Source organism: Pseudomonas reinekei (assembly GCF_001945365.1).
Classification (GTDB): Bacteria; Pseudomonadota; Gammaproteobacteria; order Pseudomonadales; family Pseudomonadaceae; genus Aquipseudomonas; species Aquipseudomonas reinekei.
This window is the reverse complement of the sequence record NZ_MSTQ01000002.1, coordinates 115,343-171,523: the sequence shown is the minus strand read 5'-3', so window position 1 is coordinate 171,523 and position 56,181 is coordinate 115,343. Positions and strand designations below refer to the sequence as shown.

Annotated in this window: 52 protein-coding genes and 1 pseudogene (1 of these 53 running past the window's edge); 22 read left to right on the top strand and 31 right to left on the bottom strand. The window is 58.5% G+C overall.

Features of this window, described 5'->3' with window-relative positions:
- Positions 1-117 precede the first annotated feature (117 nt).
- Positions 118-4,944: a dermonecrotic toxin domain-containing protein gene (locus BVK86_RS03355; protein WP_075945080.1), complete on the bottom strand. Its 4,827-nt coding sequence runs from the start codon at positions 4,942-4,944 to the stop codon at positions 118-120.
- Positions 4,945-5,163: 219 nt separating this feature from the next.
- On the opposite strand from BVK86_RS03355, the gene BVK86_RS03350 reads away from it, so the two are divergent.
- On the top strand, positions 5,164-6,204 hold the full coding sequence (locus BVK86_RS03350; protein ID WP_075945079.1) for an Ldh family oxidoreductase: 1,041 nt from the start codon (positions 5,164-5,166) through the stop codon (positions 6,202-6,204).
- A gap of 110 nt (positions 6,205-6,314) precedes the next feature.
- Here BVK86_RS03350 and BVK86_RS03345 read toward each other — a convergent pair whose 3' ends face one another.
- On the bottom strand, positions 6,315-6,632 hold the full coding sequence (locus tag BVK86_RS03345) for an ElaB/YgaM/YqjD family protein (RefSeq protein WP_075945078.1): 318 nt from the start codon (positions 6,630-6,632) through the stop codon (positions 6,315-6,317).
- Positions 6,633-6,795: 163 nt separating this feature from the next.
- On the opposite strand from BVK86_RS03345, the gene BVK86_RS03340 reads away from it, so the two are divergent.
- Complete coding sequence (locus tag BVK86_RS03340; protein ID WP_075945077.1) at positions 6,796-7,050, top strand: hypothetical protein; 255 nt, start codon at positions 6,796-6,798, stop codon at positions 7,048-7,050.
- Positions 7,051-7,053: 3 nt separating this feature from the next.
- On the opposite strand, the gene BVK86_RS03335 is transcribed toward BVK86_RS03340, so the two are convergent.
- The gene (locus BVK86_RS03335) at positions 7,054-7,962 is read right to left on the bottom strand and encodes a LysR family transcriptional regulator (RefSeq protein WP_075945076.1); all 909 of its coding nucleotides are present in this window, start codon (positions 7,960-7,962) and stop codon (positions 7,054-7,056) included.
- An 84-nt stretch (positions 7,963-8,046) separates the two neighbouring features.
- Between BVK86_RS03335 and BVK86_RS03330 the strand changes: the two genes are divergently transcribed.
- Positions 8,047-8,970 carry a carbon-nitrogen hydrolase family protein gene (locus BVK86_RS03330; RefSeq protein ID WP_075945075.1) on the top strand — a complete coding sequence of 308 codons (924 nt, stop codon included), beginning with the start codon at positions 8,047-8,049 and terminating at the stop codon, positions 8,968-8,970.
- A gap of 18 nt (positions 8,971-8,988) precedes the next feature.
- Here the strand turns inward: BVK86_RS03330 and BVK86_RS03325 are convergent, their stop codons facing one another.
- The 3 genes from BVK86_RS03325 to BVK86_RS03315 form a co-directional block, all read right to left on the bottom strand.
- Positions 8,989-9,462, bottom strand: coding sequence for an LEA/WHy family protein (locus BVK86_RS03325; RefSeq protein WP_075945074.1), 474 nt, complete (start codon positions 9,460-9,462; stop codon positions 8,989-8,991).
- A gap of 132 nt (positions 9,463-9,594) precedes the next feature.
- A complete protein-coding gene (locus tag BVK86_RS03320; RefSeq protein ID WP_075945073.1) occupies positions 9,595-11,043 on the bottom strand; it encodes a nucleobase:cation symporter-2 family protein in 1,449 nt (482 codons plus the stop codon).
- A 157-nt stretch (positions 11,044-11,200) separates the two neighbouring features.
- The gene (locus BVK86_RS03315; protein WP_075945072.1) at positions 11,201-12,094 is read right to left on the bottom strand and encodes a LysR family transcriptional regulator; all 894 of its coding nucleotides are present in this window, start codon (positions 12,092-12,094) and stop codon (positions 11,201-11,203) included.
- 101 nt (positions 12,095-12,195) lie between these two features.
- Between BVK86_RS03315 and BVK86_RS03310 the strand changes: the two genes are divergently transcribed.
- A complete protein-coding gene (locus BVK86_RS03310; protein WP_075945071.1) occupies positions 12,196-13,287 on the top strand; it encodes a polyamine ABC transporter substrate-binding protein in 1,092 nt (363 codons plus the stop codon).
- Positions 13,288-13,308: 21 nt separating this feature from the next.
- Positions 13,309-14,268, top strand: coding sequence for an agmatinase (gene speB / locus BVK86_RS03305; RefSeq protein ID WP_075945070.1), 960 nt, complete (start codon positions 13,309-13,311; stop codon positions 14,266-14,268).
- A 97-nt stretch (positions 14,269-14,365) separates the two neighbouring features.
- Here the strand turns inward: speB and BVK86_RS03300 are convergent, their stop codons facing one another.
- Complete coding sequence (locus BVK86_RS03300; RefSeq protein ID WP_075945069.1) at positions 14,366-15,418, bottom strand: aldo/keto reductase; 1,053 nt, start codon at positions 15,416-15,418, stop codon at positions 14,366-14,368.
- Positions 15,419-15,592: 174 nt separating this feature from the next.
- On the opposite strand from BVK86_RS03300, the gene zapE reads away from it, so the two are divergent.
- Both zapE and BVK86_RS03290 read left to right on the top strand, forming a co-directional pair.
- Positions 15,593-16,711, top strand: coding sequence for a cell division protein ZapE (zapE, locus tag BVK86_RS03295; protein WP_075945068.1), 1,119 nt, complete (start codon positions 15,593-15,595; stop codon positions 16,709-16,711).
- A gap of 18 nt (positions 16,712-16,729) precedes the next feature.
- Positions 16,730-17,335 carry a DinB family protein gene (locus tag BVK86_RS03290; protein WP_075945067.1) on the top strand — a complete coding sequence of 202 codons (606 nt, stop codon included), beginning with the start codon at positions 16,730-16,732 and terminating at the stop codon, positions 17,333-17,335.
- A gap of 84 nt (positions 17,336-17,419) precedes the next feature.
- Here BVK86_RS03290 and BVK86_RS03285 read toward each other — a convergent pair whose 3' ends face one another.
- The 3 genes from BVK86_RS03285 to BVK86_RS29750 all read right to left on the bottom strand — a co-directional run bounded on the left by BVK86_RS03285 (position 17,420) and on the right by BVK86_RS29750 (position 20,059).
- A complete protein-coding gene (locus BVK86_RS03285; RefSeq protein WP_075945066.1) occupies positions 17,420-17,635 on the bottom strand; it encodes a hypothetical protein in 216 nt (71 codons plus the stop codon).
- A 307-nt stretch (positions 17,636-17,942) separates the two neighbouring features.
- Positions 17,943-19,682: a phosphoethanolamine transferase CptA gene (locus BVK86_RS03280; RefSeq protein ID WP_075945065.1), complete on the bottom strand. Its 1,740-nt coding sequence runs from the start codon at positions 19,680-19,682 to the stop codon at positions 17,943-17,945.
- Positions 19,683-19,882: 200 nt separating this feature from the next.
- Positions 19,883-20,059, bottom strand: coding sequence for a DUF6026 family protein (locus BVK86_RS29750; RefSeq protein ID WP_167371490.1), 177 nt, complete (start codon positions 20,057-20,059; stop codon positions 19,883-19,885).
- A 273-nt stretch (positions 20,060-20,332) separates the two neighbouring features.
- Between BVK86_RS29750 and gnd the strand changes: the two genes are divergently transcribed.
- Genes gnd through BVK86_RS03265 form a run of 3 tightly spaced genes read left to right on the top strand, consistent with a single transcriptional unit; the run spans position 20,333 to position 23,651 of the window.
- Positions 20,333-21,313 carry a phosphogluconate dehydrogenase (NAD(+)-dependent, decarboxylating) gene (gene gnd, locus BVK86_RS03275; RefSeq protein WP_075945064.1) on the top strand — a complete coding sequence of 327 codons (981 nt, stop codon included), beginning with the start codon at positions 20,333-20,335 and terminating at the stop codon, positions 21,311-21,313.
- The gene (gene zwf / locus BVK86_RS03270; RefSeq protein ID WP_075945063.1) at positions 21,310-22,833 is read left to right on the top strand and encodes a glucose-6-phosphate dehydrogenase; all 1,524 of its coding nucleotides are present in this window, start codon (positions 21,310-21,312) and stop codon (positions 22,831-22,833) included. The genes gnd and zwf overlap by 4 nt, the downstream gene beginning before the upstream one ends.
- The gene (locus tag BVK86_RS03265) at positions 22,830-23,651 is read left to right on the top strand and encodes a Cof-type HAD-IIB family hydrolase (protein ID WP_075945062.1); all 822 of its coding nucleotides are present in this window, start codon (positions 22,830-22,832) and stop codon (positions 23,649-23,651) included. Before zwf ends, BVK86_RS03265 begins: the two co-directional genes overlap by 4 nt.
- A 53-nt stretch (positions 23,652-23,704) precedes the next feature.
- On the opposite strand, the gene nhaB is transcribed toward BVK86_RS03265, so the two are convergent.
- From nhaB to BVK86_RS03250, 3 genes are all read right to left on the bottom strand, one after another.
- Positions 23,705-25,207, bottom strand: a complete 1,503-nt coding sequence (gene nhaB / locus BVK86_RS03260) for a sodium/proton antiporter NhaB (RefSeq protein WP_075945061.1) — start codon at positions 25,205-25,207, stop codon at positions 23,705-23,707.
- A 79-nt stretch (positions 25,208-25,286) separates the two neighbouring features.
- Complete coding sequence (locus BVK86_RS03255; RefSeq protein ID WP_075945060.1) at positions 25,287-26,576, bottom strand: NHL repeat-containing protein; 1,290 nt, start codon at positions 26,574-26,576, stop codon at positions 25,287-25,289.
- Positions 26,577-26,862: 286 nt separating this feature from the next.
- Positions 26,863-27,129, bottom strand: coding sequence for a hypothetical protein (locus BVK86_RS03250; protein ID WP_075945059.1), 267 nt, complete (start codon positions 27,127-27,129; stop codon positions 26,863-26,865).
- A gap of 344 nt (positions 27,130-27,473) precedes the next feature.
- On the opposite strand from BVK86_RS03250, the gene BVK86_RS03245 reads away from it, so the two are divergent.
- Entirely contained in the window at positions 27,474-28,799 is a 1,326-nt protein-coding gene (locus tag BVK86_RS03245) for a sigma-54 dependent transcriptional regulator (RefSeq protein WP_075945058.1), read from the top strand.
- 140 nt (positions 28,800-28,939) lie between these two features.
- On the opposite strand, the gene BVK86_RS03240 is transcribed toward BVK86_RS03245, so the two are convergent.
- The 9 genes from BVK86_RS03240 to BVK86_RS03200 form a co-directional block, all read right to left on the bottom strand.
- Positions 28,940-30,244 (bottom strand): transporter family protein, encoded by a 1,305-nt coding sequence (locus tag BVK86_RS03240; protein ID WP_075945057.1) that lies wholly within the window; start codon positions 30,242-30,244, stop codon positions 28,940-28,942.
- 48 nt (positions 30,245-30,292) lie between these two features.
- Positions 30,293-31,054, bottom strand: a complete 762-nt coding sequence (locus BVK86_RS03235; RefSeq protein WP_075945056.1) for a hypothetical protein — start codon at positions 31,052-31,054, stop codon at positions 30,293-30,295.
- 25 nt (positions 31,055-31,079) lie between these two features.
- Complete coding sequence (locus BVK86_RS03230; RefSeq protein ID WP_075945055.1) at positions 31,080-31,778, bottom strand: C39 family peptidase; 699 nt, start codon at positions 31,776-31,778, stop codon at positions 31,080-31,082.
- 62 nt (positions 31,779-31,840) lie between these two features.
- The gene (locus tag BVK86_RS03225) at positions 31,841-32,860 is read right to left on the bottom strand and encodes a heme utilization protein (RefSeq protein ID WP_075945054.1); all 1,020 of its coding nucleotides are present in this window, start codon (positions 32,858-32,860) and stop codon (positions 31,841-31,843) included.
- A 63-nt stretch (positions 32,861-32,923) separates the two neighbouring features.
- Positions 32,924-33,502, bottom strand: coding sequence for an adhesin (locus BVK86_RS03220; RefSeq protein ID WP_075945053.1), 579 nt, complete (start codon positions 33,500-33,502; stop codon positions 32,924-32,926).
- 1 nt (position 33,503) lies between these two features.
- A complete protein-coding gene (locus BVK86_RS03215) occupies positions 33,504-33,938 on the bottom strand; it encodes a hypothetical protein (RefSeq protein WP_075945052.1) in 435 nt (144 codons plus the stop codon).
- A gap of 350 nt (positions 33,939-34,288) precedes the next feature.
- The gene (locus tag BVK86_RS03210) at positions 34,289-34,819 is read right to left on the bottom strand and encodes an AAA family ATPase (RefSeq protein WP_075945310.1); all 531 of its coding nucleotides are present in this window, start codon (positions 34,817-34,819) and stop codon (positions 34,289-34,291) included.
- Positions 34,816-35,379: a nicotinamide riboside transporter PnuC gene (gene pnuC / locus BVK86_RS03205; RefSeq protein ID WP_075945051.1), complete on the bottom strand. Its 564-nt coding sequence runs from the start codon at positions 35,377-35,379 to the stop codon at positions 34,816-34,818. Before pnuC ends, BVK86_RS03210 begins: the two co-directional genes overlap by 4 nt.
- A 120-nt stretch (positions 35,380-35,499) precedes the next feature.
- Positions 35,500-37,134 carry a methyl-accepting chemotaxis protein gene (locus BVK86_RS03200; RefSeq protein ID WP_075945050.1) on the bottom strand — a complete coding sequence of 545 codons (1,635 nt, stop codon included), beginning with the start codon at positions 37,132-37,134 and terminating at the stop codon, positions 35,500-35,502.
- A 258-nt stretch (positions 37,135-37,392) separates the two neighbouring features.
- Here BVK86_RS03200 and BVK86_RS03195 point away from each other — a divergent pair, with 258 nt between their 5' ends.
- Together BVK86_RS03195 and BVK86_RS03190 are read left to right on the top strand one after the other, a co-directional pair.
- Positions 37,393-38,223 (top strand): undecaprenyl-diphosphate phosphatase, encoded by an 831-nt coding sequence (locus BVK86_RS03195; RefSeq protein WP_075945049.1) that lies wholly within the window; start codon positions 37,393-37,395, stop codon positions 38,221-38,223.
- Positions 38,220-38,648 (top strand): DUF1294 domain-containing protein, encoded by a 429-nt coding sequence (locus BVK86_RS03190; RefSeq protein ID WP_075945048.1) that lies wholly within the window; start codon positions 38,220-38,222, stop codon positions 38,646-38,648. The genes BVK86_RS03195 and BVK86_RS03190 overlap by 4 nt, the downstream gene beginning before the upstream one ends.
- A gap of 20 nt (positions 38,649-38,668) precedes the next feature.
- Here the strand turns inward: BVK86_RS03190 and BVK86_RS03185 are convergent, their stop codons facing one another.
- Positions 38,669-39,028 carry an MmcQ/YjbR family DNA-binding protein gene (locus tag BVK86_RS03185; RefSeq protein WP_075945047.1) on the bottom strand — a complete coding sequence of 120 codons (360 nt, stop codon included), beginning with the start codon at positions 39,026-39,028 and terminating at the stop codon, positions 38,669-38,671.
- A complete protein-coding gene (locus tag BVK86_RS03180; protein ID WP_075945046.1) occupies positions 39,025-39,933 on the bottom strand; it encodes a LysR substrate-binding domain-containing protein in 909 nt (302 codons plus the stop codon). The genes BVK86_RS03185 and BVK86_RS03180 overlap by 4 nt, the downstream gene beginning before the upstream one ends.
- Positions 39,934-40,065: 132 nt before the next feature.
- On the opposite strand from BVK86_RS03180, the gene BVK86_RS03175 reads away from it, so the two are divergent.
- Positions 40,066-40,677, top strand: coding sequence for an FMN-dependent NADH-azoreductase (locus BVK86_RS03175; protein ID WP_075945045.1), 612 nt, complete (start codon positions 40,066-40,068; stop codon positions 40,675-40,677).
- A 167-nt stretch (positions 40,678-40,844) separates the two neighbouring features.
- Positions 40,845-41,882: an alpha/beta hydrolase family protein gene (locus BVK86_RS03170; protein WP_075945044.1), complete on the top strand. Its 1,038-nt coding sequence runs from the start codon at positions 40,845-40,847 to the stop codon at positions 41,880-41,882.
- A 30-nt stretch (positions 41,883-41,912) separates the two neighbouring features.
- On the opposite strand, the gene BVK86_RS03165 is transcribed toward BVK86_RS03170, so the two are convergent.
- Both BVK86_RS03165 and BVK86_RS03160 read right to left on the bottom strand, forming a co-directional pair.
- Positions 41,913-43,100, bottom strand: a complete 1,188-nt coding sequence (locus BVK86_RS03165) for an MFS transporter (RefSeq protein WP_075945043.1) — start codon at positions 43,098-43,100, stop codon at positions 41,913-41,915.
- 220 nt (positions 43,101-43,320) lie between these two features.
- Positions 43,321-44,907: an ABC-F family ATPase gene (locus BVK86_RS03160; RefSeq protein WP_075945042.1), complete on the bottom strand. Its 1,587-nt coding sequence runs from the start codon at positions 44,905-44,907 to the stop codon at positions 43,321-43,323.
- A gap of 392 nt (positions 44,908-45,299) precedes the next feature.
- Between BVK86_RS03160 and lpxO the strand changes: the two genes are divergently transcribed.
- Complete coding sequence (lpxO, locus tag BVK86_RS03155) at positions 45,300-46,199, top strand: lipid A hydroxylase LpxO (protein ID WP_075945309.1); 900 nt, start codon at positions 45,300-45,302, stop codon at positions 46,197-46,199.
- Between the two features lie 65 nt (positions 46,200-46,264).
- On the opposite strand, the gene ku is transcribed toward lpxO, so the two are convergent.
- Positions 46,265-47,125 (bottom strand): non-homologous end joining protein Ku, encoded by an 861-nt coding sequence (gene ku / locus BVK86_RS03150; RefSeq protein WP_075945041.1) that lies wholly within the window; start codon positions 47,123-47,125, stop codon positions 46,265-46,267.
- A gap of 190 nt (positions 47,126-47,315) precedes the next feature.
- On the opposite strand from ku, the gene BVK86_RS03145 reads away from it, so the two are divergent.
- Together BVK86_RS03145 and BVK86_RS03140 are read left to right on the top strand one after the other, a co-directional pair.
- Complete coding sequence (locus BVK86_RS03145; RefSeq protein WP_075945040.1) at positions 47,316-47,675, top strand: hypothetical protein; 360 nt, start codon at positions 47,316-47,318, stop codon at positions 47,673-47,675.
- 51 nt (positions 47,676-47,726) lie between these two features.
- Positions 47,727-48,878: a PQQ-dependent sugar dehydrogenase gene (locus BVK86_RS03140; protein ID WP_075945039.1), complete on the top strand. Its 1,152-nt coding sequence runs from the start codon at positions 47,727-47,729 to the stop codon at positions 48,876-48,878.
- A gap of 57 nt (positions 48,879-48,935) precedes the next feature.
- Here BVK86_RS03140 and rimI read toward each other — a convergent pair whose 3' ends face one another.
- Positions 48,936-50,030, bottom strand: coding sequence for a ribosomal protein S18-alanine N-acetyltransferase (rimI, locus tag BVK86_RS03135; protein WP_075945038.1), 1,095 nt, complete (start codon positions 50,028-50,030; stop codon positions 48,936-48,938).
- A gap of 94 nt (positions 50,031-50,124) precedes the next feature.
- On the opposite strand from rimI, the gene BVK86_RS03130 reads away from it, so the two are divergent.
- The 4 genes and pseudogenes from BVK86_RS03130 (at position 50,125) to BVK86_RS03115 (ending at position 54,502) form a co-directional block, all read left to right on the top strand.
- The gene (locus tag BVK86_RS03130) at positions 50,125-51,723 is read left to right on the top strand and encodes a RimK family protein (RefSeq protein ID WP_075945037.1); all 1,599 of its coding nucleotides are present in this window, start codon (positions 50,125-50,127) and stop codon (positions 51,721-51,723) included.
- Between the two features lie 7 nt (positions 51,724-51,730).
- The gene (locus BVK86_RS03125; protein ID WP_075945036.1) at positions 51,731-52,654 is read left to right on the top strand and encodes a magnesium transporter CorA family protein; all 924 of its coding nucleotides are present in this window, start codon (positions 51,731-51,733) and stop codon (positions 52,652-52,654) included.
- A gap of 324 nt (positions 52,655-52,978) precedes the next feature.
- A pseudogene (gene ilvA, locus BVK86_RS03120) lies at positions 52,979-53,974 on the top strand (threonine ammonia-lyase, biosynthetic); the annotation flags it as partial.
- 255 nt (positions 53,975-54,229) lie between these two features.
- The gene (locus tag BVK86_RS03115) at positions 54,230-54,502 is read left to right on the top strand and encodes a DUF1652 domain-containing protein (RefSeq protein ID WP_075945034.1); all 273 of its coding nucleotides are present in this window, start codon (positions 54,230-54,232) and stop codon (positions 54,500-54,502) included.
- Positions 54,503-54,572: 70 nt separating this feature from the next.
- Here the strand turns inward: BVK86_RS03115 and BVK86_RS03110 are convergent, their stop codons facing one another.
- The 3 genes from BVK86_RS03110 to xylB all read right to left on the bottom strand — a co-directional run.
- Entirely contained in the window at positions 54,573-54,842 is a 270-nt protein-coding gene (locus tag BVK86_RS03110; RefSeq protein WP_075945033.1) for a DUF2790 domain-containing protein, read from the bottom strand.
- Positions 54,843-55,028: 186 nt separating this feature from the next.
- The gene (locus tag BVK86_RS03105) at positions 55,029-55,973 is read right to left on the bottom strand and encodes a carbohydrate kinase family protein (RefSeq protein ID WP_075945032.1); all 945 of its coding nucleotides are present in this window, start codon (positions 55,971-55,973) and stop codon (positions 55,029-55,031) included.
- 13 nt (positions 55,974-55,986) lie between these two features.
- On the bottom strand, positions 55,987-56,181 hold the end of the coding sequence (gene xylB, locus BVK86_RS03100; RefSeq protein ID WP_075945031.1) for a xylulokinase. The gene runs 1,302 nt beyond the window's last position; the window shows 195 of its 1,497 coding nt (coding positions 1,303-1,497); the start codon falls outside the window, past its right edge; the stop codon is at positions 55,987-55,989.

Below are 56,181 nucleotides of genomic sequence, written 5' to 3'. Positions count from 1 at the left end.
TGTATTTATTTTTATTGGAACAGGCTGTGAACAGCGCATTGCCGAGGTGTATTCATTGCCAGTGTGAAAAAAACTTTCATGCGCAGATCAACGGATCTGCGCATGTTTTCAGCACGCTCAGGCCGATGAAGTGGATGCACCCGGCACCGGGTCCAGTTGCCGGCCCATCTCACAGATCAGAAAGGCAATCGAGTCGGCATTGCGCAAAATGACGTCGACGCGTTTTTCAGCGTTGTTCGGGTTGAAAAACGCATCGCGGGCGGCTGCCATGGTCGTGGTGCCGGTGACCTTGAGTATTTCTTTGCCAATGTGCGTCGAGCCCGGGATCGAGTCCAGGCTCAACCATGACTGCAAGTCGCTGTCCCAACGCGCGAACAGTTCTTCCTTTGGCGTCAGCAGGGACAAAGCTTCGCGCTGAAAATCCACCTGGCTTTGCTTCATTGCATGGCCATAACCAGTGATGGGGGCGACCAGGTCACTGAAAGGACGCCTGGCCTCCAGGGTCGCTATATCCACGGTTTTTGAGAAAAGGTGAGAAAACTCATGGATCAGCGTGGCTGCCTGGCTGTGGCCATCGACATTGAAGGGTTCTGTCAGACAAGACTTGTACCAGTCGAGTTGCTGATCAAAGAATCTCTCGGTGAAATGCACATTTTTCTTTGAATCACGCTCGACGACGAACGCGATCATGTTGGCTTGCGGGTATTTGCTCGATCCGACGACAAAACGATCGGTGTTCATCAGGTCTTCATCCGGATCCACCAGCGCTGTGCAGATGGGCAGGATGGTCTGCTTGATTTTGTCGAGCAGGGCCGCGTCGACGCTGCTGACATCGAAAAAACGTTTGAGGAAGCCGTCCAGTCGCGTGCCGCGGGTGAGCTTTCTTTGCTGCGCCAGATTGTGCAGGCTGTTGAAGGCGTAATAGCGCGCCATGTCGATGGCTTGCACAATCATGCGCGCCTTTTCCGGGTGGTGGGCGCGGATGGCTTCCATGCCGCGCGCTTCGATGTTCAAAACCCGGTTGACTTCGTGGCTGGTGACGTACTCATTACGCATTTTTGACAGGGCTTTTCCGTAGTGCACGGTGTGCACATCGGGGTCGATGACCATTTGCTTTGTCGACGTGGTTGCGAGCGTAGGTCCATTCTGTTCAGCGTTGAGGATTTGCCACACCGCACCGGGTCTGGCCACCCGATAAACCTTGCCGGCGACAGGCGCGTAACGATGTTGACTGACCGCATCGAGGTAGGTGCCATCGTTTGCATTCCGGGTCAGGTCTTTCAAGTCGACGGTCGGCGTTTCAAAGGATTGCAACGACGTGCGTAATGGCGCCGTCAGTTTCAACTCAGACCATTGCGGTTGCGTCACCGGGGTTGCGACCGGCTCTGTTGCGCTCGTGGCCTGCGATGTCACGAGTTCGTCTTCCAGCGACAATCGCCCCAGTGAGACCATCTGCGCCGCGCCGGCAATGAATTCCTGCATGGCCCGTGTCCAATGGTGATCCTGCAACGCTTCGGCGGAGGCTTCGAAGTCCTTGAAGCTTTGCCATAAAAACTGCAGGTAGCCGAGTTTGCCCGGCAGCAGCCCGGAAGCCAGCTTGATCCCGGAGCTGAACAGGTGTTTGACGGCCTCCCAATCGGACTGGCCCGTTGCCTTTGATCGACTGCCGAGCATCTGTTCCACAAGACTGGCGTTGTCGTTGTACAAACGCCCCAGCAGGTTGCCGTCAATGGGAGAGGAGGCCAGGGTGATTGCGCTCACTTGGCCGACCGTGCTCTTGAGCAGATTACTGAAGGTCGACTGTTGGTTATCAGGGAATCGTCGAATAACAAGATCCTGGAACGCCCCCGGGGTATTGATCGCCGCAACAACACTGGCCTCGTTCTCGAATTCGCTGAAAACCGGACCTGGAAAATAAGGCGCATACAGAACGTGTGGCCCCTGTTTACCGGCACCGGGACTGATTAAATACAGACCCAGGGTTTTGACGGCGGCGGAGCCAGCCGTCTTGATCAACTCAAGCGGTCGGACGATAGCGTGCGCACCTTTAACTGACGCCCGAGCGAGGGCATCGGGCATATCAAGCACCTGGCTGATCAGGTCGAATGCAGGGGTGGAAAGACGCTGCTGCAACTTCAAGGCATGGGCGTGTTGTAGCAACTGCCAAGGCAGTTGCCGAGCAAAACGCAGTTTGCGAACCTCAGCGTCAGTGCCGGTCAACTTATCGAACACCGACTTTGCAAAATCACTGTCAATGTTCAGCGACAGCAATAACTGTTGGATGGCGTGCTGATTCAGGCCCTCTGGCAGGATTTTGTGGGTGGTCGAGGTGATCTTGAAACCCGTGCCCTGGGCAATATTGATGTGATTCAGGACGAATTCGGTCAGGGTCCGGGCCGGACCAACCAAGGCCAGGTTGGGGGTGATTTCGATGTCGTCGGGGGACAGTGAGTGTTCGGGAAAACGGCTGGCAAGCAATGACTTCAATCGGTCATGGGTGTAGTCCGACAGCGTTTGCAGGCCGTGCAGGTAGTCTTTGTCATCGGTGACGCTGTTGCGGTATTGCTCCAGCAGTTCGATGTGCAACTGCTGGTCTTCGATCGGCGCCATGCCCAGCCAGGCGGGTAGCGACTGCTGTCGGGAGATCGCCTTGGCAATGCGTGAGGCTCTGCGCAAGTTGGTGTCGATAGCGCGTTTGGCCAGTTCGTTAAGCGCCTTGTTCTGTTTGGCGTGCGTAAGCTCGCGCGACCGTATGTGCTCGCAGGCATCGAGAAAGTGCTCGATGGACGATTGCGAGAGGTGCTGCAATACATTGCCCTCGATCAACCGCAACGAGTTGATTGCGTAGTGTTGATGAAATTGACGCCGGGACGGGGCCAGGTTTTCCAGCAGCTCCAGGCGTTTGTGAGCGTCGAGCAGACGGCGGTTGAGTGTCTGCTTCGCGCGGTTGAGCGAATCGAAGACTTCAAGCCCGGCGGCAGGGGTCCATAAAATAACCCGCCCGGAATGCTGGTTATCCAGCCCGCCCCGTTCGGTCAGCAGCACGCAATTGGCCAATGGCAGCACGTCTTTCTGCCCCGTGCATTGAAGAACCAGCCTATAAGCGTCAGGACGAAATCCGTTGAGTGCGAGGCGGTGATGGCGATCCGGATGATCCGAGTTCAACACCGTGTCGACGATGGCCTTTTCAGCGGCCCGTAAACTGGCGTCCAGTACTCGCAGACTGGCTTCCCCACGAATACCGACGGAGAGGGAATGGGCCAGGCGCGGTGCCATCTTCTCCAGATAGACCCGTTGCATGGCCAGTGATGTGAGCGGTTGGGCGGCGAAATCCGCGTTGATGAGTGCTTCAATATCCCCGAAGGTTTTCACGTAGGCCGCTGCGGTGTCGGCTCGCACGGCGGAGGGTTGTTGATTGCCAACCACTACAGGGCGTGTGCCCCAGCGGCCATGGGCATCAAGCGAGAGCATGCGTTCGCTGATCATCGATCGAATATCCAGCGCCTTGTCGAACAAGGCATGGATATTCACCGTGCCGTCGCTGTGCCGGAAAACCTGCAGGGCGTATTCAATGTTTTGCCGTTGCTTGGTGATGATCGCCTCGAACAGCACGGCAAATATCGGGCCGTAGATGACCTCCCCGCTGACGTGCGGCTGATCGAAACCGATGAACCGGTTGCGTTCATCCAGACTCAGCAGGCCGTAGAGTTCGTCCTCGTGACCGCCGGCGCTGAACTTGCTCAGCAAGGTTGCTTTCAAGTCCGGATAGTCCTTTAGCACCTGTAACCCCTGAGTGGGGGTGTAGAGAAACGCGTTGGCGTGACTGATCATCAGCGAGCCTGCCAACTCCACGTAATGGGCCTGTTGTTCCCACAGACGCACTGTCTCCAGGGTCGGGCGCCGGGTGGAATGGGCAGTCTTTTCGAACAACGTCTGTAAGGCCTGGCTTTGTTCGGGGCTGATGATCTGCGTCTCGCGTTTGAGCAGAATCTCTGCACGCGCCTGCTCTGCGATCGCTCGACTGAAAAATGCCCGTCGCGAAGCTCCGTCGTGCGCTGCCGGTGCGTCCCAGTACGACTCTAGCCGCTGGAACAGCAGCGGGAGCAGTTTGCTGGAGGCGCTTTTTATCGCGGTCTCCCAGTGTTGCTGGTCGGTGCTGGCAGGGGTTCGTTTCGGATGGGTGAATTCGCGGTCCTGGCCGATGGGCCATCGCTGATGACGGTAGTACTGCAAAACGGCGCCGCGCAGTGACATTGAACTGTCCCAGCGTCGCGTTGGTTCACGGTCCGTATCTGCGTTATCGCTGACGATCACCGTGTAAAAATTAACCTGGGTCTTGCTTTGATCCAGACCCGGAAACATCGGCTGCAGCAACTCGTCGATTATTCCATCGAGCAGGGACGCGAGGGTTGGCAGCGCTGCCAACTCGATGAGCATGGCCTGAAGGTTCAATTGCTGATTTCCGGCAACAACTTCGCGCTGGTCGTCGAAAATGTCGCCTTCAATGACGTCATAGGTCACGCGGATATTGTCGCTGGCGGCAAGGCTTTTACGCGCGGCCAGCGACATCAAAGCCAACAGGTCATCGTCCTCGTTGGCATCTTTCAGTGTCTGGGCGAGTTGCTCGGTCAGCGCCGAACGACTGTAGAACTTCTGTATGCCGCCATAGGGGGTGTAGACGATGACCCCGCTGGTTTCCGGGGTTGGGCTCAACACGAAACTGCCGGCCAGAGGGACCGGCACTTCATCAGCCGTCGTCAGCAGGATTTTTTCGGCAATCATTGGCGGGCTTTGTTCGCTGCGAAGCGAATGGCTGGCCAACTCGACGTGGCCAAGCCATTGAAAGTCGCGTTGCGTGAGCCCATGGGTTTTACCCAGTTCAGCCCAGCGACCGGGCGATTTCAGGGCTTGGGGGAAAAACAGTCGGGCAGGCGGTGTGGGCATTGTCGAGTCTCGTTAGGGGCGCCACTGAAAGCGCCTGTTGATGGAGCAACGAGACTAAAAGCCGACGCCGTGGCCCAGGCGGTAGATAGTTAACGCACGGGCTTTGGGCGTTCGTGCGAACACGCGCAATCGAAGGGTTGACAGGCTACCCGTGGCGCGTGGTTAATCGGCGGTCTACGTACGCTGTAGCCCCCTCCAATAATTAGTCTGGAGCTTCAGATGTCTGCGCCACACGATCATGTGTCTACTGTTGTCTCGCGAATCCTGTCCCTCGAAGAGCTGACAGCATTGCTTGAGAAGATATTCCTGCGCCATGGCACTTCGGCCGATGTCGCGCAGGTGCTGGCGCAAAACTGCGCCGGAGCCGAGCGTGACGGCGCTCACAGTCACGGCGTGTTCCGTATGCCCGGTTATGTGTCGACGCTCAAGAGTGGCTGGGTCAACGGCCAGGCCGTACCGGTGGTCGAGGATGTGGCGTCGGGGTTTGTCCGGGTCGACGCGCAGAACGGTTTTGCGCAACCGGCGCTGGCGGCTGCCCGGCCGTTGTTGGTAGAGAAGGCTCGCAGCGCGGGCATCGCGGTATTGGCGATTCGCAACTCCCACCATTTCGCCGCGTTATGGCCGGACGTTGAGCCTTTTGCCTATGAAGGCCTGGTGGCGCTCAGTGTGGTCAACAGCATGACGTGTGTGGTGCCCCATGGTGCGGATCGACCGTTGTTCGGCACCAACCCGATTGCCTTCGCCGCCCCTCGGGCCGACGGTGAGCCGATCGTTTTCGACCTGGCCACCAGCGCCATCGCCCACGGCGACGTGCAGATCGCCGCGCGCAAGGGCGAACGCCTGGCGCCGGGCATGGGCGTGGACGGTCTCGGCCAGCCGACTCAGGACCCGAAGGCGATTCTTGAAGGCGGCGCGTTGCTGCCATTCGGCGGGCACAAGGGTTCGGCGTTGTCGATGATGGTGGAGCTGCTGGCCGCGGCGCTGACCGGGGGCAATTTTTCTTTCGAGTTCGACTGGAAAAACCACCCGGGAGCCAAGACGCCCTGGACCGGTCAACTGTTGATCGTCATTGACCCGAGCAAAGCCGCCGGGCAGAGCTTCGCCGAGCGCAGCCAGGAGCTCGTGCGGCAGATGCATGGTGTAGGGCTCAAGCGGTTGCCGGGCGATCGTCGTCATCATCAGCGTGCCAAGTCGCGCTCCAGTGGCATTGCGCTGGATGAGCAGACGCTGAGGGATTTGCGGGAGTTGGCGGGGAGCTGATCTGCGCACGCATGAAAAAGGCGAGCGCACTGCTCGCCGTTGGCGCCGGCTTGCTGGCGATGGCGTTCGTCATGACGCCATCGCCAGCAAGCCGGCGCCTGCACCTGTGATCAGCGGCGTGCCAGCAGCAACCCGACCACCAGGCCGAAACCGGCCGATACCGCCACGGTTTGCCAAGGATGCCCGCCGATGTAGCTTTCGGTGGCTTCGACCGCCGGTTTGGTCCGGTCACGTACGCTGGTCACCGAATCCCGGGCCTGCTGGAGTTTCAGGGCAATTTGCCCACGAAGGGTTTCCGCTTCCTCCCCGACCAGGGAAGCGCTGCTTTTGAGCAGTTTTTCCGATTCTTCGATCAGCGCCTGAAGCTCGCTGAAGGCTTGGTCCTTGATTTGATCTTCGGCAGCCTGTACGGCGGTTTTCCGGGCCATTGAAGTACTCCTTGCAGTTAGGTGAACAGTGAACAATGGAGTCCGCCGCACAGGAAAAAGTTGCAGCGATTTCTCACGTCAGCCCGATTCCAGAGAAATCCAGAGCAGGACGTTTCATCCTACAGTGTAAGATGTCGCCTATTTTACGCAGCAGGAAAATCCCATGAGTTTCAATCTGGCCGATAAACCCCTTGCCGAGCGCGCTGCGCTTGAAGATGAAAAATCCCGTCTGTTCGAACTCTGGCAAAACAATCTGGGCAAAGCCAAGGGAGAGGCTGCACGGTTGTTCGGCGAACGTGCCAAGCGCAAAGGCAAGTGGGCCGAGTGGGTTCGTGCCGAGCTGGACGGTATGTCGCCACCTGAGTACTCGAACATGGTGCGCAGTGAAGTCAATCGCCTGATGGCTGCCAGCAAGTAGCGATTACGCAAAACACGCGACGATCGCCTCGCGCACCTTCAACACCACCGGATCGAGCTGGGTGCTGGTGCGCCAGCCCAGTTCGACCGGGTAGCGCTGCAAATCCAGAGGGCAGGGCAGCAGCATTAATCCACTGAGTGCCGCAATGCTGCGGGCCGCATGCGCTGGAATGGTCGCCACGGCCTGACTGCCCTTGAGCAAATGCGGCAACGCGGCAAAGTGCGTGGTCGAGGCGCAGACCTGGCGAGTCAAACCCAACGCCGCCAGCCCCTCGTCAGTGATACCGATAAAGCCACCCGAGGACACCAGAATGTGTTCGCGGGAGACGAATTCCTCCAGGCTGATGGTCTGCTGCCCGTCGGCCAGGCTGAGCGGGTCGGCCAGACACAAGTAACTGCCTTCCCCCAGTACCTGACGGCTCAACAAGCGTTCAGCGAAGCCGCCGGCGGTAATCGCCAGGTCGATGCTGCGTTCCATCAAGGCCTGGGCGACGATCTGGCTGTGGGTCTGGCGGAAGATCAGCCGCAGTTTCGGCGCGCGGCGGGCGATTTCTTCGATCAACCGGCGCCCGTAGGCAATCTCGAAATCATCCGACAAGCCGATACTGACCGAGCGTCCTTCGTAATGTTGGGTCGTCGGATCAACCATCGCCAGGCTCTGCCGACATTTGTGCAGCGCATCGCTGACCACCGGTTTCAGTTGATTGGCCTTGAGCGTCGGCGCCAGACCCCGACCGGTACGGACGAACAACTGATCGCCATACACCTCGCGCAGCCGGCGTAATGCCGCGCTCACCGCCGATTGCGTGACGCCAAGGCGTAACGCCGCTCGACTGGCGCTGGACTCTTCATGCAGGGCTTCAAAGACTTTCAGCAAGTTGAGATCGACCGTAGCGATATTCATATGGCTCATATCATTCAGCAGTTAACTGGGCTTTATTCATGATTGCGTGTCGTCGCAAAATCAGCAACACCTGATCCAAACGGAGTGACTGCGATGCCCAAGTCAATTGTTGCTGCACTGCAAATCGGCGCCTTGCCCGGTGGCAAAGCCGATACGCTGGAGCAGATCCTGTCGTATGAAAGCGCGATCATCGAATCCGCTGCCGCCCTGGTGGTAATGCCAGAAGCATTGCTCGGCGGGTATCCAAAGGGCGAAGGTTTCGGCACTCAACTGGGCTATCGCTTGCCGGAGGGGCGTGAGGCCTTTGCGCGTTATTTTGACAACGCTATCGATGTGCCGGGGATGGAAACCGACGCTCTGGCCGGGCTTTCAGCACGCACCGGCGCAAACCTGGTGATCGGCGTCATCGAGCGATCCGGCAGCACGCTGTACTGCACTGCGCTGTATTTCGATCCGCAGGCGGGGCTGGTCGCCAAACACCGTAAATTGATGCCGACTGGCACCGAACGGCTGATCTGGGGTAAGGGCGATGGTTCGACGTTACCGGTGATCGACAGCCAGGTCGGGCGGATCGGGGCGGTGGTGTGCTGGGAAAACATGATGCCGTTGCTGCGCACGGCGATGTACGCCAAAGGCGTGGAGGTCTGGTGTGCGCCGACGGTCGACGAGCGGGAGATGTGGCAGGTCAGCATGCGCCACATTGCTCACGAGGGGCGTTGCTTTGTGGTCAGTGCCTGTCAGGTCCAGGAATCGCCACAGGCCTTGGGGGTCGAGATCGCCAATTGGCCGGCGGACCGGCCGTTGATAGCCGGTGGCAGTGTGATTGTCGGGCCAATGGGTGATGTCCTTGCCGGACCCCTGTGGGGCGGCCCTGGCTTGCTGACCGCTGAAATCGACACCGCCGACCTGATCCGCGCCCGTTACGACTACGACGTGGTCGGTCACTACGCGCGTCCGGACGTGTTCGAATTGACGGTGGACGAGCGGGCCAAACCCGGCGTCCGATTTAATACATAGCCCCTGCATGAATCAGGTTTACCGGCTGCCGGTTGTCGAACCTGGCAGGCTCAGCTTGCCACTATCAACAAAACGCATGGTGCCGAACAAGCCGCCCGCCAGTTTGCCGCGCAGGATGTAGGGCATGTTGTTGAGGGTTTGCGTCTGGCTCAGGCCTAAAGTCTGGCGCAGTACCGAGAATGCCGACACGCTGACCGGGACTGTCAGTACCGTTTCGGAGAAGCGCGCAATTGAACCTGACTGATCGCTGACGCCCGCGGCGAAGGGCTGGCCGTTGACGGCCAGGTCCAGGGCCACGCCGTTGAAATTGATCGCACGTTCATTGGGATTCTGCACGCGAATCTTCACGGCAAAGCGGATCTCCATGTCCTGGCTGGGCAAAGGCTCGATGCCCACGACATTGATGTTCAGCGGGTCATGCTGGGGCAGCAGGGCGCAGGCGCTGAGTGAAAGCAGCAGTAACGAGAGGGTGAAGGCAAGGAGGCTGCGCATGTTTAAACACTCGACAGAAAGAGGGAGCAAGCCGCCGATCGCTCGATCCTGAGCAATGTTCGACGGCTCTACTGTGCGACCACAGTCACTGTGAGGGGTTCGCCTCTACCTGTCACTCGAAAGGCGTGTGCCTCAGCGATTCAGCGGAGTGGCGGGCGCAGCCGCCTGCGGATTTTCCATGACCTGCAAAATCGACGCTTCAGGATCGAAGTCGTCTTCTTCCAGCTCGATGAATTCTTCCGGCAGGAAGATGTTCAGCACGATGGCGCACAACGCACCGACGGTGATCGGCGATTCGAAAATGTTGTGCAGCGCCTTGGGCAGCTCACGCAAGACTTCCGGCACCGCAGCAACACCGAGACCCATGCCGAGGGAAATCGCCACGATCAGCATGTTGCGTCGATGCAGGCCAGCTTCGGCGAGGATCTTGATTCCGGCCACGGCGACCGTGCCGAACATCACCAGTTCGGCGCCACCGAGCACCGGTTTCGGCATCAGTTGCAGCACGGCGCCAATCATCGGGAACAGCCCCAGCAGCACCAGCAAACCGGCGATGAAAAACGCCACGTAACGACTGGCCACACCGGTCAACTGGATGACGCCGTTGTTCTGGGCGAAGGTCACCATTGGCATGCTGTTGAACACCGCTGCCATCGCCGAATTGAGGCCGTCGGCCAGCAATCCGGATTTGATTCTGCGGATGTAGACCGGGCCTTTGACCGGTTGCCGGGAAATCATCGAGTTGGCGGTCAGGTCTCCGGCCGCTTCCAGTGGTGACACCAGGAAAATCACCGCCACCGGCACGAACGCCACCCAGTCGAAGGAAAAGCCGTACTTGAAAGGTACCGGCACGCTCATCAGCGGCACGGCGGGCAGGCTGGCGAAGTCCACGTGGCCCAGGAGCCAGGCGACGACATAGCCAAGGGTCAGGCCAATAACGATTGCCCCGAGGCGAAGGAATGGCACGTCCACGCGGTTCAGCACCACGATTGTGCCCAGCACCAGTGCGGCCAGACCCAGATGGCTGGCGGCGCCGAGGTCCGGCGCGCCGAAGCCGCCGGCAATGTCGGTCATTGCGACTTTGATCAGCGATAACCCCATGAGCGTGATGATGGTGCCGGTCACCACCGGGGTGATCAGCATGCGCAGTTTGCCGATGAACTGGCTCAGCACGACTTCGATGAACGCGGCGAAGAAGCACACGCCGAAGATCGTCGAGAGGATCTCATCGGTGCCGCCACCCCGGGCCTTGACCATGAACCCGGCGCTGAGGATCACGCTGATGAACGAGAAACTGGTGCCTTGCAGACACAGCAACCCTGAGCCGATCGGCCCGAAGCGTCGCGCCTGAACAAAAGTGCCCAGGCCGGAAACGAACAGCGCCATGCTGATCAGATACGGTACTTCGCTTTGCAGGCCGAGGGCGCTGCCCATGATCAGCGTCGGCGTGATGATGCCGACGAAACTCGCCAGCACGTGTTGCAGGGCCGCGAACACGGTAGCCGTCAGGTGAGGGCGGTCGTTGAGACCGTAGATCAGGTCGTTGTGGCGCGGGGCAGGCGATTTTTCAGAGACGGTCATGGTGATGTGCGGGCCAAAAGGCAGGCCGGGTCAGAAAATGGAGGCGCAGGATGCCAGCAGTGTGAATGGAGGGCAATGATTGAAACCGCGCAGTATTGAGCTGCCTACCGCTTCGTGGCGAGGGTGCTTACTCTTTCGCCACTGACATCCCTTCTGTTTATGAAAACGCAGCAAGTAAATCCTCTTCAAACGCCTTCTGCGCATCGCCCGGCACCAACGCCCGATGCCGGGCCAAATGAAACGCCACGTCGAAACTCAAGTCCTCGCGGCGCACCGCCCGCAGTTGCCCCTTGTCCTCCCAACTGCGGGCAAAGTGACTGGGCAGATAACCGACGTGCTTGCCGGACAGGATAAAGGCGAGGGTGCCTTCGACCTGTTCCGACCGCGCCGAACACAACTTGCCCTGGAACGGCTCGTCGCTGCGCAGGAAGCGGTAGGGATGATCGACCCGATCGCAGGCCTGCAGTGCCTGATCATCCGGCGCCTCATCGTTGAACAGCGGGTGGCCGGCGGCGCAATACAGGTGCTGGGTTTCAGTGAACAACTCGCGGTAGTCAAAGGCGTTCTGGATCTGCGAAAAGTAGCCGATCGCCAGATCCAGTCGCTGCTGCAGCAGCAAACGCTCCATGTCGCCGGGCATGGCGCTCATCAATTCGATGCGCACCGATTCGTCGCGCTCGCGAAACCGTCGAACCGCCTCGGCCACCCGTTGCAGCACCGATGGGTCCAGTGCTTCGGACAAACCCAGGCGCACCTCGCCAATCAGGCGACCGGCCACGCCATTGGACTGGTGACGGAAGGTTTCGATGGATTCGAACAGGCTGCGCGTGGCGTTAAGCAATTGCTCGCCCTTGGGCGTGACGCTGAAGCCACCTTTACCACGGCTGCACAGACGATAGCCGAGACGGGTCTCGAGCTTGGCCATTTGCTGACTGATGCTCGACTGGCTCAAACCGAGCTCACCCTGGGCCGCGCTGAAGCCACCGCACTCCACCACACTGACAAAAAGGCGCAGCAGTTGCAGGTCTACATCGTGAAGTTGACCAAGCATCAAACATTACTCCAGGGTAATGTCAGGTTAATAAACGTGATATTTCACCAATGTATCCGACGATGCATCCTGCAACCACTTCCAATGGTCAGGTGTACGTCATGGCTCCCACCTTCAAGCGTTGTTTACCTGCGTTGTTCCTTGCCGTGGCGGCGTCCGCCAGTGCCGAGGAAAAAGTCGTCAACCTCTACAGTTGGGCCGATTATGTGGCGCCGCAAACCCTGCAGCGATTCGAACAAGAGACCGGCATTCAGGTGCGCTACGACACCTTCGACGCGCCGGAAGTGTTGGAAACCAAACTGCTGACCGGTGGCAGCGGCTATGACGTGGTGGTGCCGTCTTCCAGCGTGTTGGCCCGTGGCCTGGCGGCGAGTGCATTACAAGCCATTCCCCATGAAGGCTTGAAGGGTTACGCCAATCTTGATCCCGACCTGCTGGAAAAGCTGGCGGCGGTCGATCCCGGCAACCGCTACGGTGTGCCCTACACCTGGGGCACGCTGGGGTTGGGGATGAATGTGGAGGCGGTCAAACAACGGTTGCCGGACGTGCCGCTCAATAGTCTGGACCTGCTGTTCAAGCCGGAATATGCGAGCAAGCTCAAGGACTGTGGGATTGCGATCATCGACTCGCCGCAAGAGGTGATCGGTCTGGCATTGCACTATCTGGGTAAAGATCCCTACAGCACCGACAAGAGCGACCTCGAAGCGGCCCAAGCATTATTGCGGCAATTGCAGACTTCGGTGCTGTACGTCGCCAGCGGTCGGCAGATCAATGATCTGGCCAATGGCAGTGTCTGCCTGGCGCTGGCCTACAACGGCGACGCGAGCATGGCCGCCGATCAGGCACGCAAGGCCGACAAACCCTACGAAATTGCCTACCGGATTCCCAGGGAAGGCACGCTCGTGTGGCAGGACAATCTGGCAATCCCCAAGGATGCACCGCACCCCGAAGCCGCGCGCCAGTTTATCGAATTCATGTTACGCCCCGAATCCGTCGCCGCGCTGACCAACACGTTGTTCTTCGCCACCGCCAACCAGGCAGCGACGCCGCTGGTGGATGAAGCGGTGCGCACCGACCCGGACATTTTTCCGCCCGCCGATGTACGCGCGAGGCTCTACGCCGACCGCAGCATGAGCCTCAAAGACATGCGCCAGCGTACCCGTGTGTGGACCACTTTCCGTAGTCGCCAATAAATGAACAATAAGGAGCCTCCAATGGACGTCCCAGCGCAGAATGACCAAGCCATCACCCGCGACAACCTCTACGGCACTGCCGCCGAAAGCACCTACGCCGGCATCACCAGTTTCATGCGCCGTCGCTACAGCCGCGACTTGCGCGGTGTCGACGTGGCCGTCAGCGGCGTGCCGTTCGACACCGCCACCAGCAACCGCCCGGGTGCACGCTTCGGACCGCGCGGGATTCGCGCCGCGTCCACCGGGATCGCCTGGGAGCGCCACTGGCCATGGACGTTCGACCCGTTCGATCATCTGGCGGTGATCGACTTCGGCGATTGCGATTTTGATTACGGCAAGCCGCAGTCGGTACCGGAAAGCATTGAAGCGCACGCCGAGCACATCCTCAACGCGGGCAGCGCGATGCTGACGTTTGGCGGCGATCACTTCATCACCTATCCGCTGCTCAAGGCTCACGCCCGCCAACACGGTCCGCTGTCGTTGGTCCACTTCGACGCCCACAGCGACACCTGGCCGGACGAAGAGGGCAAGCGTATCGATCACGGCACCATGTTCTGGCATGCGGCCAAGGAAGGGCTGGTCGACCCATCGCGCTCGGTACAGATCGGTTTGCGTACCACCAATGACGATCATCAGGGCTTTGCGGTGCTGGATGCGCGGCAGGTGCATCGACGCGGTGTGGATGCGATCGTCGAAGCGATTCGGGCAAGGGTCGGCGACAACCCGGTGTACCTGACATTTGATATCGACTGCCTGGACCCGGCGTACGCGCCCGGCACCGGCACACCGGTATGTGGTGGGTTGAGCACGGTGCAGGCCCTGGAAATCCTCGGCGGATTGCGCGGGATCAACCTGGTTGGCATGGACGTGGTGGAAGTGGCGCCGGCCTATGACAGCGCAGACATCACCTCACTCGCGGCGGCGACACTGGCGATGGAAATGCTGTGCCTGTATGCGGCCAAACATAAAGTCGACCGGTAACACAAAATCTGTTGTGAAACTGCTGACGCCATCGCGGACAAGTCCGCACACAGGTTTAGCGCAATCCTGGGGGTGCGGGCTTGTCCGCGATGGTTTTTCAGGCCGCCGGGATCATGGGCAGGTCCAGGGTTTCGCCACCGCTGAACCGCGAAAACGAGCCGCTGATACTGTCATGTGGCACACCTTTGGCCACATCGCTGACGCCATCCAGACGCGCCAACTGTTCGGCACTCAACTGCACATTCAACGCGCCCAATGTCGCATCCAGTTGTTCGCGGGTGCGCGAACCGAGAATCGGAATCAGCGCCGTGGTCGAGCGCTTGGCTTTTTCCCGCAACCACGCAATCGCTACGTGAGTCGGGCTGCTCGCCAGGTCCGCAGCAACGGCCAGCAAGGTGTCGAGGAGGGCGGTTTCACGGGCGCTTTTCTCGGCGTGAACCAGCATGCCCAGTTTGCTCGCGCGGTTATCGCCCTCGCTGTTGCGGTACTTGCCGGTGAGGAAGCCACCGCCCAGTGGCGACCACAACGTCGCAGCCAGGCCCAGCGCTTCGGCCATCGGCAATTGCTCGCGTTCGGCGGTGCGTTCGGCGAGGCTGTACTCCACCTGAACCGCAGCAATGGGCGCAAAACCGCGTACCTCGGCCAAGAGGTCGGCGCGTGCGATGCGCCATGCCGGGAAATTCGACAGACCGGCGTAATGGATTTTGCCGGCCCGCACCAGATCGTCGAAGCCGCGCAGGATCTCTTCCATCGGCGTCACGCCATCGCTCATGTGCGCCCAGAACAGATCGAGGTGATCGGTTTTCAGGCGCTTCAAACTCTCTTCAACGGCGCGAACCATGTTCTTGCGGTTGTTGCCGGTGTGGGAAATGCCGGCGGCCGGCGTAGTCCCGAGCGTGTATTTGCTCGCAATGACCAACCGATCACGCTCGGCCGCGATGAACTCACTGAGCATGGCTTCTGATTGGCCACCCTGATAGCCGTTGGCGGTATCGATGAAATTGCCCCCGGCCTCCAGGTAGCCGTCGAAAATGGCTTTGGCCTCGTCACGCTCCGCACCATGCCCCCAGCCAGTACCGAAATTGCCGGCGCCCAGGGCCAGTTCGGAAACACGCAAGCCGGTTTTACGGCCAAAGACTTTGTAATGCATGGGGAAGACTCCTGAAGAAAGCTTGGCGTTTTATATTATTAAAGACATCTATTAACTATGATGCGAATAATTTTAAACGTCAACACGCTTTTCCCTGAGGCGCAAAGCCTTCGATCAACGGTGGTGTGCGACTGCCAGTTATGGCGGGCGCAATCTGCTGGCATACTGCCGAGCATGAATGTCGACTCTCCCCTCAGCGCCTGGCAACACGCCATCGAACAGAAAGGCTTCGTCCAGGACGAAGCTCAGGAACATGCCGTCTGGGCCTTGCAGAAGTGCTATGAAGCGCTGCATGAAGGGCGTAAACAGGTCATGGGTGTTTACCTGTGGGGGCCGGTCGGGCGTGGCAAAACCTGGTTGATGGACCAGTTCTACCAGCACTTGCGGGTGCCTGCCCGGCGTCAGCACTTTCACCATTTCATGGGCTGGGTGCACCAGCGCTCGTTTCAATTGACCGGCACGGCTGATCCGCTCATGGCGCTGGCCCGTGAACTGAGCGAGGAAGTGCGGGTGCTGTGCTTCGATGAGTTGTTCGTCAACGACATCGGCGACGCGATCATTCTCGGGCGTCTGTTCCAGGTGATGTTCGAACTGGGGGTGGTGGTGGTCTGCACCTCTAATCAGCCGCCGGATCTGCTCTACGCCGACGGCTTCAATCGCGACCGGTTTATGCCTGCCATCGCCGCGATCAAGCAGCACATGCAGGTGGTTGCGGTGGACGGCAGCGAGGATCATCGCCTGCATCCCGGCCAGGGGCTGCAACGATACTGGGTGGCCGCACCCGGCCAGCCCAGCGCGCTGGCGGATGTGTTCAAGGTCTTGACCTTGGGCCAGGCCGTCTCAAGCGAACCGATCAACGTCGGTTACCGTTCGCTGGCTGTAGTGCAAGCCAGTCGCACCGTGCTTTGGTGCCGTTACGCCGACCTCTGTGAACAGCCGTTCGCCGCCATGGATTTCATGGCGTTGTGCGACACCTTCAGCGCTATTCTGTTAAGCGACGTGCCCAACCTCAGCGCGCAAAGGCGTGCCGGACGAATCGCCCGTGGCACCGAAGACGCGGCCGAGCGCGTGGCGGCGGGCGACCGTGAGCTGCCACAATTATCGGTGCACGACGATGGCGTCCGGCGTTTTATTGCCCTGGTGGACGAATGCTACGACCGCAAAGTGCCGTTGTACTTGGAAGCGCAGGTACCCATGGAGGCGTTGTACACCGAGGGCTATCTGGAATTCCCGTTCCGCCGCACCCTCAGTCGCCTGCAGGAAATGCAGCTGGAACGTTTCGCCGAGGCATGAGAACCAGGAGGAGTGACCATGAATCAACCTCTTTCGCATCATTTGCTGACCATGGCGTACCAGAACGCCTGGGCCAATCACCGGTTGGCCAAGGCCTGGGGCCAGTTGAGCGAAGATGATCTGCAGGCGCACCGCGTCAGTTTCTTTCCCGATATCCGTGCCACCCTCAATCACATCCTGACCTGCGACTGGTTTTACGTGGATGCGCTGGAGCGGGAACTGCGCGGCGATGATCCACATCCTGAGTGCTCTGTGTTTTTCAAGGAAGACGAGCCATTTACCGCAGCTGACGACCTCAAGCGTGAACAGGCTCACGTCGACCGACGCCTGATCGCCTATTGCGAACAGATGCGCGATGCCGATCTAGGCAAAATAGTCACCATCGCCCGCGATACGCCGCAGTACGACAGCCGTTTGCGCTTGCTGTCACATCTGTTTGAACACCAGATCCATCATCGCGGTCAGGTTCACGCGATGCTCAGCGGAACGTGGGTCAAGCCGCCGCAACTGGACGAGTTTTTCTGTGCAGGGGAGGCCCGGTTGCGGGCGGAGGACTTTGCAGAGTTGGGGTGGACCGAAGCTTTGATTTGGGGGCATCAGGGCGGATGCGCAAACGGTCGATGAATCGCCCGGATGAAAAAAGGGCGTCCATCAGGACGCCCAACAGGTCTTATCTGACTGAAGAGCAAGCAGTCAGAGGTGGAACAATCATTTCGGCCTGTAGGTTTCGGTCATTTGCGCGGTCTGGTCGTCCGGGACTCGCAGTTCAAGTGTCTGGCTTTGCGAGACAGTGCCCAGCGCCAGTTGCTGGTTATAGCGAAGCGTTTCGAAGTAATACCTCATGCGCTCGGCGCCGCCTTCAGCAAAAGCGCTGGCGGAGCCGAATGTCATGAGTGCGGCGAGAATGAATGTTGTGCGTTTCATGGTGTGCCTCCCACTTACAGATGTCGGATGCCTGTCGTCCATGAGTCAATGGATCAAAGTCGCACGCTCATTATCCGCCGATTCCATTAAATGGGAATGAATAACCCCTGGCGTTTGCAGTCCAGGTTCGCAGCAATCAGGCGTTTGTGACGAGGGGGCTTGTCGGAACGCCGCACCATCCCGCCGGGGGGTACGAAGCGGCCGCAAATGGGCCTGCTGCGCAGTCCAGCGGGAGCAAGCTCCCTCGCCACAGGTACAGTGTTCGTCCTTAACCGAACACCATTGATCAGCTACAGGGTTTAAAGGCTTATTTCTGGACGACTTCCGCGTTCGCCGTCTTCGGCTTGATCAGGCTGAAATCAATCAACGGCCGCTGTTGTCGTTCGTACGGGTTGCCGATCATCAAGGGGCGTGGTTTGAAGCTGTCGCTGACCAGGCTCTTGCTGTGATCGAACTCGTCGAAACTCAAGCCCGCCAGGTCTGCCCAGGTGTGGATCAGATGGGAGCTGCTGTACGGCCGAGCCAGATCGCCAGCAAAGCTCCAGTCGTGGGTTTCACGCCATTTTGGCGAGGCCCAGGCCATGAACGGGATGGTGTACATCGGTGCTGTCGGTTTGCTTTCGTTGCGCCCGAGCGTGCCGTGGCCCGCAGAATCGAAGACGTCTTCACCGTGATCGGAGAGGTACAGCAAGAAGCCGTTCGGATCGGTCTTGGCGTAGTCCTTGATCAGGCTCGACACCACGAAGTCGTTGTACAGCACTGCGTTGTCGTAGCTGTTGTACGTCGGCAGCTGATCGTCACGCACCCCGGCCGGCACACCGTTGCGGTCCTTGAACTTGTCGAAGGTCGAAGGGTAGCGGTACTGGTAGCTCATGTGCGTGCCCAGCAAATGCACGACGATCAGCTTGCGCGGCGCCGCATCGGCCAGTGCCTTGTTGAAGGGCTCGATCACATCACCGTCGTACTGGGCAGCGTTCTGGTTGCGATTGTTGTTCAGGTACACCTGCTCGTCGGCCTGCTGGGAGAACGTCGTGAGCATGGTGTTGCGCTTGGTCATGGTCTGCTGGTTGGTGATCCAGAAGGTCTTGTAGCCAGCCTGCTTCATCATGCTGACCAGCGACGGCGTGGTCAGGTACAGGTCAGGGTTGTCCTCGTCGGCGAAGGTCAGTACCTGCTGCAACGCCTCGATGGTGTAGGGGCGCGGTGTGATGACGTTGTCGAAGACCGCCAGTTGATCCTTCAGCTTGTCCAGTTCCGGCGTGGTTTCCCGCGGGTAGCCGTACAGGCTCATGCGCTGGCGGTTGGTGGACTCACCGATCACCAGCACCAGGGTCGACGGCTGGTTGGCCATCGAGTCCTTGAGGTTGTGCAGGGGTGGGATGGTGCTGGCGCTGTTGAGCATCTCCTGCATGCCGGCCAGGGTGTCCAGATAGCGGTGGTAAGCCACGGCCATCTGCCAAGGCACGGCCGGTTCGATGCGGGTTTCGAATTTTTCGAAGCCGCTGGCAAAGCTGCCGGTGCGCAGGGTCTGCTTGACCAACGGGTAACCAATGACCGCCACCAGGATCGCGGTGGCCGCCACAAATGCTTTGCCGCGAGGCAGGTACACCGGTCGCAGGCGCGTCCACAGAAAGTAAGCAAACGCGGTATGCGCAAGGAAGGCCGGGACCATCCACCAGGCAAAGTATTGCGTCATGTACTCGCCGGCTTCAGACACGTTCGATTCGAACATGATGAAGATGACGCTTTGCGAAAATTCCTGCTGATAGATGAAGAAGTAGCCGAGGCTGGCCATGGAACACGCCCACAGCACTACGCCGATCACTGCTGCCATGACGCGGGTCTGGCGAGGAAACAGCAACATTGGCGCGAGCCAGAGGGCGCTCATCACGAACGCCTGGCGGAAACCGGAAAAACCAGAGGTGCCGGTCAACTGAATCAGTAATTGAGTGATCCCGGAAAAATACCAGAAGAACACAAACAGCCAGAGGAAACCTGCCCAATCGAAACCGTTCGCAGACTTTTCGCTGCGCTTAAACCAAGACATTCACCGCTCCATCCACAATTCACTACCACCGCCAGGCCACTGCAAAAGTCGCCGACGAACGGGCGGCACGCGCATACCGAGCGGCCACAATGAACGGGAGTATCAACAAGGGGATGTGAAAACTTTGTGAGTTGCCAGGGCTGGCGAAGGGCTAAGGCGAGTCGGAAGCAGGGCAGCGCTGCTTCCGATGCTGCGAGGGATCAGGCGTGTGGGGCACGTTGCGTTACGGTTAAGGGCTGTTGGCCCTGGGTCAGCAAGCGCAATTGCGCCAGCTCCTGCTTCAGTTGCTCATTTTCGTCTTTCAACTGGCGCAATTCATCGCGACGAATTGTGACGTAAAGGGTTTGTACTGGCAGTGCGGTATGTACTGTGCCCATTGCTCACCTCGCAAATGGTGTGTCTCAACTGTAGACCCCGCCTGAAATCAGCGGCTGATCTACTATCGGCGCCAATTTTGATTTCTTTTGCTCGCGAAGGGAACTTTTTTATTTTCCATGGTCGGTGTGTCTTCAGCACGATTCCCGACGTTATCAATCAGGATCGGGCACAATGCCCGGAAACTTCATGCCTCCTCGCTGGACTAAACCGAATGAGTCGCGTTGGGCTATAACCTTTGACACACATTTATTTGTAGTAGGGAGCATCAGCACATGCAACTCGGGATTATTGGACTGGGCCGCATGGGCGGTAATATTGCGCGGCGCCTGATGCTCAACGGACATACCACCGTTGTGTACGACCGCAATACCGCTTTTGTCGAAACCCTGACCGAAGTGGGTGCCACCGGCGTAGCCGATCTGCCGGCCCTGGTCGCTGGCCTGGCCAAACCGCGCGCGGTATGGGTCATGTTGCCGGCCGGCGCACCGACCGAAGACACCATCGACACCCTGAGCACTCTGCTCGAAGCCGGCGATACCATCATCGACGGCGGCAACACCTTCTATAAAGACGACATTCGCCGGGCGAAAACCCTCTCCGAAAAAGGCCTGCACTACATCGACGTCGGTACTTCCGGTGGTGTCTGGGGCCTTGAGCGTGGCTACTGCATGATGATCGGCGGCGATACCGAGACCGTTAAACGTCTCGATCCGTTGTTCGAAAGCCTGGCGCCGGGCATGGGTGATATTCCGCGCACCAAGGATCGCAAGTCCGATGACGACCGTGCCGAGCGCGGCTATATCCACGCCGGCCCTGCGGGGGCCGGGCATTTCGTCAAGATGATCCATAACGGCATCGAGTACGGAATGATGCAGGCCTTCGCCGAGGGCTTCGACATCCTCAAGACCAAAAACAGCGAGAGCCTGCCGCAAGACCAGCGTTTCGACCTGAATGTCGCCGACATCGCCGAAGTCTGGCGTCGTGGCAGCGTGGTGTCCTCCTGGCTGCTGGACCTGACCGCCGACGCGCTGGCCAGCGATCCCAAGCTCGAGGGTTTCTCTGGCTCCGTAGCCGACAGCGGTGAAGGTCAATGGACCATCGAAGCCGCCATGGAGCAAGCAGTGCCGGTGCCGGTGCTGTCGAACTCGCTGTTCTCTCGCTACCGTTCCCGCGGGCAGGGCACTTTTGGCGACAAAATCCTTTCGGCGCAACGCTTCGGCTTTGGCGGGCACGTGGAGACCTCGAAAAAATGACCCACGCGATCCGCAGGAAATCCAAGGCTGAACCCGCACCACCCACGACGCTGTTTCTGTTTGGCGCACATGGTGATCTGGTCAAGCGTCTGCTGATGCCGGCGCTGTATAACCTCAAGCGTGATGGTTTACTCGGGGATGGACTGCGGATCATCGGCGTTGACCACAACGCCATCAGTGATGAGGGCTTCGCGAACAAGCTCGAGGATTTCATTCGCAACGAGGTGGCCAGCAAGGTCGGCAAGGGCAATCAGTCTCTTGATCCGGACGTGTGGGCACAACTCGCAAGAAACATCAGCTACGTCCAGGGCGACTTCCTGGACGACAGCACTTATCAAGCGCTGGCGGCAAAAATCGCCGACAGTGGCACAGGCAACGCGGTGTTCTATCTGGCGACCGCGCCGCGCTTCTTCAGTGAAGTCGTTCGCCGTCTCGGCGCTTCCGGCCTCCTGGAAGAAAGCCCCGAAGCGTTCAGAAGGGTGGTCATCGAAAAGCCGTTTGGTTCCGACCTGCAAACCGCCGAGGCCCTGAACGCCTGCTTGCTCAGGGTCATGAGCGAAAAGCAGATCTACCGCATCGATCATTACCTGGGCAAAGAGACCGTACAGAACATTCTCGTCAGCCGCTTTTCCAATAGCCTGTTCGAAGCGTTCTGGAACAACCATTACATCGACCACGTGCAAATCACCGCCGCCGAAACCGTCGGCGTGGAAACCCGTGGCAGCTTCTACGAACACACCGGCGCCTTGCGTGACATGGTCCCCAATCACTTGTTCCAGTTGCTGGCCATGGTCGCCATGGAACCGCCGGCCGCGTTTGGTGCCGATGCGGTCCGGGGCGAGAAGGCCAAGGTGGTGGGTGCGATTCGTCCGTGGACGGTTGAGGAAGCCCGTGCCAATTCGGTACGCGGCCAGTACACCGCCGGCGAAGTCGACGGTATCGCGCTACCGGGTTATCGCGAAGAGGAACGGGTGGCGCCCGACAGCACTACCGAAACCTATGTTGCACTCAAGGTCATGATCGATAACTGGCGCTGGGTTGGCGTGCCGTTCTATCTGCGCACCGGCAAACGCATGAGCGTGCGCGACACCGAGATCGTCATCTGCTTCAAACCGGCGCCCTATGCGCAATTCCGGGATACCGAAGTCGATGAGCTGGCGCCGACGTATCTGCGGATCCAGATCCAGCCCAACGAAGGCATGTGGTTCGACCTGCTGGCCAAGCGGCCGGGGCAGGCCCTGAAGATGGACAACATCGAACTGGGTTTTGCCTATAAGGACTTCTTCGAGATGCAGCCGTCCACCGGCTACGAAACGCTCATCTACGATTGCCTGACCGGCGATCAGACCCTGTTCCAGCGCGCCGACAACATCGAGAATGGCTGGCGTGCGGTGCAACCGTTCCTTGATGCCTGGCAGCAGGATGCCTCGGTGCAAGGTTATGCTGCAGGTGAAGACGGGCCGTCATCCGCTGAAGAACTGCTGACTCGCGATGGCCGCGTCTGGCACGGTCTGGGATGAGCGAACCGACGCAGCAATCCATCCGCTTCCTGCTCAGTGACATGGACGGTACGCTGTTGCTGCCCGATCACACACTCAGCCAGCGCACCATCGAATCCGTCCGCGCGCTGCGCGAGGCGGGCGTGCTGTTCAGCCTGGCCACGGGGCGGCCACCCAAAGCGATGTTGCAGACGATTGAAGCCCTTGGCGTCGATCTGCCCACGGCGGCGTTCAATGGCGGCACCATCGTTCATCCGGATGGCAGTCTGTTGGTGGCGCATTATCTTCCCGGTACCGCTGCACTGACGACGCTGGCGCTGTTCGCCGATCAGCCCGGCATCGAGGTGTGGGTGTTCAGTGGCGGTGACTGGCTGCTGAAAGACCCACATGGCCCCATGGTGCCGCGTGAACAGCACGGGTTGGGGTACCCGCCGGTGGTGGTCGAGAGCTTCGAACCTTATCTGACGCGCATCGACAAGATCGTCGCCACCAGTAACAACCATGAGTTGTTGATCGAGCTGGAGGCCCGGTTGCTACCCATGGTAGAGGGGCAGGCTCAGGTTTCGCGTTCTCAGCCGGTATTTCTCGACGTGACTGCGATGCAAGCCAACAAGGGCGCGGCACTGGCGACCCTCGCCGAGTTTCTCGGTGTAGCGCTGGAGCACACGGCTGCGATGGGCGATGGCGGCAACGATCCGGCGATGTTTCAGTGTGCCGGGTTATCGATTGCCATGGGGCAGGCGGAGGAAGTGGTGAAGCATCAGGCGGATGTGGTGACCGGGCCTAATACCGAGGACGGCGCGGCGCAGGCCATTGAACGTTACATCCTTCCTCGATAACAACACAAAACAATGTGGGAGCGAGCCTGCTCGCTCCCACATCTGCCTCGTGCTTACAGCCAGTAACTCACCGCATACCAACCCAATACACCCATGACCACAGTGTACGGCAACGCCATCCACACCATCCGCCCGTAAGAAAGGCGAATCAGTGGTGCAATGGCCGAGGTCAGCAGGAACAGGAACGCTGCCTGGCCATTGGGCGTTGCCACGCTAGGCAGGTTGGTGCCGGTGTTAATGGCGATGGCCAGTGTTTCGAAATGCTCGCGGCTCATGTGTCCGGCGATGAACGCCTGCTTCACTTCGGTGATGTAAATGGTCGCGACAAACACGTTGTCACTGATGGCCGACAACAAGCCATTGGCGATAAACAGCATGCCCGGTTGTTGATCCGCCGGGAGCGCCAGCACCCACTCGATCAGCGGCGTGAACAGTTGCTGATCGTGAATCACCGCGACCACAGCGAAAAACACGACCAATAACGCGGTGAAGGGCATGGCGTCCTTGAACGCGCTGCCAAGCCGATGTTCATCGGTGATACCGGTGAATGCGGTGATCAGCACAATCACCATCAGGCCAATCAGGCCCACTTCCGCCGCATGGAATGCCAGCGCGGTGATAAGGATCAGCGCAGCCACGCCTTGCACAATGAGTGCGGCGCGCTGACGCGAGGTGCGTTCGGCATTGTCTTCGTCAGCGAAGTTGGCCAGTACGGTGCGTACGTTGTCCGGCAGCAAAGTGCCGTAACCGAACCAGCGCAGCTTCTCAAGCAATACGCAGGTCACCAGGCCCGCTACCAACACGGGCAGGGACACCGGCGCGACTTTCAGGAAAAACTCGACAAAGTGCCAGTCCATCTCGTGGCCGATCAGCAAGTTTTGCGGCTCGCCCACCAGTGTGCAAACACCGCCCAGCGCCGTACCCACTGCGCCGTGCATCAGCAGGCTGCGCAAGAATGCGCGGAACCGTTCCAGGTCGCCATGATGAAGGGTAGGGAGTTTCTGGTCATCGCCGTATTCGCTGTCCTGGCGCGGATCATTGCCCGACGCGACACGGTGATACACCGAGTAGAACCCCACGGCGGCACTGATGATCACGGCGGTCACTGTCAACGCATCGAGAAAGGCCGACAAAAACGCGGACAGGAAACAGAACATCAACGCCAGCATGGTCTTGGAGCGAACCCCGAGCAGCAAACGCGAAAACAGGAACAGCAGCAGGTCTTTCATGAAGTAGATACCGGCCACCATGAACATCAGCAGCAGGATCACCGGAAAGTTGTGCAGTAGCTCGTCATAAAGCGCCTGGGGGGTGGTCATTTTCAGCAGCAGCGCTTCGACCAGCAACAAGCCGCCGGGCATCAACGGATAACACTTGAGCGCCATGGCAAGGGTGAAGATGAACTCCAGCACAAGCAGCCAGCCCGCTGCCACGGGGCCCACGGTCCACAAGACCAGCACATTGAGTATCAGGAAACCGACAATACAAACCTTGTACCAGCGGGGTGAGTTGCCGAGAAAGTTGTGCGCGAACGCCTGGGCCATGGAACCGGACATCGGCTACTCCTTATATAAAGAAGCGCGCAAGTTGCCGTAAGCGGAGAAGAAGATCAAGTGTAGGAAAAGTACTCGGGGCCTACGCCAAATAGCGTGCGACAACGGCTCGATAGTTGCCGTCCAAAGAGTAACCACCAACAACGATGTTTCCATCGTCCTGCACGGCAATCGACGTGGCCGAGTCAAGGCTGCGGCCCAGACGCGTGCGGACCCATCCAGTGCGGTCGCCAAAGTGCGGGTCGAGCTGTCCGTCAGGCTTGTATCGCGCCACTATAAAGTCGGCTTCGATGCCGCCAATTGTGGCCCCGGCGGTCAGCACGCTGCCATCCGGATTCAGGTGGGCGGCAGTCCATTGGCAGCCGCAGGCACCGATTTCCAGTAATTGCGGCAGGCCGCCGTTGCAGTGAATGTCCGGGCGTCCATTACAGTGCACTTTCAGCGCAAGGCAATGCATTGGGTCGCGACTGCTGCCGAAACAATGGATGGCGCCGTTGTGATGCTGGACGATCTGGCTGACTTGGGCGCTGCGATCCTGCGTCTTGAAACTCATAAAGCCATCCACGGCAAAACTTTCATCGAGGCCGCCGTCGGTGTGATAACGGGCAAGCAGGCCTTCCTCGGGAAAGTTGACCGAGCCAGCGACAATGATTCGACCATCAGCCTGCAGCTTTAGCGTGCTGAGCCAAGTGTTCATCAGCAAATGCCTGACGATCACGAAACCCCGGCCATTAAAAGAGTTGTCTAGCGCGCCATTGGATTGGAGTCGTATCAGAATGCCGGCGTAGTCAGCCAGTTCGAAATGGTGATTGGCCACCAGCAAAATACGGCCATCCTCCTGAACATTGACATCGCAGACTTCGGCACCCGGAACGCCTGGCGGCAACCAGGCATCGCGCACACCATGGGACAGATTGCCTGGTAGTCGAACGACGCAGTGGCCATTGTCACCAAAATCCTGAACGGGATGCCCGTGGGCGTCGAACATTGCCAGGGCCGGGAGCGAGCGATGGGCGTTTTCGTAATGCAGGCCAACCACTAACAATCGACCATCCGCCAGAACCTGAACCTTGCCAGCCATGGCATCGAAGCCGGGCTCGAACTGGCCGATGACGCTACCTTGTTCGCCGAAGCCCAGATCCGCCGAGCCATCCTCCAGCAAGCGCGCCAGACCAAAACGGCTGCCGTGCGCCATGCCGACTTTCGCTGCGACCAGCAAGCGGCCACTGGAATCGATCGCGATCCCGTTGGTCATGCTTGAAAGGCTGTCGGCGAAATACACCTGGGCTTTGCCGTGGGCGGCAAAACGTGTGTCGAGGCGCCCCGCCATGGAGACGGGTGTCGGGAGCGATAAAACGGACTGGATTGACATACGCGCATCTCCTTGCGAGTCGTCCTTGTCCGGGTTGGGGTGGCGACCGTATAGGGAGATCATTCAATCCCTGAATGGCTGGATGCACAACCGGTAGAACTAACAGATGGAGGGTCGTTGTGCGCCACAACAGTGTCTTTTCGAACCAAAGGCGAGCCTGCAAAGCATTCAGGCGCGTTCAAGTTCAAATAAAGAAAGGGCGTAAGTGCTGATGGCTGTGCTCAACCAGGCAACTAACGAGGGGAAAAAAGGGAGCGGATTACTCAATGAGTAATCCGCAAAACGATTAGTGTGGCATCGACCACGATTGCAGCGTGTAACCTTCTTCGCTCAACTCGGCTCGGGCCTGCTCAAGCAAGCGTTCGAGTTGCGCAGGATCGGTGTAGGCACTGCTGGGGATCAGCTTGCGGCCTATACTGGTATTGGTCCGGTCGATAACGGTCAGGCTGAGTTCGCCGTTGCCGTCCTGTGGCGCCCAGGCCACGCACTGGAAAGGTTTAAATGCGCGGTCGGCAATCAAAAGAGCTTCGTTGATACGGAGCGGGGCGTTCATAGAATGTTCTCTCAGTATGCCCAATCAAGTGATGTGCCGACGGTTGGGCTTACCGTTCGGCAGGTTACTTGTACTGATGTCCGCAACCGGGGTTCAGGTCACACACAAACAAAAGAAATTTCAACTTTCTTTCGTAAGTGCAATACACGGTCGCGGTTTGAAAGCTGAATGAAAGGTTGGAGTTCGTTAGGTAACTAAGCAAGCAGTTGCTTATAACTAATAACGCAATAACCCTATAGTCAAACGGTACAAGGCTACGTCAAATTCTTGCTAATGTTACAGCCAGGTCCGCCAAATGACTGTTTTTTAATAAATTTCTTTATATTTGGCGCCAAGGAACAGTCATGAGCGAAGCGCCTGCATTACGACGTTTATTAGTAGTGGATCCCTGCGACGACTGTCATCGTTTATTGCCGGGTTTGCGCTCCGTGGGATGGGATGTTGACAGCTGTTCGCTGGAAAATGCCACGGACCGAACCTGTGATGTGGGGCTGTTGCGTTTGCAGCCTTTTCACCTCGAGCGGCCGGAAGCCGTCAAAGAACTGATAAGCCGCAGCGGTACCGAGTGGATTGCCGTTCTGAACCAGGAAGTCCTGCGGTTGCAGAACGTTGGCGATTTTGTCTGCGAGTGGTTTTTCGATTTCCATACCTTGCCGTTCGACGTGTCACGGGTCCAGGTCACACTGGGGCGGGCGTTCGGCATGGCGCGCCTGCGCGGCCAAGGCACGGTCCACATCGATCAGCCTGAACACGAACTGCTTGGCGACAGCAAGCCGATACGTGAACTGCGCAAACTACTGAGCAAACTGGCGCCCACCGAATCTCCGGTGCTGATCCGGGGCGAAAGCGGGACCGGCAAAGAGTTGGTCGCACGCACGCTGCATCGACAATCCCAACGCCACAGCAAACCTTTTGTAGCGATCAACTGCGGGGCGATACCCGAACACTTGATCCAGTCCGAACTGTTTGGCCATGAAAAAGGTGCTTTTACCGGCGCTCACCAGCGCAAGGTCGGACGCATCGAAGCCGCCAATGGCGGGACGCTGTTCCTCGATGAAATCGGCGACTTGCCATTGGAACTGCAGGCCAACTTGTTGCGGTTTCTCCAGGAAAAACACATTGAGCGGGTGGGTGGCAGTCAGCCGATTCCCGTCGACGTGCGGGTTCTGGCGGCGACCCACGTTGATCTCGAAGCGGCAATCGAGAAGAAACGCTTTCGCGAAGACCTGTATTACCGATTGAATGTGCTGCAGGTCGTGACAGCTCCGCTGCGTGAACGTCATGGCGATCTGTCGATGCTGGCTAACCACTTTTCCCATTTCTACAGCCATGAAACCGGGCGCCGTCCTCGCAGTTTCAGCGAAGACGCGTTGATTGCCATGGGCAAGCATGACTGGCCGGGCAATGTTCGTGAGCTGGCCAATCGAGTTCGGCGCGGATTGGTGTTGGCCGAAGGCAGGCAGATCGAAGCGCGGGATTTGGGTTTGATCAGTCATCAGACGATCGCCACGCCAATGGGCACGCTCGAAGACTACAAGACCCGTGCCGAGCGCCAGGCGCTGTGTGATGTGTTGAATCGTCACAGCGACAACCTGAGTGTCGCCGCGCGTGTGCTGGGTGTGTCACGGCCGACGTTCTATCGGTTATTGCACAAGCATCAAATTCGCTAGGCATCAGCAGCAAAAGCTCGCAGCCATCGACAACTCCAAAGACGCAGGCGTTGCCGTAGGCTGCGAGCCGTTGTTTGGCGTTCAGAGCACCCGGCAAAAGCCGGGCGGCGGTCGAAATCGCAGCCCGGCTTTTTTGTGGATCAGAAGTAGTACGGGAATTTCAGGCTGAACTGGAAGTCCGGGGCATCGTCCGTCATGCCGATGGACAGGTTCGGAACGATGGTCAGGTTGTCGGTGGCCGCGATGGTCATACCGATGTTGAAGTAACCGGCGTTGGCGTCGCTGGACGTGACCGACTCCCAATCCCCGCCATCCTGTTTGATTTTACTTTTGCGCTGCACCACATCAGACACCGAGAACGACATACTCATCTTCTCGTTCAGGGCGAACGCGATACCGGCACCGAGCTGGAAGCTGTCGCCGATGTCCACTTTGCCCGGGTTTTTCTGGCCGACCGTCGAGCTGATGTCGTCGAAGGACTCTTCGAAGTTATGGGTGTACGACAGGCTACCGAACAGCACGGCCGGGTCGTACGTCTTGACCAGCGAGATACCTGGCGTGATCGACCAGACACCGTTGCCGGTTGGCAGCGAATCAGGTACGAACAGGTTCGAGTTGGCGTCCACCTGGCGCAACTTGATGCCAAACGGATCCTTGCCGGTAGGCGCCTTGACGCGCAAGGTCACCACGGCATCGGGCGTGTTGACCGACTCGTCGAGGAACTTGTAGGCAACACCGAAGTTGACGTCGCCGATCTCCGGATCACGGGTCACGGTTTCTTCGGTTGTCACGCCGGCGGAGCCACCATTGCCGCCGCCTGACTGATAAGTGGATTCGCGGTAAACCACCGGCACGTTCAGGTCAAACTGCCAGCGGTTGTTGAAGTTATAGCGACCGGTGAGGTCAAGCGTCCAGGTATCCGACTTGATCCGGTCAAGATTGATGTTGCCCAGGAAAATCGAGTCCAGTGCAAGGAATCCGTTAAGGATCAACTGACGGGTATCGTACCTGGAGTAGGTCAACCCGGTTTCGACACTGAATTTGCCGCCGCCGAAGAATCCGCTGGCCTCGTCATAGAGGTTGGAAACGCTTTGCGCCGGTTGCGAATCGTCTGCCAGCGACTGCCCGTAGGAACTGCCGCCCCCGGCTGCGCCACCTGAAGCGGCGGCGGCACCAGTGCCGACGGCGACTTGCGAATTGCCTTTCATGTCTGCTGGCGATTTGGCCAGGCGTTTAGGAGGGGGGGATGCCGGTTGTTCCTCTACCTGGCGGACCCGCTGTTCGAGTACCGCCAGGGCTTTTTGTTGTACTTCGTATCGTTGCTTCAACTCCAGAAGTTCCTGTTTCAGAAGCTCTACTTCCGCGTCAGGTGCTGCCTGCACCATCACCGCCGGAAACAGAGTGCTCAAACATACGACTGCGCGTAGTGAGACTGATCGATACATGAATTAAGCCGTCCCTAGTAATGCCCAATGGTCGAGAATCAGCGTAGTTCAATATCCAAGGGAGCGAAGGGCGGTAAGTTGATTCAAGTTGCAGTCCAAAGCACCGACTGTCGGGCCATTATTATTGAGTACTACGTTGAGCTGAGTCAGGTTGCTGACCATGTTGCTGTTTCCCAGCAAACGGGTATTTTGCAGCAGGCCACCCTGGGCGACTTGCTGTATGGCCGAACCTTGATTGTTATTGGCCTGAATGGCCATTTGCACGCCACCATTGGTTGCAGAAACCGCAATGCTGCCTGCGGCGCTGCTACCGGTAATGGTTTGGCCTGCCATCAGCGCCTGGCCTTGGGCCGGAACCAATGCCGGTGCATGGCTGCCTTCTTTCACATCAATGGCGATGTTGTTGTAAGCGCTGTTGCCATCGCCTGCGGCGCGCACACTCTGGTTAATACCCTGAGTGCCGGCAAGGCCTGCGCCGCCAACCACGCTGCCGGTACCCTGTTCAGCAGGACCACCGTTACCGCTATGGCTGTAGGTTGAAACATAGAATTGGGGTTTAACCGTTGCGGCCTGTATCTGCATGGAGGTCGTAGCCCCGATCAGATCGCCACTGGCGTTGCGCCAGGTACTGCTCATGACGACACCGAAGCTTATGATTCGTCCGGGCATCACGTATCGACCACGTAGCTCGGCCAGCTCCTGATCCTTTATCTCGATGGGTTTGAATCCGTTTGCGAAACCTGAGGTGCTTGCTACCAGACAGGCAGCGGCCACCCAATATGAGGTTTTCATTTGGTGCTCCCGGAGCATCCTGCCCCAATCTTTTTGTTGGCGATTAAAAGAAGTCGCTCTGTATGAAACCAAAATCCATCAAATCAGCATCTTTGACCGGGTTGAAGTTATCCAGCTTGTTCTTGGCTGTCAGGGGGACCGGGGGGCTACGAAGTGCATTGGTTTTCTCGTAACCGGAACCAACGATAGCGAAGACAATGCCGTTCCAACCTTTGACAAAGTCATCATGGGTGTAGCGCTTGTGACCGAGTACCGGGTCGCCGATATAGACCCAGTCCTTGTCAGCGCGCTGCAACACCACGAAGTGCTTGTAGCCGCGAGTTTCCGTCAGTACCACCACCGGGATCGTTACTGCGTCGAGCTTTTCCGGTGGGATCTTGTAGCCACGGGCGCGCATGCCGATGCTTTCTATGTAGCGCTTCATGTCCAGCATGGAAAAACCCTGGGTACGAACCAGGTCCTGGTCTGCATTGACCAGCATGCCTTTGATGACTTGCTCTTCATCGACGTCGAGCCAATAAGCCTGGCGCAAGATCGTTGCCAGTGCGGCGGCGCCGCAGCTGAAATCGGTCTTCTGTTCGACAATGTTGCTGAACTTGCGCTCACGCAGACTCTGTACCTGCTTGTAGATGAGTGTGCCGCCAGGCAGGGCGGCCACTGATATCTGTGCGGCCTGGGTCAGGCCAGAAAGGCCAGGCAGGCCAGACAGGCAGAGGAGGGCGATAAGGGCAGTCTTACGCATGGTCGATACGCCTTGGGACTGATGGAAAAGCCCCGTTGCCGGGGCTTTCATGACTATCGCGATTACAGGCAGGCTCTGCAGCCAGCCGCGATGGACAGCGAGTTGCTTTGTTGGTTGCCAACACCGGAAGCGTTGTTGAAGCCAGCGTTACCGGAGAAGTTGTTGCCGACGTTACTGACATTAGCAGTATTGGTGACAGGGTTTTTCCATCCGTCTGGAGTCATCACTTGTTGAGTGGTTACGCCAGCCAGACCGAATACACCCACGGCTACGAAATCAGACGTGGTGTCACCGTTGCCGCCGCCATGGCCGCCACCGTAGCCGCCACGATCATTGTTGCGTGGGCCACCGTGACCACCGCCGTTGCCTTCGGTTGTTGCCTGACCTGCTGCCACGAACACACCGGCAGCGTTGAAGGTGCCAGTGAGGGTATCTTTCGAGTAAGCCTTGTCAGCGTTGTTGGTAACAGTCAGGCCAGTGGAGCTTTGGTTAGCCGCAGCCGCCGCTTGTGCTACACGGCCGCCCGATACGGCGATGGCCAGGTTGTTTTTCTGTTGATTGAAGTTGCCGGCAGCGTTGTTGACACCCATGTTGCCGGAACCGCCATTACCAACGTTGTCGAGGCTGGCGCGGGTAGTGCTCGAGTAGTTGGCGACAGTGTTGCCACCGTTCATTTGAGTCGCGCTGGAAGCTGCCACTGCGGTGCCGAAGATGAAGCTTTCGTCAGCAGTAGCCAGGGCAGCGGCGTTGTCTTGTTGGTTGCCGTCGCCAGCAGCGTTGTTGAGGCCCACGTTGCCATTGGAGCCATTTGCCGAGTTTTCGACGTTGGCACGGTTAATGGTGCCTTGGTTCAGTACAGCGTTGCCGCTGCTGCTTTGTTGATCCATGACGGTGGCCCCGGCACCGGCGGTGATCTGCAGAATTTGTTCCAGAGTCGGGCCTTTAGGCTGGTTGTTACCATGCCCGTTGCCGTGACCATTGCCATGACCGTGATCATCATCACGACCGCCTGCTTGTGCTGCGATTGCCATCACTGCTGCGAGAGCGAAAACCAGTGGTTTTAAGGCCATTGTAGGTTTCATGGTGTTTCTCCGTGCTTATTAGTTGGTTAAGTGTTGGTACTTTCCAATCGCACTGCGTTTGGGTCAGTCAGCGACCCGGATGCTCAGGGTGTTAGCCATTCGGTTCCCCACCCCGGCACTCTGGTTCACCTGAATCACCCCTCGGCTGCCGGTGAAGGCCTGGTCGCTTGTCACGACCTGGCGACTGCCGGTTGGGGTGCCAGTTGCTCCTGAGCTTGGTAGCAACGCCACGTTCTGTTGAGAAAGGGCGCTATCGTCAATCGCCTGCGGAGCAGCACTGATGCTGATACGCATGACGTTGGCCATCTGGTTGTTGGCCCCGGCGCTCTGGTTGACGCCCAGTACACCGTTGCCATTGCTGAAAGAGGTGCCGCCGATCGTGGCCGTCGCGTTCATCGACGGATTGGCGGGGGTGTTGAGTCGTTGATTGACGATGGTGGTCGCGCCGGCTTCTGTGCCGATGGCGATGGCCCGAACGTTGGTTTGTTGCTGTTGGTCACCGGCCGCCTGGTTGACGTTGAAGTTGCCCCTGTATTGCGTGCCGGAATCTTGAATGTCTGCGTTATTGATCGATTTCACGCTGGAATCGGCCAAGGCGCTGGCGCAGCCGAGCAGTGCGAGGAGAAGGAGAGAACGATTCATGTCATTGACCTCCAGCCAGTCTGCCCAAGGGGGCGAGGCCGGAACTCATGGCGCGGTTGATGGTTCCCGAAATCGCATTGCCACTGCCGCCTTGGTGGCCGGCACCCATGCCTGGCATGCCGTTAGGATTGGTAACAGTGTTCAGGCCCTGCATGCCGCCCATCGACTGGTTGTTGGCACCGCGGAAAGAGGTGCCGCTGGCGACGTTGGCGAAGTCGCCGTCGCTCAATTCACCGGTAATGCGCGCGGAAGGGTTGGTGTTGACGGTGATCGGGTTTGGATCTTTGCCCTGATTGCGGCCAATGTGCACCGGCTGGACGGTACGCTGAAGAACAATGACGCCATTGCCTTCGGCCTGGACAGTGAAGCTGACCACCGAACTGGCAGCGCTTGCGATCAGCAGGAGGCAGGTCAAGCCTTTCTTGTAAGTCCCCACGATGCAATTCCTTCTTGTGGTGGGCTGGCCCTAGTCAGCGTTGTGAAGGAGAGAGCGAAACCTGTGCCTGTTTTAGATTTTTGTTTTGATTCAATAACTTGTGAGTTTTGTCCGGGCGAGGCGCAATCGCGCTGTTTCAGCCGTGAGACAACACAGGATGCCCACGGTGGGCCAAAGTGCTTGCGATGCTCTGGAACAGGGGTTTGTGGGGGGGTGTATCAACGGCTTAACAAACGGATCGGCAAAAGCGGAAGGGTGCTGAAACGGGCCTTTTGCGAGGGAAGGGGTGTTTCACGAACGGACACTTCTACCCCAAATCAGGGGAAAACGCTGGGTAAATACCCCCAGAGTCAGGGGGTGGGGCCGATCAACTTCGCGACGGCGGCCAGAGCCTGAACACGTCGCTCAGTCCAGTCGCCGCGTAGCACTTGCATGGGTTGCCGATGCTGTTCCAGCCATGCCTGGATGTCATTGAAGAACATCTGACGCTCGCCGAGTTCAGGCTGGCAGCGCTGACCATCGTCGGTCCACTCGACATTCTCAGGTGACAACAACAAGTGCAGGTCATATTGCCTGGCCAGCAAGGCTTGCTCGATCCAGTCGGGGCAGTCGCCGAAGAGTGTCTGGCTCCAGAGGATGTTGCTGAGCAAGTGGGTGTCGAGGATCAGCAGTGGCGGTTGCATAGCGCGGGCTTCATCTTCCCACTGCAACTGGCCACGAGCGATGGCCGGAATATCCGCCAGGCAGGTGTCTCGCGGGTTCAGCTCGATGAACCGGCGCACGTATTCTTCGACCAGCACGCCACCGAAATGCGCTTGCAGCTCGGCTGACAGCCAGCTCTTGCCGCTGGATTCGGGGCCGGTGAGCACCAGCACCTTCATGTGCGCAACGCCGGGGACGCGCGCCATTCGCGCCAGCCTTGTACGGCCAGCAGCAGAAACAAGCCGTACAGCGCGGCCGTCAAATACAGGTCTTTGTAGATAAACAACCCGACGAAAATCACATCCACTGCGATCCAGAGCGGCCAGCACTGAACGCGTTTTTGCGCCATCCACACCTGCGCCACCAGGCTGAAACCGGTGAGTGCCGCGTCGAGCCAGGGTTGGGCCGCGTCGGTCCAGTGCGCCATCGCGGCGCCCAGCATTAGACTGCCGACAGCACCGATGATCAATCCGGTCGTCACAGATCGGGTGTCCAGCCGACTGACTTCACGACCATGGCTGGCGTCACCTGCACGGGTCCATTGCCACCAGCCATACAACTGCAATGCGGCGTAGATCACTTGCAGGAGCATGTCCGAATACAGTTTCACTTCGTAAAAGATCCAGCTATAGATGAGCACCATGACCAGACCGATCGGCCAGCACCAAGGGTTCTGCTTGACCGTCAACCAGACGGCAATGACACCGAGGGTGGCGGCAAACAGTTCAAGCCCGGACATGGAGGTTCCTTGGGGAAATCGAAGAGGGGGCGGATTGTACCCGTAGAGAACAGAAGATCGCAGCCTTCGGCGTCACCCAGAGAGCCCTGGGCGTTGGCGAACGCTACGATCTTTTAAGTATTACACCCTGAACTGCCTCAGCAACCCGTTCAACTGCTCACTCAAGCCCTTGAGTCGCACGCTCGCTGCACTGGACTGTTCAGCCGCCAGCGCGGTGCTGTGGGACAATCCGGCGGCTTGCGTGACGTTTTGATTGATGTCCTCGACCACATGCGCCTGCTGCAAGGTCGCGCTGGCAATCGACGCGTTCAGACCGTTGAGATTGCGCAATGCCTGACCAATGGCGTTGAGGCTGGCACCCGCAAGCCCTGCCTGTTCAATCGTCAGTTGCGAGGCGCGGCTGCTGTCGCTGATCACCTTGACCGCTGCTTCGGAATGACTTTGCAGGCGCTCGATCATCGTCTGGATCTCCGCCGTCGATTTCTGGGTACGCTGGGCCAACAGTCGAACCTCGTCGGCCACCACGGCAAATCCGCGACCTTGCTCCCCGGCGCGCGCCGCCTCGATGGCCGCGTTCAGCGCCAGCAGATTGGTCTGTTCGGCGATGGAGCGGATCACTTCCAGAACGCTGCCAATTTGCGTGCTTTCGGTGGCCAGGGTGCGGATGACTTCGACGGCCTGATGGATGGTCGAGGACAGCGTATCGATCTGCTGCAGGCTGCCGTCGATGTTGATCTGGCCTTGCTGGGCCTGGGCTTCGGCGTCGCGCATTTCACTGGCGGCATGTTCGGCGTTCTTGGCTACATCCTGCACGCCATAGGTCACTTCATTGATGGCCGTGGCCACCAGTTCCATTTGTTGCGACTGTTGCTGGCTGCGCTGCTGGGCCTGGGTGGCGTCGTTGCCCAGCTCGGTGGACGACTGGCCCAAGGCGCTGGCGGACACCTGCAACTCGCCGATGACCTGGCGAAGCTTGGCGGTAAAGGCATTGAAGTGCTTCGCCAGCTGTGTGACTTCATCCTGGCCTTGGGTGTCGAGGCTGCGGGTCAAGTCGCTTTCACCGCTGGCAATGTTGGCCATCGCGTTCACGGTTTCCTGGAGCGGACGCACGATGCTGCGGGCAATCAGCACCACCAGTGCGACCATGATCAGCGCAATGGCCAGGCCGATAAACGAAGCTTCCCGGACTTGCCCGTAAAACTCGGCCTGCATTTCATCGATGTACACCCCCGAGCCAAGCACCCAGCCCCAGGGCTCGAACAGTTTGACGTAGGAGGTTTTCTCGACCGGCGCGCTGGCGCCCGGCTTTGGCCAGCGGTAGTTGATGATCCCGGCGCCTTTGCTCTTGGCCACGGCGACCATTTCGTTGAACACGGCAAAGCCGTCCGGGTCGCGGATGGCGGAGAGGTTCTGGCCGTCGAGCTTCGGATTGGCCGGGTGCATGATCATCACCGGCGTCAGATCGTTGATCCAGAAGTAGTCGTCCTGGTCGTAGCGCAAGCCGCGGACGGCGGTCAGCGCCTGTTTCTGGGCGGCGTCACGGGTGAGAGTGCCAGCGGTTTCCAGGCCGTGGTAGTAGCTCAGAATGCCGCTGGCCGTTTGCACAACATGCTGGGTTTTCTGAGCCTTGGCGTCGTACAGGTCATCGTGAATCTGCTTGAGCATCATGACGCCCAAGGCCAATAGCATCATGACGGCCACGATCAAGATGAGCCACAACCGCCGGCTGATCGACATATTGCGCAAGCTGTTCATAACGCGGTGCTCCGGTTTCTTGTTTTTGTAAAGTGATCGCCAGCATCTGTCAGGTCTGATAACGCGGCAGCGCTTTTCAGGCTTGTCTGATAGGATTTCGGCCCGGTGCGCAAAAACCTGAATCCAAATTGATTTTTCACGCAATTTTCGGGGGCAGGAGGGGACTTTGCGCACGCGGACTTCAACTACGCTGATCGCAGTGAACGCTTTGAAAATACTGACGGGGCATGCGCGAACGCATAGCCTTTTGGGGGATTGATGGATCTTTGGACTGCCTTTCAGGCTTTGATTCTTGGCGTTGTAGAAGGGCTGACGGAGTTTTTGCCCATTTCCAGTACCGGGCACCAGATCATTGTTGCGGACTTGCTCGACTTCGGTGGTGAACGCGCCATGGCGTTCAACATCATCATCCAGCTCGGGGCGATCCTGGCGGTCGTCTGGGAGTTTCGCCGCAAGATTTTCGACGTGGTCATCGGTTTGCCAACCCAGCCAAGTGCACGTCGCTTCACGGCGAACCTGCTGATCGCTTTCCTGCCGGCCGTGGTGTTGGGGGTGATTTTCGCCGACCTGATTCACCACTATCTGTTCAACCCGATCACCGTGGCCACGGCCTTGGTGGTGGGCGGGGTGATCATGCTATGGGCTGAAAAACGCCAGCATGAAGTACATGCCGAAACGGTCGACGAAATCACTTGGAAAGATGCACTCAAGGTGGGCTTCGCCCAGTGCCTGGCGATGATTCCGGGCACTTCGCGTTCTGGCTCGACGATCATCGGCGGCCTGTTGTTCGGCCTGTCGCGCAAGACCGCTACCGAGTTCTCGTTCTTCCTGGCCATGCCGACCATGGTCGGTGCCGCGGTGTACTCGGGCTACAAGTACCACAAGCTGTTTGTGCCGGCGGACTTCCCAGTGTTCGCGATCGGTTTCGTTACGGCGTTCATCTTCGCGATGATCGCTGTGCGTGGCCTGCTCAAATTCATCGCCAGTCACAGCTATGCGGCGTTCGCCTGGTATCGCATCGCTTTCGGCCTGTTGATTTTGGCTACTTGGCAGTTCGGTTGGGTCGACTGGACAGCCGCCAAACCATGAGTGATTCCAGCGCACGCAACAACGGCGGCCGTCCATCCGGTGGCGGGGTTCAAAACCTGCGCTTGAAATGGTTGGTGTTTGCGATCCTGTGTGCGCTGCCACTGTCTGGTTCGATGTCGTTATGGTTGCAAGGGGTGTCGATGATTCCTCTGGCGGCCTATGGCATCGTCAGTGTGCTGGCGTTTTTGCTGTATTGGAGCGACAAGCGCAAGGCCCGCGCCGAGCAGTGGCGCACTCCGGAAAACGTGCTGCATGCGTTGGAGTTCGCTGGAGGCTGGCCGGGCGCATTGCTGGCCCAGCAGGTGTTTCGGCACAAGACGCGCAAGGTTTCGTTTCAGGTGGTGTTCTGGTTCATCGTGCTGCTGCACCAGGTGTTCTGGATCGACATGCTCTTTCTTGGCGCCCACTTGTTCGCGCTGTTCTAACGGTAGGAGCGAGCCTGCTCCTACAGCAACAATCCGACCTGGGTCCGCTTGGGCAATTTGCTGACCACCAGTTGGTGGGAGCGTTGCAGCAGCCCTTGCAGTTCCTCGGCACCCAACGGGTAGGGCGTGTTCATGATGATCCACTGGGCGCGCGCCAGATAAGGCGCCGGGTGAATGCCTGGACGGTCGCAATGACCAAGAAACAAATCCTTGTCGACCTTGAACGCCAAGGACTCCCCCCGCAGGTTCTGCAAGGCGAACATCTTGTTCCCGGCAATCGAAAATACCCGCACACCGCCCCATTTGTAATCCTCCCGCGCGCCCGGCAATGCCAGACAGAATGCCGCGACCTGCGCTTCGCTCATGCGTCCAGCCTTCATATCAAACGATCCCCACAGGCATTGAATGTTTCAATCAGATGGTCGAGCCAGGCGCGCACGGCCGGCATCACGCCGCGTCGATGAGGATAGACCGCTTGCAGCCAGCCACCCGGCAACGACCATTCTGGCAGCAACTGCACCAGCGAGCCGTTTGCCAATTCTTGTTCGCAGTACATCATGGGCAAAGTGGTGAAGCCCTGGCCGGCGAGGGCGCAAGTCTTGCGCACGATGAAGTCGTCTATGCCCAATCGCGCTTCAAGGGCCAGGTCATGATGCTTGCCCTGGCGGTCGACCAGACGAATGTGCACCATTCGATCGGGCTCGAGGGCGCCGAGCACGGGAAGGCTTTCCAGGTCATCCGGGTGATTGATGTCATGCCCCTTTAGGAACGCGGGGCTGGCCACCATCAGCATCTGTGCCTGACGGAGTCTTCGGGTTACCAGCAACGGGTCTTCGTCGCCCGGTTCACGCACGCGCAAAGCAACATCGACGCCCTCGGTCACCAGATCGACGCGACGGTTGACCAGCATCACCTCCAGTTGTACTTGCGGATATTTCTCCAGAAAACTGCTGATCACCCCCGGCAGCATTTCGTGGGCCAATCCGACGGGAGACGACACCCGCAAGCGACCGCGTGGTTCGCTGGACATGCTGGCCACGGCTTCATCAGCCATTTCGGCTTCCAGCAGCATCGCCTGGCAATGCCGCAGGTAGCGCTCACCCACGGCCGTCAGCTTGAGCTGGCGGGTGGTGCGTTGCAGCAGACGCGCGCCAAGACGCTCCTCCAGTTCGGCTATGCGCCGCGACAGCCGCGACTTGGGAATCCCCAGTAAGCGCCCGGCCGCTGCGAAGCCGCCTGCCTCCACGACTTTGGCAAAGTAATAAAGGTCATTGAGGTCTTGCATGGGCGTCTTCCAGATCGTTCTATCAGTGAGACAAACTATCGCATTGTTGCATGCTAATCAGCCATTGGTTTCATCTGTAGGATGGTCCCCATCTGATCGCCCTTGTGGGCGATCCTCACCTGGAGATCCCACATGAAACTGCTGCATATCGACTCGAGCATTCTTGGTGACAACTCGGCATCCCGTTTGCTGAGTGGCGAAGTGGTCAAAGCCTGGCAAACAGCCGAACCATCGGCTGTGGTGACTTACCGTGACCTGGCCGCTGACGCCATCAGCCACTTCTCCGCTAACACCCTGGTTGCCGCCGGCACCACCGCCGAGCTGCGCAACGCTGCACAACAGCACGAAGCCGAGCTGAGCGCCCAGACCCTGGCTGAATTCCTTGCCGCCGACGCCGTGGTTATTGCCGCGCCGATGTACAACTTCACCATTCCAACCCAACTCAAGGCCTGGATCGACCGCATCGCCGTTGCCGGTCAGACTTTCCGCTATACCGAAGCTGGCCCGGAAGGCCTGTGCGGTGGCAAGAAAGTGGTGATCGTTTCGACCTCCGGCGGTCTGCACGCTGGCCAAGCGACTGGTGTTGCCCACGAAGACTACTTGAAAGTGTTGTTTGGCTTCATCGGTATCACTGATATCGAATTCGTTCGCGCCCACGGCCTGGCCTACGGTGACGAAGTGCGCACCAAAGCCATGAGCGACGCGCAGACGCAAATCAGCGAGCAACTGTTCGCCGCAGCGTAAGGCTTGCGTAAAAGCGTCAAGCCGTTCAGGTAAAACCAAAAAAACTCTGTATTCTGGATACGCAAGTGCCAGATGCGGAGTTTTTTGTTTCTGGTCGTTTCAGATAGTGGCCCAAGATATGCAGTCATGGGTTACATCAATGGTCCGGTAACAAGGTGGGGCATCCCATGATGCGTCTATGTGCAGCCTTACTGATATGCCTGTTCGGCAGCCTGAATTTGGTGCACGCCGCCCCCGCGCCGCATCCTCACTGGAGCGTCGGTTATCACGAGATGAGTTTTCTCGACCCGCTCGATTTGCAACCGATGCGTGCCATCGCTTTTTATCCCTCCAGCGACAAAGAGCACTCCAGCACGTTGGAGGGCTATAGGGTCGAGGCCGGTGAAGACAGCAAAGTCGCCATGGGTCGTTTCCCGATGTTGATGCTCTCCCACGGCAACACCGGCACCCCGCTGGCCCTGCATGACCTCGCCACATCGCTGGCTCGCAAGGGGTTCGTGGTGGTGGCGGTGATTCATCCCGGGGACAACTCCAAGGACCACAGTCGGCTCGGCACCTTGAGCAACCTGTACGGTCGGCCGATCCAGATTTCTGAAGCCATTACCGCAACCCTGGGCGACCGCATGCTGGCGCCGTTTGTGAATGCCGATCAGGTGGGTGTCATCGGCTATTCAGCGGGCGGGGAGACGGCGTTGATCCTGTCCGGTGCGACGCCGGATCTGGACCGTCTGCGCCGTTACTGCCAGGAGCGCCCGGATGACCGCGATGCCTGCAACACGCAAGGTGAGTTAATTGTTGACCGCGATGATTTGCAGCCGGTGGCTGACCCACGCGTCCATGCCTTGCTGTTGATGGCGCCGCTGAGTCTGAAGTTTGGCCGGCACACCTTGGCCGATGTGCATGTGCCGGTGCTGCTCTACAGCGGTGACGGCGACAAGTTAGTGGCCTTCGACAAAAACGCTGCTGCACTGGCGCGCAAACTGCCTGTCGCTCCGGACTTCAAGTTACTGGCGGGGGCCGGGCACTTCGTGTTCATGGCGCCTTGCAACGACGAACAGATCGCGATCATGCCGGCCCTTTGTACCGATGCCGACGGCGTCGACCGCGAAGACATTCACCGCAATCTGATTTCCGAAGCGGGGCGCTTCTTCTCGCGTACGTTGGGCAAAGCGACACGGGCCGGGATGCAGACGGCGGATCAATAACCGCCTATATCCCCTTCAGGAGGAGCCGCGTCAGGTCATGGATCGGTGCTTGAGCAGCAATGTCAGCCCCAACCCGGCCACCGACAACAGCGCCGCACTGAAGAAAATCCACCCATACCCCAGGTTCAGCGCCACCGCCCCCATCAGCGGGCCGGCGATGGCCAGTGCCAGATCGAAGAACACCGCATAAGCGCTCAAGCCTGCGCCACGGCTGGAGTTGGGCACCTGCTTGATCGCTTCCACCCCCAGCGCCGGGTACACCAGCGACAGGCCAAACCCCGTCAGGCCTGCGCCGATCAAGGCATAACCGGTCGAAGGCGCCAGCCACAGCAGTACCAGGCCCACCGTTTCAATGGTCATGCAGGCGATGGCCGAGCTGAACCCGCCAAAACGGCTGATGCTGGAAATGAACATCAACCGCGCCAGAATGAAACACACACCAAAAACGGTCAGGCAGTAAGCCGCGCCGCTCCAGCCACGGTTGACGTAATACAAGGTGATAAAGGTGGTCAGGGTGCCATAGCCGATGGACGCCAGACTCAGGCTCGCACCAAAGGGCGCGATGCGTCCGAACACTGCCCAGAACGGCAAGCGTTCACCGCGCACCACAGGCACCGACGGTTTGTTGCGGATTAACAGCAACGCCATCATCGCCAGCGCACTAAGCGCGATCCCGAGACTGGTAAAGCCCAGTTGCCCGACCATCACCACGCCCAGCGGCGCGCCAATGGCGATGGCGCCGTAGGAGGCGATACCGTTCCAGGAGATGGACCGCGCCGTGTGTTCGGCGCCCACCTGGCCCATGCACCAACTGATGGTGCCGACGCCGATCAGGCCTTGGGCGATCCCCAGCAGCAAGCGCCCGGCAATCAGGATCAACAGGCTCAATAATGGAAGGCTTTGCAGCAGGGTCGACAACAAGGTCAAACCTCCGCTCAGCACAATCCCGATCAACCCGTAAACGATGGCGCGCTTGGTGCCGATGTTGTCGGACATGCGCCCGGCCATGGGCCGGCTGAGCAGGGTGGCCAGGTACTGGGAGCCGATGGTCAGCCCGGCGACAACGGCGCTGAAACCCAGCTGTTCATGGACATAGCCGGGCAACACCGCGATCGGCAAGCCGATGCAGAGGAAGGCAATAAAGGTATAGAAAACGATGGAGACGATCTGCAGGGTGATCGCCATGGAGCTTTGCGTTGGCTGTTGCTGCGCAGACATGAGGGCTTTTTCGCGGGCGGCGGTGGGAGAACTGCATGATGGCTTGGGTGCGGGATAAAAGAAAGCAGGCTAACTAATGTGATCGGGCATTTCCTGCGTCCCTGAAGGCCTGCTGGCGATGGTTCGGCACCGCGGAAAAAAACTGCCATGAAATGCAAAAAGCCCCGTCACACAGACAGGGCTTTTAATTTGACGCGCTTAGCTAACAGTTTGAGCTGCCTTAGAACACCACACCCTGGCTACGCAGGTAATCGTCGTAAGTGCCGCTGAAGTCGGTCACGCCGTTCGGGCTCAGCTCGATGATGCGAGTGGCCAGGGACGATACGAATTCACGGTCGTGGCTGACGAAGATCAGCGTGCCCGGATAGTTTTCCAGCGCCAGGTTCAGCGCCTCGATGGATTCCATGTCCAAGTGGTTGGTCGGTTCGTCCATGATCAACACGTTCGGCTTTTGCAGGATCAGCTTGCCGAACAGCATGCGACCTTGCTCACCACCGGAGATGACCTTGACCGACTTGAGGATCTCGTCGTTGGAGAACAGCATGCGCCCCAAAGTACCGCGAATCATCTGCTCGCCCTGGGTCCACTGACCCATCCAGTCGAACAGCGTCACGTCGTCTTCGAAATCGTGCGCGTGATCCTGGGCGTAATAGCCCAGCTCAGCGGCGTCGGTCCACTTGACGCTACCGGCATCCGGTGTCAGTTCGTTGACCAGGGTGCGCAGCAGGGTGGTTTTACCGATACCGTTCGGGCCGATGATCGCCACGCGCTCGCCAGCTTCAACCTGGAAACTGAAGTCCTTGAACAGGGTCTTGCCGTCGAAGCCCTTGGCCATGCGCTCGACGATGACCGCCTGACGGTGCAGCTTCTTGTTTTGCTCGAAACGGATGAACGGGCTCACACGGCTAGAAGGCTTGACCTCGGCCAGCTGGATCTTGTCGATGGCCTTGGCGCGGGAGGTGGCCTGCTTGGCTTTCGAGGCGTTGGCCGAAAAGCGGCTGACGAACGATTGCAGCTCGGAAATTTGCGCTTTCTTCTTGGCGTTGTCCGACAGCAGTTGCTCGCGGGACTGGGTCGCCACGGTCATGTACTCGTCGTAGTTGCCCGGGAACAGGCGCAGCTCGCCGTAATCCAGGTCAGCCATGTGGGTGCACACGCTGTTCAGGAAGTGACGGTCGTGAGAGATGATGATCATCAAGCTGGAGCGCTGGGTCAGCACGTTTTCCAGCCAGCGGATGGTGTTGATGTCCAAGTGGTTGGTCGGTTCGTCGAGCAACAGCACTTCAGGATCGGAGAACAGCGCCTGGGCCAGCAAGACACGCAGTTTCCAGCCTGGGGAAACTTCACTCATCGGACCGAAATGCTGCTCGATGCCGATACCCAGTCCCAGCAACAGTTCGCCAGCACGGGACTCAGCGGTGTAACCGTCCATTTCGGCGAATTCGGTTTCCAGTTCGGCGACGGCCATGCCGTCTTCTTCGGTCATTTCCGGCAGCGAATAAATGCGGTCGCGCTCGGCCTTGACCTTCCACAGCTCTTCGTGACCCATGATCACGGTGTCGATCACGGTGAACTCTTCGTAGGCGAACTGATCCTGGCGCAATTTACCCAGGCGCACGTTCGGCTCAAGCATGACCTGGCCACCGGATGGATCAAGATCGCTACCGAGGATTTTCATGAAGGTCGACTTGCCACAACCGTTGGCGCCGATCAGACCGTAGCGGTTGCCCGCGCCGAATTTGACCGAAACGTTTTCGAATAGCGGCTTGGCGCCGAACTGCATCGTGATGTTAGCTGTAGAGATCAAAGGTTTTTCCTGCGAAGCATTCAGAGTAGCCAGGGTGGCGGCTGGACCGCGCTTGACCCGAGTCAAAGTGCGCTGAAACGGGTTTTTTCCGTCATCAACGAGGTGGCGCGTAAAGTTTGGCGGCGATTGTACTGGTCTGGCACTTCAAACGATAGGGTAATGAGGCCATACCGTCGCTTTGACGGTAGCCGCGCACAGATTTTCACTGTTATAGGTTAACTATTGGTTACAAAGTGTGGCTAAAATGCCACCTTTCACCGAGGCCGACATACGGCCTGGCTCGAACGAGGGCCAGTGGAGCTGTTGTTTCGAATTCAGACGCTGCACAAGACCCGAGGGCCGATGGCTGGCAGGGGGCGCAGTTTGTTCACTTCTGACGTGTGACGATTTCCGTGAAACTGATCATTGCCGCTATTTATGTAGTCTCCATCGCGTATGTCCACCTGCGCGGTCGCGTGCGCCACAAGCTGGGTCGCCAATTGAGTGATCACTCGACGTTTCTGGCACCGATCAATTGCTTCCTTTATATGTTCTCGAAAATCCCTAACAAGCCTTACCTCAATCCGGCGGACTTTCCGGATCTGAGCCCCTTGCAGACCCATTGGGAAGAAATCCGCGCTGAAGGCCAGAACCTGCTGCGGGCCGGCGAGATCAAGCGTTCCAACCAATACGACGACGTCGGCTTCAACTCGTTCTTCAAGACCGGCTGGAAGCGTTTCTACCTCAAGTGGTACGGCGACAGCCACCCGTCGGCCATGAAGTTGTGCCCGCGCACCACTGAGCTGGTACAAAGCATCGGCTCAATCAAGGCCGCCATGTTCGCCGAGTTGCCGCCGGGCTCCAAACTGGTGCGTCACCGTGACCCGTATGCCGGTTCCTATCGCTATCACCTGGGCCTGGAAACCCCGAACGATGCCGGTTGCTACATCAACGTCGATGGCGAGAGCTACCACTGGCGTGATGGCGAAGCGGTGATGTTCGATGAGACCTTCATTCATTACGCCGAAAACACCACGCAGCAGAACCGCATCATTTTGTTCTGCGATGTCGAGCGTCCGATGAAATATCGGTGGGCGGCAGCGTTCAACGGCTGGTTCAGCCGCACGGTGATGTCGGCTGCCGGTGCGCCGAACGAGGCGGGTGACAAGACGGGTGGCATCAACCGTCTGTTCGGCAAGATCTACAAAATTCGTTTGCGTGGCAAGGAACTGAAGAAGCGTAATCGCAAGCTCTATTACTTGCAGAAATGGGCGTTCTTCGGTGGGTTGCTGGCGATTTTTGTTCTGGTCTGATTCATTCGTTTGCAGTATTGGCGTCATCGCAGGCAAGCCCGCGATGACGCCAATACTGCAACACATCACTTACTGACTTTTTTCCGCGCTGCCGGCTTACTTGCCGCCTTGGGTTTTGCCGGCGCCTTATCGGCGCTCTTGCCCCCCAGGCTGCGTTTGAGCAATTCGGTCAAATCAATGACATCCGCTGTCTTGCGAGCTTCTTCGCCGGTATCCGTCTCAACATCCTCGATCTTGCCTTCATGGGCCTTCTTGTTCACCAGCGCCATGATCTTCTCTTCAAACCCGTCGCGATAATCTTCCGGTGTCCATTCGGCGCTCATGTCCTCTACCAGGCGCTTGGCCATGTCCAATTCACCTTTAGTCAATTCCGCCTTGGTGACGTCCGGACCCAACGCCAGCTCATCCAGACTACGGACCTCAGCCGGCCAGCGCAGTTTGACCAACACCAAGGCCGAGTCCAATGGCATCAAAGCGGCGAGGTACTGGCGGGTATGCAACACCACGCGCGCCAGCGCGACCTTCTTGGTTTTGGTCAGGGTCTCGCGTAATAACGCGTAGACCTTGCCGCCGCGCTTATCCGGTGCCAGGTAGTAGGGGGTATCGATGTGTTGCAGCGGAATGTTGTCGCCGTCGACAAAGGCAAAGATATCGATGGTCTGCGTCGACAACGGATGCGCCGAGCGGATTTCTTCTTCGCTGAGCACGACATATCGACCTTTTTCATACGCGACACCTTTGACGATGTGCTCCTTGGTCACTTCCTTGCCGGTGACTTTGTTGACCCGTTTGTAGCCCACCGGGTCCATGGTGCGGCTGTCGAGCCAGTCGAAATCCACCCCTTGGGAGGACGTTGCCGAGACCAGCGCCACAGGTATGTGCACCAATCCGAAACTGATCGCGCCTTTCCAGATTGCCCGTGCCATGGTCGTCTACTCGCGAGTGATGATCAGGTGACCGTGGGGCCCAAACAAAAGTTGCAATGGCCTGCAGCCCGTCCCTGGCCGCAGATCAACTTCGTGTTACATGTTGCTGTTGAGGTTTTGGTTAACAAATCCGAACCCGGGGCGTAGCGTGCTATCGAAGTCCTTACACGCGCGCGTCCAGAGGCAACCCATGAACAGATGCATCTTCGGCTTCATCCTGTTGGCCTTGAGTGCCACAATTGGCCCCCTGGCCCAGGCGCAAGCTCCGTCGCTTCGTGCACCCTTGCTGGTGGCGCAGAACCTGCCGAACAGCGGCAACAACAATCCGTATAACAGTCCGATTCGCCGGGCCAATCCCAACAGCATGCAAGGCACGCAACCCAGCGCCCCGGCCATCCGGGGGCCGAACACCGTGCCCGTGCCGCGCCCACCGACGCTTGATAACGGCGGCATCGGCAATCGCTCTTCGCAGACGCCGAGTGCGCCTTCCAGTCCACCCAAATTCATACCCAATCCACCTCCTCGGGATTCGGGCACTTCTACTCGCTAAATGGCAGGCCCTCATTTCTGCCCACCGTTCTCATGACAAAAGGAATCGTGCATGTTGCGTACATCCCTTCTGACCGCTCTCTGTGCCAGTGCAATGTTGACGGCGACGCTGCCGGTTCTGGCCGCGTCCGCGCAGGAAATGAACAGTGAACAAGGTACCCTTGAGGTCACGTCAATCGCCAAGGGGCTGGAGCATCCCTGGTCCGTGGCGTTTCTGCCCGACCGGCAGGGCATGCTGGTGACCGAGCGGCCCGGCAACCTGCGCCTTGTCAGCATTGAAGGCAAGTTATCGGCGCCGATCAGCGGCGTGCCCAAGGTTTGGGCCAAGGGGCAGGGCGGTTTGCTGGATGTGGTGTTATCACCGGATTTCAGGCAGGACCGTCTGGTTTATCTGTCCTACGCCGAGGGCGGCGGTCAGGGCGACAAGGCCGGCACGGCTGTCGGTCGCGGGCGGTTGTCCGAAGACCTGACGAGCCTCAAGGATTTCACGGTGATTTTCCGGCAGGAACCAAAGCTCTCCGTCGGCAACCATTTTGGTTCGCGGCTGGTTTTTGACCGTGACGGCTATCTGTTCATTACCCTGGGGGAAAACAACGACCGCCCGACCGCACAGGACCTCGACAAACTCCAAGGCAAGGTCGTTCGCATTTATCCCGACGGTAAAATACCGGACGACAACCCATTTGTCGGTCAGTCCGGTGTGCGACCCGAGATCTGGTCCTACGGCGTGCGCAATCCGCAAGGTGCGGCGCTTAATCCATGGACCGGCACCCTGTGGGAAAACGAACACGGTCCTCGGGGCGGCGACGAATTGAACGTCATCGAACGCGGCAAGAATTACGGCTGGCCATTGGCAACCCACGGCATCAACTATTCCGGTCAGCCCATCCCTGAGGCCCAGGGTAAAACTGCCGAAGGCACCGTCGGGCCAAGGCATTTCTGGGAGAAATCACCTGGCTTGAGTGGCATGGCCTTTTACGACAGCGATCGTTTCAAGGCATGGCAGCACAACGTCTTCATCGGCGCGCTGGTGACGCAGGAGCTCATCCGACTGCAGTTCAACGGCGACAAGGTGGTTCACGAGGAGCGTCTGCTGGGTGAGCTCAACAAACGCATCCGCGATGTGCGGCAGGGGCCGGATGGTTACTTGTATGTGCTGACCGATGAAGGGGACGGCGGACTCTACAAGGTAGGCCTTAAATAACAGATCGCACCTGCGGCAGCCCGTATAGGAGCTGCCGCAGGCGTCGACTTTTTCAGTTCACCTGGCGTACAAAACCACCGCCGCGCGCAACTTGCCCCGCCCAAAACTGCACATCTTCTCGAACTCCCCATGGCTGACCGGCATATGCTGGCAGTCCATGGCCTGGCGATGCTGGCTATGGTCCACATCGGGATCGTGCAGATAGACGAACTCGTCATCGCAATCGGTCACGATCACCCAGTGCGGTGATTTCGAGCGCGTCAGGCGATAACTGCTGATCAGCACCAAAGGCTGCCCCCCTTCTTCCAGAAGCTGCGGCAGTTTCAGTGGCCCACCGATCTCGCACTCGACGTCGCTGGTCAGCAGCTGCTCCGTGAACGCCTCGTGCACCAGGCGCATTACGTCTTTTTTATGCGTGTCGCGCACACCGTCGAGGAACAATGGCCCGGCCATGCTGAGTTGCAGACGCACCCTGAACCCGCGGCGCCAGGCAGCCAATGCCAAACCTTGAGGGCTGCAGCCGCCGTGGCCGGAGGTCATGAACACGGTGGTTGCCTCGCGCCAGATCTGCAGTTCTTCGCGACGTTCCAGAAAGTCAGGCCGTTGCAGTGCGGCCATGGCCATGATCAGGCAAGCCGGACCGCAGGTGAACTCGGTGGTTTGTGCGTAGTAGGGCACTTGAATGTTGCGCGACTCGCGGTGCTGCAGAATGCGCTTCTCCAGGCGTAGCGCATCGGCATGGTCCTGGTAATAGTCATGAATCACGGCAAAGCGCCGGTAGCCGTTGCGCTCATACAGGGCAATCGCCGCCGGATTGTCGATACGCACCTCCAGCCGCAAATAGGCACAATCGTGTTCCAGGGCGCAGGCCTCGACGCGATCGAGTAACTTTTTGCCCAAGCCGTTGCCTCGCGCCTGGGCGGCGATGGCGATCGAATACAGACGTGCCAGCGACGTGCCCCGATGAAAAAGCACCACGGCATAACCCAGTAAATGCTCACCGGCCTGAGCTACCAGCAGTTGCCCGTGGGCACGAGTAATCATCCATTGAAAGCTGCGACTGTTGAGCCGGTCGGTGGTGAAACACTGCTCCTCCAGTTGCAACAATTCGGGTAAGTCTTCCAATACCGCCAAACGAAAAAATGTATTCATATGACCGCCGTAAAAGTTGCGTAACGAAACGGGACTTTCAAAAAACTTCGTGCTTAATAGATACGGTCTTGTTCACCAAAACGGATCGATCACTATGTCAGCGGTACAAGGTCATTGGCGCGAAGTATCCGAGCAAACTTTGCCGGCGGCAATCACTTCTGAAACTTATTTAAATGGCTCTTTACATGAGCCGGGCAGAACTTCAAGCCAGTTGATTATCATCGTCGAGCGCAAGGAAGACTGGGCGTCTTATTTCCCCAGCGAGGACATCGTCACGGCCCAGGAGTATCTGGAGCAAACCCGTGAAAACGAGCAGGGCAAGCGTGTGCAGGTTATCAATCTGTGTCGCAGCTACAAGTATCTGGGGCACGGCTATTACTGTTCACTGTTGGCTGAAGCCCGTGGCCACAAAGTTATTCCGTCGGTGCGGACCATCAGCGAACTGACCCGTAAATCCCTGTATGGATTAGCGCTGGATGACCTCGATAAAACCCTGGAGAAAGCCCTGAGTCACCACGCTTACAGCGATACCGAAGGTTTTACCCTGACGCTTTATTTCGGCAGGACGAATATCGAGCCGCTGCAGGATTTGGCGCGACAGTTATTTGAGGTGTTTGCTTGTCCGATCTTGTTAGTTGAATTTCGCAGAGCTAACGGTTGGCATATCGAAGGCATCAAGTCCGGCGCGCTGCACAAGTTGCGCGAAGATCAGGAAGATCAGTTTGCGCATTCCCTCGACAGTTTCAGTCGCAAGATCTGGCGCCAGCCCCGGTCCCGGCGATTGGCCCGATACGACCTGGCCATCCTGCATGATCCCCATGAAGCATTGCCGCCCTCCAATGCCAAGGCGTTGGATAATTTTGTCAGGGTCGGCAGGACGCTGGGTATCGACGTCGAGCTGATCGAGCGCAAGGATTATTCGCGAATCGCTGAATACGACGGTTTGCTGATACGCGAGACCACCAGCGTCGACAACCACACCTACCGTTTCGCCAAGAAGGCCGAGAGCGAAGGGCTTGTGGTGATGGACGACCCGGCGTCGATCCTGCGCTGCACCAACAAGGTGTACCTGACCGACTTGCTCAAAAGTCACCAACTGGGCATGCCCGCGACCGAAATCCTCTACAAGGAACGACCGGAAGATTTCGAACGGGTAGGTGAACGTCTTGGCTTTCCGTTGGTGCTGAAGATCCCCGACGGCTGTTTTTCCCGGGGGGTGATCAAAGTCGAAAGTCAGCAAGCGCTGCTCGAGGCCACCGCCGAACTGTTCGAACACTCGGTGCTATTGCTGGCACAGGAGTTTTTCTACACCGAATACGACTGGCGCATCGGCGTACTCAACCGTAAACCGATTTTTGCCTGCCAGTACTTCATGTCCAAGGGGCATTGGCAAATCTATAACCACAAAGCCAAAGGCCAGGACATCAACGGTGAGTGCCGGACCCTGGCCGTTCACGAAGCGCCGCGGGCGGTGGTGGAACTGGCGGTGAAGACCGCGAACCTGATCGGTGATGGCTTGTACGGCGTTGACCTCAAACAGTCGGGTGACAAAGTGGTGGTGATCGAGGTGAACGACAACCCGAACATGGACGCCGGTATCGAAGACGCCTACTTGCAGGACGATCTGTACTCGCTGGTGCTTGAGGAGTTTGTGCGACGCCTGGATCTGAAGCGTCGCGGCCAGGCCTGGTGATCGGCCGATGATCAAGAGCTTTGAATTGACCCACGGTGCATTGCACGCCGTCGACCGGCTGGACGCGCCAGTCATGCTGTTCAGCAATCCCGATGCGGCCGAACGCGATCTGCTGCATAGCCATTTCAAACTTGATGCACACGCTCTGGCGTCGGCACTGGACCCTGACGAGGTGTCGCGCATCGAGTTTCACCCCGACAACCTGTTCCTGATCTGGAAACACCCGGAAAACTACTCTGGAGCCGACAGCCTGGCGTTTGAGGTGTCTTCCTGTGGGTTGCTGTTCAGCCCGGACCGTCTCCTGGTGATTGCCACCGATGACGCGCCGCTTGGCGGATTGGGCAGGCGGCAGGCCTTAAATACGCCACTGGATGTGTTGCTCGATTTGCTGTTCAACAACATCCACCACTATTTGGGTCACCTCAAAGTCATCAAGCTGGTTGCCCGGGAGTTGCAGCAGAAATTCAACGCATCGATGCAGAACCAGCACCTGATCCAGATGTTCAACCTCAGCGAAAGCCTGATCTATTACATCAACGCGATCCACAGCAATGGCGCGGTACTCACCCGCCTGCGCAATCACGCGGAAAAGGAACACTTCGACGCGCATGCCATCGGCTTGATCGACGACCTCATCATCGAAAACAACCAATGCTACAAACAGGCGGAGATCTATTCGACAGTGTTCTCCGGGCTGATCGATGCCCGGGGCAACCTGATGAACAACAGCATGAACAACCTGCTGCGCAAACTGACGTTGATCAACGTGGTGTTCCTGCCGCTGAACCTGATCGCCAGCATCGGCGGCATGTCCGAGTTCAGCATGATGACCGCTGGAACACCATGGTGGGTGTCATACCCATTGTTTTTGATGGCGATGATGCTGGGGGCGGGAGTGATGGTGATAGGGCTCAAACGCTTGGCGAAATGAATCGGGTGAGTGATATGTCGTGATCGCTGGCAGCTGGCGCCCACAGTGTTGTTGCGACGTCAGCAAACCTGCAGGAGCGGGCCTGCTCGCGATAGCCATCTTGGATTCGACAGCGACTTACCATTGACTTGGCCCGCGTGCCCGGCTAATTTCCGGCCATGACTTCCACCGTATTGCGCTGCCAGCCAAGCATTATTACCGCCATTCCTCATTTGGCGGGCTAGCTCACGACTGCAGCACCCAACCCGCCCTAGAGGCGGGTTTTCACTTTCTGTCTCAGGGCTTTATCAGCAAGGTCGCCGACCCTGCATACCGGAGACAGCCATGAGCCACACCGCTCAACAACAAGCCTTGCTTGAACACTACGTGAAAAAAATCCTCGCGGCGCCCGTCTATGAATTGGCGGTGCGGACGCCGTTGCAAGCGGCACCTGCGTTGTCCGAGGCACTGGCCAATCAAATTCTGTTGAAGCGTGAAGACTTGCAACCGACCTTTTCCTTCAAGATCCGTGGCGCCTACAACAAACTGGTGCAATTGACTGATGAGCAGAAGGCGCGAGGTGTCATCACAGCTTCCGCTGGCAATCATGCCCAAGGCGTGGCGCATGCCGCACGCGAGCTGGGCATTGCCGCAACCATTGTCATGCCGGCCATGACACCGGAGCTGAAGGTGCTCGGCGTTCGCAGCCGTGGCGCTGAAGCGGTGCTGCACGGTGAAAGCTTTCCGTTCGCCCTGGCCAGGGCGCTGGAGCTGGCAGAACAAAGCGGCAGGACGTTCGTGTCACCGTTTGATGATCCGGATGTGATTGCCGGGCAAGGTACCGTTGCGATGGAGATACTGCGTCAGCACCAGGGGGCGCTCGACGCAATGTTTATACCGGTTGGGGGTGGCGGCTTGATCGCCGGCATCGCCGCGTACGTTAAATACCTTCGACCACAGGTGCGCATCATCGGAGTTGAGTCGGAACACTCCGCCTGTTTGCAGGCCGCCTTAGAGGCAGATGAGCGCGTGGTGCTGCCCAACGTCGGAACCTTCGCCGACGGCGTGGCGGTTGCGCAGATCGGCGCTCACGGGTTTGAGGTGTGTCGGTTTTGCGTGGATGAAGTGCAGACGGTCAGTAACGATGAGCTGTGTGCCGCGATCAAGAATATCTACGACGACACCCGCTCGATCACCGAGCCATCCGGCGCCTTGGCCGTGGCCGGCATCAAGAAGTACGTGGCCCGCACGGGAATCCGCGGGCAGACGCTAGTGGCCATCGACTCCGGTGCCAATATCAATTTCGACAGCCTGCGCCATGTTGCCGAACGCGCCGCGATCAGCGTCGCCTCGGCGTGAAGGAGGCAGGGGATGCAAACGCACTATGTGAGTGCAAATTGCAGGGTCGCGCGCGGGCTTTTTTGCAAAATGCATGACCGATGTCACCTGTTGTTGCATTAAACCTTTGATTTACCGATGAGCTGCACCGTTAATTTCAGGGCATGTTTTATGCTGTAGCTGTTCTCAAGCTGACCGGGATTTCACATGAGCCAGCGTCGATAGCTGTTTGGCAATCTCACAAAGGAGAGGGTGGCCATGTTTCTTTCTGCCTTGGAACTTCGCAATATCATTGAAAGCAGTTTTTTGCCCAAACGTTGTCAATGCTCGCTATCACCGGAGCTGAAGATGACCGTCAAGGTTTACGCCGACGGTAGCACCGACACCCTCGATCTCTTAAGAACGGATATCGATGCGCAACATCTGAATAGTTGTCGGGAAATCCACGAATTGATTGCAGGCCTGCGCAACGATCTCGGCAACCACCACGTGGAAAGCGAGCATCGACGCGTGGTTGGCAAAGTGCTCTAGCGCTCGATTTCAATCTCTTGCGAGAGACGCTGGGCCTGGAGAAACGCCAGGCCCAGCGCCAATGCGGCAGTCAGTTCTGATAACTGCATGCGTCCGACAGTTTTCGATAGGCCAGTTCGGCGGGCCTACCCGACTGCTCATCGATATACGTCATTTTTGCCGTCACCACTTGGCATTCCAGCGTGGTGGGCTCGGTCAGGGCTATCACTTTACCCACATGCAGTGGCATGCCGTAATGGTACGAGGCCACAGGCTGAGCGGAGGTGGTGTCAGCCAGGGCGAACTCTGAAAAAGCGGCACAGACAAAGGCTGAAGAAACGAGCAAGACGCGCGAGTTCATGGGGGCAATCTCCAGTGCAGACGGAAGTCAGCTCGACATATGGTCGAACCTGCCGCACTGGGCGTCAGAAGACTCTGAAGGCGTGCGGTCCAGTTATTGTTGGACTGCACGATTAAGCATTGGTTAATTCACGTGAACGCCACCTGTCGCTTTGCCACTACCGTTCGGCGGATGCACCCATCGCATTCAGTCAATCACCAACTGCTGCCGATAAGGCATGTCCGGCCCGGTCTTGCTGCAAGTCAGCGCCGCCGCCTGAACCGCAAACCGCACCATCGTCTCGATCTGCTCGCGACTCAGCTCACGCAACCCTTCAATTGAATCCAGCTGCTGCTCGGTCAGCCAGGTGATCAATGCCGCCTGAAAGGTATCGCCCGCGCCTACGGTGTCGGCGATCTTGACCACGCAGGCCGGCACTGACCACGAACCATGTGCTCGACTGAACACCGTCGCGCCCTCGCCACCACGGGTCAGGAACACCAACTGACAACGCTGCTGCAACCAGCCATCAATGACCCGCGCAGGATCCTGTTCGGGATATAACAGGGTCAAATCTTCATCACTGACCTTGATCAGGTCGGCGTGCTCGACCAGCGTGGCAATCCGCGAACGCCACAACTCGATATTGGGCTCAGGATTGAGGCGCACGTTCGGATCGAGGCTGATCAGGCGTTTGCCGCTTTCCCGGCGTACCAACGCCAACAAGGTGTCGGCAATCGGTTGCACCACCAGCGAAAACGAACCGATGTGCAAGCCGCGCACCTGCGGACCCAACGCCGGCAGGTGTTCCGGTGTCAACTGACGGTCAGCACAGCCTTCGCCACGGAAGCTGTACTGTGGCGAGCCATTGGCGCCGACCGCGACCATGGCCAGTGTGGTCGGCGCGGCGAAGTCCACCAGATAGTCGGTTTGTACACCTTCATCCTGAAGCACTTGCAGCAGTCGTCGGCCGAGGTAGTCGGTAGACAGCCCGGCAAACAACGCCGCGTCCACGCCCAAACGGCGCAAGCCTACCGCGACATTCAACGGCGAACCGCCGGCAATCGCCTTGAAGTTCACTTTGGAAGCCAGGCCGCTGGCATCGTCTTCACTGAAGAAATCGAACAGCGCTTCGCCACACACCAGATACATAATTGTTCGCTCTTTAAAGGGTTGCGACATGCTGTTGATAGCGTTCGTAGGCCTGCTGCGAGAGCACTACGTTTTCTGCAATCGGCAGGGTTTCACTGGCCAGGTCGAGCTTGACGCAGCGCTCGCACAGTTGCGCCAGGCTGTCCTCGTGCCCGTTTGCCCGGGACTTGCACCACGCCGCCTGAATCGCCGCCCCCAGGGCCGCGGC

What these genes read in the sequence shown, in the direction of transcription:
- BVK86_RS03355 (WP_075945080.1), bottom strand. Translation starts at nt 4,944, where the DNA reads ATGCCCACACCGCCTGCCCGACTGTTTTTCCCCCAAGCCCTGAAATCG.
- BVK86_RS03350 (WP_075945079.1), top strand. Translation starts at nt 5,164, where the DNA reads ATGTCTGCGCCACACGATCATGTGTCTACTGTTGTCTCGCGAATCCTG.
- BVK86_RS03345 (WP_075945078.1), bottom strand. Translation starts at nt 6,632, where the DNA reads ATGGCCCGGAAAACCGCCGTACAGGCTGCCGAAGATCAAATCAAGGAC.
- BVK86_RS03340 (WP_075945077.1), top strand. Translation starts at nt 6,796, where the DNA reads ATGAGTTTCAATCTGGCCGATAAACCCCTTGCCGAGCGCGCTGCGCTT.
- BVK86_RS03335 (WP_075945076.1), bottom strand. Translation starts at nt 7,962, where the DNA reads ATGAGCCATATGAATATCGCTACGGTCGATCTCAACTTGCTGAAAGTC.
- BVK86_RS03330 (WP_075945075.1), top strand. Translation starts at nt 8,047, where the DNA reads ATGCCCAAGTCAATTGTTGCTGCACTGCAAATCGGCGCCTTGCCCGGT.
- BVK86_RS03325 (WP_075945074.1), bottom strand. Translation starts at nt 9,462, where the DNA reads ATGCGCAGCCTCCTTGCCTTCACCCTCTCGTTACTGCTGCTTTCACTC.
- BVK86_RS03320 (WP_075945073.1), bottom strand. Translation starts at nt 11,043, where the DNA reads ATGACCGTCTCTGAAAAATCGCCTGCCCCGCGCCACAACGACCTGATC.
- BVK86_RS03315 (WP_075945072.1), bottom strand. Translation starts at nt 12,094, where the DNA reads ATGCTTGGTCAACTTCACGATGTAGACCTGCAACTGCTGCGCCTTTTT.
- BVK86_RS03310 (WP_075945071.1), top strand. Translation starts at nt 12,196, where the DNA reads ATGGCTCCCACCTTCAAGCGTTGTTTACCTGCGTTGTTCCTTGCCGTG.
- speB (WP_075945070.1), top strand. Translation starts at nt 13,309, where the DNA reads ATGGACGTCCCAGCGCAGAATGACCAAGCCATCACCCGCGACAACCTC.
- BVK86_RS03300 (WP_075945069.1), bottom strand. Translation starts at nt 15,418, where the DNA reads ATGCATTACAAAGTCTTTGGCCGTAAAACCGGCTTGCGTGTTTCCGAA.
- zapE (WP_075945068.1), top strand. Translation starts at nt 15,593, where the DNA reads ATGAATGTCGACTCTCCCCTCAGCGCCTGGCAACACGCCATCGAACAG.
- BVK86_RS03290 (WP_075945067.1), top strand. Translation starts at nt 16,730, where the DNA reads ATGAATCAACCTCTTTCGCATCATTTGCTGACCATGGCGTACCAGAAC.
- BVK86_RS03285 (WP_075945066.1), bottom strand. Translation starts at nt 17,635, where the DNA reads ATGAAACGCACAACATTCATTCTCGCCGCACTCATGACATTCGGCTCC.
- BVK86_RS03280 (WP_075945065.1), bottom strand. Translation starts at nt 19,682, where the DNA reads ATGTCTTGGTTTAAGCGCAGCGAAAAGTCTGCGAACGGTTTCGATTGG.
- BVK86_RS29750 (WP_167371490.1), bottom strand. Translation starts at nt 20,059, where the DNA reads ATGGGCACAGTACATACCGCACTGCCAGTACAAACCCTTTACGTCACA.
- gnd (WP_075945064.1), top strand. Translation starts at nt 20,333, where the DNA reads ATGCAACTCGGGATTATTGGACTGGGCCGCATGGGCGGTAATATTGCG.
- zwf (WP_075945063.1), top strand. Translation starts at nt 21,310, where the DNA reads ATGACCCACGCGATCCGCAGGAAATCCAAGGCTGAACCCGCACCACCC.
- BVK86_RS03265 (WP_075945062.1), top strand. Translation starts at nt 22,830, where the DNA reads ATGAGCGAACCGACGCAGCAATCCATCCGCTTCCTGCTCAGTGACATG.
- nhaB (WP_075945061.1), bottom strand. Translation starts at nt 25,207, where the DNA reads ATGTCCGGTTCCATGGCCCAGGCGTTCGCGCACAACTTTCTCGGCAAC.
- BVK86_RS03255 (WP_075945060.1), bottom strand. Translation starts at nt 26,576, where the DNA reads ATGTCAATCCAGTCCGTTTTATCGCTCCCGACACCCGTCTCCATGGCG.
- BVK86_RS03250 (WP_075945059.1), bottom strand. Translation starts at nt 27,129, where the DNA reads ATGAACGCCCCGCTCCGTATCAACGAAGCTCTTTTGATTGCCGACCGC.
- BVK86_RS03245 (WP_075945058.1), top strand. Translation starts at nt 27,474, where the DNA reads ATGAGCGAAGCGCCTGCATTACGACGTTTATTAGTAGTGGATCCCTGC.
- BVK86_RS03240 (WP_075945057.1), bottom strand. Translation starts at nt 30,244, where the DNA reads ATGTATCGATCAGTCTCACTACGCGCAGTCGTATGTTTGAGCACTCTG.
- BVK86_RS03235 (WP_075945056.1), bottom strand. Translation starts at nt 31,054, where the DNA reads ATGCTCCGGGAGCACCAAATGAAAACCTCATATTGGGTGGCCGCTGCC.
- BVK86_RS03230 (WP_075945055.1), bottom strand. Translation starts at nt 31,778, where the DNA reads ATGCGTAAGACTGCCCTTATCGCCCTCCTCTGCCTGTCTGGCCTGCCT.
- BVK86_RS03225 (WP_075945054.1), bottom strand. Translation starts at nt 32,860, where the DNA reads ATGAAACCTACAATGGCCTTAAAACCACTGGTTTTCGCTCTCGCAGCA.
- BVK86_RS03220 (WP_075945053.1), bottom strand. Translation starts at nt 33,502, where the DNA reads ATGAATCGTTCTCTCCTTCTCCTCGCACTGCTCGGCTGCGCCAGCGCC.
- BVK86_RS03210 (WP_075945310.1), bottom strand. Translation starts at nt 34,819, where the DNA reads ATGAAGGTGCTGGTGCTCACCGGCCCCGAATCCAGCGGCAAGAGCTGG.
- pnuC (WP_075945051.1), bottom strand. Translation starts at nt 35,379, where the DNA reads ATGTCCGGGCTTGAACTGTTTGCCGCCACCCTCGGTGTCATTGCCGTC.
- BVK86_RS03200 (WP_075945050.1), bottom strand. Translation starts at nt 37,134, where the DNA reads ATGAACAGCTTGCGCAATATGTCGATCAGCCGGCGGTTGTGGCTCATC.
- BVK86_RS03195 (WP_075945049.1), top strand. Translation starts at nt 37,393, where the DNA reads ATGGATCTTTGGACTGCCTTTCAGGCTTTGATTCTTGGCGTTGTAGAA.
- BVK86_RS03190 (WP_075945048.1), top strand. Translation starts at nt 38,220, where the DNA reads ATGAGTGATTCCAGCGCACGCAACAACGGCGGCCGTCCATCCGGTGGC.
- BVK86_RS03185 (WP_075945047.1), bottom strand. Translation starts at nt 39,028, where the DNA reads ATGAAGGCTGGACGCATGAGCGAAGCGCAGGTCGCGGCATTCTGTCTG.
- BVK86_RS03180 (WP_075945046.1), bottom strand. Translation starts at nt 39,933, where the DNA reads ATGCAAGACCTCAATGACCTTTATTACTTTGCCAAAGTCGTGGAGGCA.
- BVK86_RS03175 (WP_075945045.1), top strand. Translation starts at nt 40,066, where the DNA reads ATGAAACTGCTGCATATCGACTCGAGCATTCTTGGTGACAACTCGGCA.
- BVK86_RS03170 (WP_075945044.1), top strand. Translation starts at nt 40,845, where the DNA reads ATGATGCGTCTATGTGCAGCCTTACTGATATGCCTGTTCGGCAGCCTG.
- BVK86_RS03165 (WP_075945043.1), bottom strand. Translation starts at nt 43,100, where the DNA reads ATGTCTGCGCAGCAACAGCCAACGCAAAGCTCCATGGCGATCACCCTG.
- ku (WP_075945041.1), bottom strand. Translation starts at nt 47,125, where the DNA reads ATGGCACGGGCAATCTGGAAAGGCGCGATCAGTTTCGGATTGGTGCAC.
- BVK86_RS03145 (WP_075945040.1), top strand. Translation starts at nt 47,316, where the DNA reads ATGAACAGATGCATCTTCGGCTTCATCCTGTTGGCCTTGAGTGCCACA.
- BVK86_RS03140 (WP_075945039.1), top strand. Translation starts at nt 47,727, where the DNA reads ATGTTGCGTACATCCCTTCTGACCGCTCTCTGTGCCAGTGCAATGTTG.
- rimI (WP_075945038.1), bottom strand. Translation starts at nt 50,030, where the DNA reads ATGAATACATTTTTTCGTTTGGCGGTATTGGAAGACTTACCCGAATTG.
- BVK86_RS03130 (WP_075945037.1), top strand. Translation starts at nt 50,125, where the DNA reads ATGTCAGCGGTACAAGGTCATTGGCGCGAAGTATCCGAGCAAACTTTG.
- BVK86_RS03125 (WP_075945036.1), top strand. Translation starts at nt 51,731, where the DNA reads ATGATCAAGAGCTTTGAATTGACCCACGGTGCATTGCACGCCGTCGAC.
- BVK86_RS03115 (WP_075945034.1), top strand. Translation starts at nt 54,230, where the DNA reads ATGTTTCTTTCTGCCTTGGAACTTCGCAATATCATTGAAAGCAGTTTT.
- BVK86_RS03110 (WP_075945033.1), bottom strand. Translation starts at nt 54,842, where the DNA reads ATGAACTCGCGCGTCTTGCTCGTTTCTTCAGCCTTTGTCTGTGCCGCT.
- BVK86_RS03105 (WP_075945032.1), bottom strand. Translation starts at nt 55,973, where the DNA reads ATGTATCTGGTGTGTGGCGAAGCGCTGTTCGATTTCTTCAGTGAAGAC.